This window comes from Streptomyces sp. AC602_WCS936, assembly GCF_019049125.1.
Taxonomy (GTDB): Bacteria; Actinomycetota; Actinomycetes; order Streptomycetales; family Streptomycetaceae; genus Streptomyces.
This window is the reverse complement of sequence record NZ_JAGMUF010000061.1, coordinates 1-57,671: the sequence shown is the minus strand read 5'-3', so window position 1 is coordinate 57,671 and position 57,671 is coordinate 1. Positions and strand designations below refer to the sequence as shown.

The 57,671-nt window shown below is 72.0% G+C and carries 44 protein-coding genes (1 of these 44 running past the window's edge); 29 read left to right on the top strand and 15 right to left on the bottom strand.

The genetic code is table 11. The annotated features are described in order from the left end of the window. The 3 genes in view from KUM03_RS21505 to KUM03_RS21495 are tightly spaced (at most 37 nt apart) and all read left to right on the top strand, a layout consistent with a single transcriptional unit that may run on beyond the window. On the top strand, nucleotides 1-966 hold the 3' end of the coding sequence (locus tag KUM03_RS21505) for a beta-galactosidase (RefSeq protein WP_217250913.1). The gene continues 1,017 nt to the left of window position 1, outside the view; only the last 966 of its 1,983 coding nucleotides appear in the window; its start codon lies beyond the left edge, outside the window; it ends in the stop codon at nucleotides 964-966. Further along, a complete protein-coding gene (locus tag KUM03_RS21500) occupies nucleotides 963-3,167 on the top strand; it encodes a glycoside hydrolase N-terminal domain-containing protein (protein WP_217250912.1) in 2,205 nt (734 codons plus the stop codon). The genes KUM03_RS21505 and KUM03_RS21500 overlap by 4 nt, the downstream gene beginning before the upstream one ends. Nucleotides 3,168-3,204: 37 nt before the next feature. Beyond that, nucleotides 3,205-3,912 carry a hypothetical protein gene (locus tag KUM03_RS21495; protein ID WP_217250911.1) on the top strand — a complete coding sequence of 236 codons (708 nt, stop codon included), beginning with the start codon at nucleotides 3,205-3,207 and terminating at the stop codon, nucleotides 3,910-3,912. 25 nt (nucleotides 3,913-3,937) lie between these two features. On the opposite strand, the gene KUM03_RS21490 is transcribed toward KUM03_RS21495, so the two are convergent. The 3 genes from KUM03_RS21490 to KUM03_RS21480 form a co-directional block, all read right to left on the bottom strand. After that, on the bottom strand, nucleotides 3,938-5,125 hold the full coding sequence (locus KUM03_RS21490) for a sulfotransferase (RefSeq protein ID WP_217250910.1): 1,188 nt from the start codon (nucleotides 5,123-5,125) through the stop codon (nucleotides 3,938-3,940). A gap of 66 nt (nucleotides 5,126-5,191) precedes the next feature. Further along, nucleotides 5,192-7,234, bottom strand: coding sequence for a TIM-barrel domain-containing protein (locus KUM03_RS21485; protein WP_217250909.1), 2,043 nt, complete (start codon nucleotides 7,232-7,234; stop codon nucleotides 5,192-5,194). Between the two features lie 62 nt (nucleotides 7,235-7,296). Next, a complete protein-coding gene (locus KUM03_RS21480; protein ID WP_217250908.1) occupies nucleotides 7,297-8,310 on the bottom strand; it encodes a LacI family DNA-binding transcriptional regulator in 1,014 nt (337 codons plus the stop codon). A 320-nt stretch (nucleotides 8,311-8,630) separates the two neighbouring features. Here KUM03_RS21480 and KUM03_RS21475 point away from each other — a divergent pair, with 320 nt between their 5' ends. The 8 genes from KUM03_RS21475 to KUM03_RS21440 all read left to right on the top strand — a co-directional run bounded on the left by KUM03_RS21475 (nucleotide 8,631) and on the right by KUM03_RS21440 (nucleotide 18,367). Then, a complete protein-coding gene (locus KUM03_RS21475) occupies nucleotides 8,631-10,586 on the top strand; it encodes an acyl-CoA dehydrogenase family protein (protein WP_217250907.1) in 1,956 nt (651 codons plus the stop codon). Between the two features lie 152 nt (nucleotides 10,587-10,738). Next, the gene (locus KUM03_RS21470) at nucleotides 10,739-10,978 is read left to right on the top strand and encodes a helix-turn-helix domain-containing protein (protein ID WP_217250906.1); all 240 of its coding nucleotides are present in this window, start codon (nucleotides 10,739-10,741) and stop codon (nucleotides 10,976-10,978) included. 109 nt (nucleotides 10,979-11,087) lie between these two features. Then, entirely contained in the window at nucleotides 11,088-12,344 is a 1,257-nt protein-coding gene (gene dxr / locus KUM03_RS21465; RefSeq protein ID WP_217250905.1) for a 1-deoxy-D-xylulose-5-phosphate reductoisomerase, read from the top strand. Between the two features lie 8 nt (nucleotides 12,345-12,352). Next, nucleotides 12,353-13,645: an RIP metalloprotease gene (locus tag KUM03_RS21460; RefSeq protein ID WP_217250927.1), complete on the top strand. Its 1,293-nt coding sequence runs from the start codon at nucleotides 12,353-12,355 to the stop codon at nucleotides 13,643-13,645. A gap of 225 nt (nucleotides 13,646-13,870) precedes the next feature. Beyond that, nucleotides 13,871-15,028, top strand: a complete 1,158-nt coding sequence (gene ispG / locus KUM03_RS21455) for a flavodoxin-dependent (E)-4-hydroxy-3-methylbut-2-enyl-diphosphate synthase (protein ID WP_073731521.1) — start codon at nucleotides 13,871-13,873, stop codon at nucleotides 15,026-15,028. A gap of 101 nt (nucleotides 15,029-15,129) precedes the next feature. Next, a complete protein-coding gene (locus KUM03_RS21450) occupies nucleotides 15,130-15,978 on the top strand; it encodes a GNAT family N-acetyltransferase (RefSeq protein ID WP_217250904.1) in 849 nt (282 codons plus the stop codon). Nucleotides 15,979-16,048: 70 nt separating this feature from the next. Then, on the top strand, nucleotides 16,049-16,579 hold the full coding sequence (locus tag KUM03_RS21445; protein ID WP_217250903.1) for a GNAT family N-acetyltransferase: 531 nt from the start codon (nucleotides 16,049-16,051) through the stop codon (nucleotides 16,577-16,579). Between the two features lie 84 nt (nucleotides 16,580-16,663). Beyond that, nucleotides 16,664-18,367: a proline--tRNA ligase gene (locus KUM03_RS21440; protein ID WP_217250902.1), complete on the top strand. Its 1,704-nt coding sequence runs from the start codon at nucleotides 16,664-16,666 to the stop codon at nucleotides 18,365-18,367. Between the two features lie 500 nt (nucleotides 18,368-18,867). Here KUM03_RS21440 and KUM03_RS21435 read toward each other — a convergent pair whose 3' ends face one another. The 3 genes from KUM03_RS21435 to KUM03_RS21425 are packed head-to-tail and all read right to left on the bottom strand — an operon-like array spanning nucleotide 18,868 to nucleotide 20,818. Beyond that, nucleotides 18,868-19,773, bottom strand: coding sequence for an aminoglycoside phosphotransferase family protein (locus tag KUM03_RS21435; RefSeq protein ID WP_217250901.1), 906 nt, complete (start codon nucleotides 19,771-19,773; stop codon nucleotides 18,868-18,870). A 56-nt stretch (nucleotides 19,774-19,829) separates the two neighbouring features. Continuing rightward, nucleotides 19,830-20,282 carry a ferritin-like domain-containing protein gene (locus KUM03_RS21430; RefSeq protein WP_217250900.1) on the bottom strand — a complete coding sequence of 151 codons (453 nt, stop codon included), beginning with the start codon at nucleotides 20,280-20,282 and terminating at the stop codon, nucleotides 19,830-19,832. Next, nucleotides 20,279-20,818: a hypothetical protein gene (locus tag KUM03_RS21425; RefSeq protein ID WP_217250899.1), complete on the bottom strand. Its 540-nt coding sequence runs from the start codon at nucleotides 20,816-20,818 to the stop codon at nucleotides 20,279-20,281. The genes KUM03_RS21430 and KUM03_RS21425 overlap by 4 nt, the downstream gene beginning before the upstream one ends. 272 nt (nucleotides 20,819-21,090) lie before the next feature. On the opposite strand from KUM03_RS21425, the gene rimP reads away from it, so the two are divergent. The 9 genes from rimP (at nucleotide 21,091) to KUM03_RS21380 (ending at nucleotide 33,768) form a co-directional block, all read left to right on the top strand. Next, nucleotides 21,091-21,621, top strand: coding sequence for a ribosome maturation factor RimP (gene rimP / locus KUM03_RS21420; protein ID WP_217250898.1), 531 nt, complete (start codon nucleotides 21,091-21,093; stop codon nucleotides 21,619-21,621). A gap of 2 nt (nucleotides 21,622-21,623) precedes the next feature. Beyond that, entirely contained in the window at nucleotides 21,624-22,634 is a 1,011-nt protein-coding gene (nusA, locus tag KUM03_RS21415) for a transcription termination factor NusA (RefSeq protein WP_217250897.1), read from the top strand. Nucleotides 22,635-22,768: 134 nt separating this feature from the next. Next, nucleotides 22,769-23,074, top strand: coding sequence for a YlxR family RNase P modulator (locus KUM03_RS21410; protein WP_217250896.1), 306 nt, complete (start codon nucleotides 22,769-22,771; stop codon nucleotides 23,072-23,074). Nucleotides 23,075-23,235: 161 nt separating this feature from the next. Beyond that, nucleotides 23,236-26,304, top strand: a complete 3,069-nt coding sequence (infB, locus tag KUM03_RS39055) for a translation initiation factor IF-2 (RefSeq protein WP_217250895.1) — start codon at nucleotides 23,236-23,238, stop codon at nucleotides 26,302-26,304. A gap of 152 nt (nucleotides 26,305-26,456) precedes the next feature. Next, complete coding sequence (locus KUM03_RS21400; RefSeq protein WP_217250894.1) at nucleotides 26,457-26,750, top strand: DUF503 domain-containing protein; 294 nt, start codon at nucleotides 26,457-26,459, stop codon at nucleotides 26,748-26,750. A gap of 55 nt (nucleotides 26,751-26,805) precedes the next feature. Further along, nucleotides 26,806-27,276, top strand: a complete 471-nt coding sequence (gene rbfA / locus KUM03_RS21395) for a 30S ribosome-binding factor RbfA (protein WP_217250893.1) — start codon at nucleotides 26,806-26,808, stop codon at nucleotides 27,274-27,276. Beyond that, complete coding sequence (gene truB, locus KUM03_RS21390) at nucleotides 27,273-28,178, top strand: tRNA pseudouridine(55) synthase TruB (RefSeq protein ID WP_217250892.1); 906 nt, start codon at nucleotides 27,273-27,275, stop codon at nucleotides 28,176-28,178. The genes rbfA and truB overlap by 4 nt, the downstream gene beginning before the upstream one ends. Before the next feature lie 259 nt (nucleotides 28,179-28,437). After that, entirely contained in the window at nucleotides 28,438-32,670 is a 4,233-nt protein-coding gene (locus KUM03_RS21385) for a serine protease (protein ID WP_217250891.1), read from the top strand. 141 nt (nucleotides 32,671-32,811) lie between these two features. Beyond that, nucleotides 32,812-33,768 (top strand): bifunctional riboflavin kinase/FAD synthetase, encoded by a 957-nt coding sequence (locus KUM03_RS21380; RefSeq protein ID WP_217250890.1) that lies wholly within the window; start codon nucleotides 32,812-32,814, stop codon nucleotides 33,766-33,768. Between the two features lie 760 nt (nucleotides 33,769-34,528). On the opposite strand, the gene KUM03_RS21375 is transcribed toward KUM03_RS21380, so the two are convergent. From KUM03_RS21375 to KUM03_RS21350, 6 genes are all read right to left on the bottom strand, one after another. After that, nucleotides 34,529-35,572 (bottom strand): ABC transporter ATP-binding protein, encoded by a 1,044-nt coding sequence (locus KUM03_RS21375; protein WP_217250889.1) that lies wholly within the window; start codon nucleotides 35,570-35,572, stop codon nucleotides 34,529-34,531. Continuing rightward, complete coding sequence (locus tag KUM03_RS21370) at nucleotides 35,569-36,570, bottom strand: ABC transporter ATP-binding protein (protein ID WP_217250888.1); 1,002 nt, start codon at nucleotides 36,568-36,570, stop codon at nucleotides 35,569-35,571. The genes KUM03_RS21375 and KUM03_RS21370 overlap by 4 nt, the downstream gene beginning before the upstream one ends. After that, nucleotides 36,567-37,529, bottom strand: coding sequence for an ABC transporter permease (locus KUM03_RS21365; protein ID WP_217250887.1), 963 nt, complete (start codon nucleotides 37,527-37,529; stop codon nucleotides 36,567-36,569). The genes KUM03_RS21370 and KUM03_RS21365 overlap by 4 nt, the downstream gene beginning before the upstream one ends. Continuing rightward, a complete protein-coding gene (locus KUM03_RS21360) occupies nucleotides 37,526-38,578 on the bottom strand; it encodes an ABC transporter permease (protein ID WP_217250886.1) in 1,053 nt (350 codons plus the stop codon). The genes KUM03_RS21365 and KUM03_RS21360 overlap by 4 nt, the downstream gene beginning before the upstream one ends. 1 nt (nucleotide 38,579) lies before the next feature. After that, entirely contained in the window at nucleotides 38,580-40,448 is a 1,869-nt protein-coding gene (locus KUM03_RS21355; protein WP_217250885.1) for an ABC transporter substrate-binding protein, read from the bottom strand. A gap of 393 nt (nucleotides 40,449-40,841) precedes the next feature. Beyond that, a complete protein-coding gene (locus KUM03_RS21350) occupies nucleotides 40,842-44,174 on the bottom strand; it encodes an SCO5717 family growth-regulating ATPase (protein WP_217250884.1) in 3,333 nt (1,110 codons plus the stop codon). A 438-nt stretch (nucleotides 44,175-44,612) separates the two neighbouring features. Between KUM03_RS21350 and KUM03_RS21345 the strand changes: the two genes are divergently transcribed. Further along, nucleotides 44,613-46,154, top strand: a complete 1,542-nt coding sequence (locus tag KUM03_RS21345) for a PQQ-binding-like beta-propeller repeat protein (RefSeq protein ID WP_217250883.1) — start codon at nucleotides 44,613-44,615, stop codon at nucleotides 46,152-46,154. Between the two features lie 28 nt (nucleotides 46,155-46,182). On the opposite strand, the gene KUM03_RS21340 is transcribed toward KUM03_RS21345, so the two are convergent. Next, nucleotides 46,183-46,479: a DUF397 domain-containing protein gene (locus tag KUM03_RS21340; protein WP_217250882.1), complete on the bottom strand. Its 297-nt coding sequence runs from the start codon at nucleotides 46,477-46,479 to the stop codon at nucleotides 46,183-46,185. 300 nt (nucleotides 46,480-46,779) lie between these two features. Between KUM03_RS21340 and rpsO the strand changes: the two genes are divergently transcribed. The 5 genes from rpsO to KUM03_RS21315 all read left to right on the top strand — a co-directional run bounded on the left by rpsO (nucleotide 46,780) and on the right by KUM03_RS21315 (nucleotide 52,279). Further along, on the top strand, nucleotides 46,780-47,067 hold the full coding sequence (gene rpsO / locus KUM03_RS21335; RefSeq protein ID WP_019330982.1) for a 30S ribosomal protein S15: 288 nt from the start codon (nucleotides 46,780-46,782) through the stop codon (nucleotides 47,065-47,067). A 353-nt stretch (nucleotides 47,068-47,420) separates the two neighbouring features. Continuing rightward, nucleotides 47,421-49,640, top strand: a complete 2,220-nt coding sequence (locus tag KUM03_RS21330) for a polyribonucleotide nucleotidyltransferase (RefSeq protein WP_217250881.1) — start codon at nucleotides 47,421-47,423, stop codon at nucleotides 49,638-49,640. Continuing rightward, nucleotides 49,637-51,016 carry a pitrilysin family protein gene (locus tag KUM03_RS21325; protein ID WP_217250880.1) on the top strand — a complete coding sequence of 460 codons (1,380 nt, stop codon included), beginning with the start codon at nucleotides 49,637-49,639 and terminating at the stop codon, nucleotides 51,014-51,016. The genes KUM03_RS21330 and KUM03_RS21325 overlap by 4 nt, the downstream gene beginning before the upstream one ends. A 30-nt stretch (nucleotides 51,017-51,046) precedes the next feature. Beyond that, entirely contained in the window at nucleotides 51,047-51,799 is a 753-nt protein-coding gene (gene dapB / locus KUM03_RS21320; protein WP_217250879.1) for a 4-hydroxy-tetrahydrodipicolinate reductase, read from the top strand. A gap of 24 nt (nucleotides 51,800-51,823) precedes the next feature. Next, nucleotides 51,824-52,279, top strand: coding sequence for a hypothetical protein (locus KUM03_RS21315; RefSeq protein WP_217250878.1), 456 nt, complete (start codon nucleotides 51,824-51,826; stop codon nucleotides 52,277-52,279). Between the two features lie 65 nt (nucleotides 52,280-52,344). Here KUM03_RS21315 and KUM03_RS21310 read toward each other — a convergent pair whose 3' ends face one another. Next, entirely contained in the window at nucleotides 52,345-52,899 is a 555-nt protein-coding gene (locus tag KUM03_RS21310; protein WP_217250877.1) for a hypothetical protein, read from the bottom strand. Nucleotides 52,900-53,017: 118 nt separating this feature from the next. Next, the gene (locus tag KUM03_RS21305; RefSeq protein ID WP_073731493.1) at nucleotides 53,018-53,257 is read right to left on the bottom strand and encodes a hypothetical protein; all 240 of its coding nucleotides are present in this window, start codon (nucleotides 53,255-53,257) and stop codon (nucleotides 53,018-53,020) included. A 189-nt stretch (nucleotides 53,258-53,446) separates the two neighbouring features. Here KUM03_RS21305 and thyX point away from each other — a divergent pair, with 189 nt between their 5' ends. The 3 genes from thyX (at nucleotide 53,447) to KUM03_RS21290 (ending at nucleotide 57,164) form a co-directional block, all read left to right on the top strand. After that, on the top strand, nucleotides 53,447-54,187 hold the full coding sequence (gene thyX / locus KUM03_RS21300; protein WP_217250876.1) for an FAD-dependent thymidylate synthase: 741 nt from the start codon (nucleotides 53,447-53,449) through the stop codon (nucleotides 54,185-54,187). A 230-nt stretch (nucleotides 54,188-54,417) separates the two neighbouring features. Then, nucleotides 54,418-55,317 carry a 4-hydroxy-tetrahydrodipicolinate synthase gene (dapA, locus tag KUM03_RS21295; RefSeq protein ID WP_217250875.1) on the top strand — a complete coding sequence of 300 codons (900 nt, stop codon included), beginning with the start codon at nucleotides 54,418-54,420 and terminating at the stop codon, nucleotides 55,315-55,317. Between the two features lie 161 nt (nucleotides 55,318-55,478). Further along, nucleotides 55,479-57,164, top strand: coding sequence for a ribonuclease J (locus tag KUM03_RS21290; RefSeq protein WP_217250874.1), 1,686 nt, complete (start codon nucleotides 55,479-55,481; stop codon nucleotides 57,162-57,164). Nucleotides 57,165-57,671: the final 507 nt, after the last annotated feature.

Here is a 57,671-nt window from a genome sequence, read left to right as displayed (position 1 = left end):
GACGCCCTCTGCTACTTCCAGTGGCGCCAGTCGAGGCAGGGCGCCGAGAAGTTCCACTCCGGGATGGTCTCCCACGCGGGGGAGCGGGGCCGTACGTACCAGGAGGTCAAGCAGCTCGGCGCCGACCTCGCGAAACTCGGCCCGCACGCGGCGGACGCCACCGTCACCGCCGACGTCGCCGTCCTGCACGACTGGCACTCCTGGTGGGCCGGCGCCCAGGACGGCCGCCCCTCCACCCGCTTCGACCACCCCGACGTCCTGCGCGCCTGGCACCGTGCGCTCTGGGAGGCCCACCTCACCACCGACTTCGCCCACCCGGAGCACGACCTGACCCCGTACAAGGCGGTCCTCGTGCCCCAGCTCTACGCGCTCACGGACGCGGCGATCGACAACCTCCTCGCCTACGTCCGCGGCGGCGGCACCCTCGTCTGCGGCTTCCTGACCGGCGTGGCCGACGAGGACGACCGGGTCAGGCCCGGCGCCATGGACGCCCGGCTGCGCGAGCTGTTCGGCATCCGCGTCCTGCACGAGTGGTGGCCCCTGGAGGCGGGCGAGACGGCCGACTGCGACGGCTTCCGCGGCACCCTGTGGTCGGAGGAGATCGAACCCGACGGCACCGCCACCGAGACGGTCCTCTACAAGGGCGGCGAGCTGGACGGATTCCCGGCCGTCCTCGGCAAGGACCGCGCCTGGTACCTGTCCACCCTCCCCGAGCCCGAGGCGCTGCGCGACCTGCTCGCCCGCATCGCCGCCGACGCGGGCGCCCGCCCCGCGCTCGACGGGCTCCCGGCCGACGTCGAGGCCGTACGCCGCGGCGACCTGCTCTTCCTCCTCCACCACGGACGCGACCCGGTCACCGTCGACGTCCCGGGCACCCACCGCGACCTGCTGACCGACGCGACCGTCACCGACCGCGTCACCCTCGGCCGCTACGGCGTGGCGGTCCTCACGGGGTCGGCCTCATGACCCGTACGCCGGTACACGGCACCTGGGAGCCCGAGCCCGCCGCCCGCTGGGAGGACGCCTTCCTGACCGGCAACGGCCACCACGGCGCCCTCGTCTTCGGCGACCCGCACGCCGACCGGGTCGTCGTCACCCACCACACCCTCGTCCGCCCGAACGGCGGCGACGAGCACCGCCGCCCACCCCGGCTCGCCGCCGGACTCCCCGCCCTCCAGGACCGCCTCCTGGCCGGGGAGACGGCCGCCGCCGAGAGCTTCACCGACGGCCGCCCGCTGCAATGGGTACGCCCCTTCCACCCGGCCTTCCAGCTCCGCCTGAACAGACCACCCGGTGACACCCACGCCCCCTACCGCCGCTCCGTCGACTTCACCACCGGCGAGACGACCGCCACCTGCTCCACCTGGACCAGCCGCGTCTTCGTCTCCCGCGCCGACGACGTGATCGTCCAGCACATCACCGCGCCCCACCTCACCCTCGACCTCTCCCTCGACCCTCGCCTCCCCGGCGCCCCCGCCGGTCTCGGCATCGGCCACGGAGCTGTCCTCACCCCCGAGGGCGCCCAGCTCAGCCTGCGCGCCCGCTACCCCGGCGACAGCGGCCTGGCGTACACCGGCGTCACCCTGGTCGCCGTCACCGGCGGCACCACGAAGCTGGTCCCGCCCGGCGTACTCGTCGAGGGCGCCACGGAGGTGCTGCTCCTCACCCGGGTGCGCCGGCACACCGGGGAGCTGGACGTGGTCACCGAGGGCCGCGCCCTGCGCGACCTGCCGGGCGGGACGTCGTACGAGGGCCTCCTCGACCGTCACCTCGCCCTGCACCGCACCGCCTACGACCGCGTCACCCTCGACCTCGCCGCCGACCCCGCCGAACGCGCCCTGCCGGGCTCCGCGCTGCTCGAACGCCCCCGAGGCACCGCCCTCCTGGAGCGCCTCTTCGCCGCCGGCCGCTACCACCTCCTGTCGGCGAGCGGCCTGCTCCCGCCCCGCCTGACCGGCCTGTGGACCGGCGACTGGAACACCGCGTGGTCCGGAGCGTTCACCACCAACGCCAACCTCAACCTCCAGACCGCCTCCGCCGCGGCCGCCGCCCTCCCCGAGGTCACCGAGGCCCACGCCGCGCTGGTCCACCGCCAGCTCCCTCACTGGCGGGACAACGCCCGCGCGATCTTCGGCACCCGCGGTGTCGTCGCCCCCTCCCACACGGACGGCGAGTCGGGGCACACCTACCACTTCAGCCGCGAGTACCCGCTGCACCTGTGGACGGCGGGCGCCGACTGGCTGCTCAAGCCCCTCGTCGACCACGACGAGACCCACGGCGCCCACGACCCCCGCACCACCGCCGCGCTCGCCGAAGCCGCCCTCTTCTACGAGGACTTCCTCACCCGGGCCGACGACGGCGGCCACGTGCTCGTCGTCCCCTCCTACTCACCCGAGAACCGCCCCGCCAACGCCGGTTGGATCACCGTCAACGCGGCCATGGACCTCTCCGCCGCCCGGCACGCCCTGCTGACCGCCGCCGACCGCCACCCCGGACACGCCGACCGCTGGCGCGCCCTCGCCGACCGCCTCCCACCGCACCGCACCAACGCCGACGGTGCCCTCGCCGAATGGGCCAGGCCCGGACTGCGGGACACCTACGACCACCGCCACCTCAGCCACCTCTACGGCGTCTGGCCGCTCGACGAGATCAACCCGTACGACACCCCGGCCCTCGCCGAGGCCGCCCACCGGGCCCTCGAACTGCGCGGCGCCGAGAACGACTCCGCCCACGGCCACCTCCACCACGCCCTGATCGCGGCCCGCCTCCGGGACCCCGAACGGGTCGCCCACGCCCTCGGCCGGGTACTCGACGGCGACTTCTTCCACGCCTCCCTGATGAGCGCGCACTACCCCCACCGCGACGTCTACAACGCGGACGCCGCGCACGCCCTCCCGGCCGTGCTCATCGAGATGCTCGTGCAGTCCACCCCGGACCGGCTGGTCCTGCTGCCCGCACTCCCGGAGTCCTGCCCGCAGGGCGAGCTCAAGGGCATACACACCCGGTTCGGAGCGGCACTCGACCTCACCTGGACGCCCGACGGCGACGCGACGGCCGTCCTGCGCCCCGCCCGTACGCACCGCGTCGAACTCCGGACCCCCTCCGGCGCCGAGCCGCTCGACCTCGTCGCCGGAGAGGACCGCGTCATCAGCGTCAAGGCGCGGTAGCAGCACCGCGAATCCCCCCACCCATGGAAGGAACCCCATGGCACCACGCACACGCACCCTGACCGCCCTGCTGGCGCCCGCCCTGGCCCTCGGCGCCACCGTCGGCCTCGCCTCGGCCCCCGCCCAGGCCGCCGTCTGGAACTCCTGCGACCAGTGGGGCAACACCCAACTGAACGGCTACATCCTCTACAACAACATCTGGGGCTCCGGCGCCGGCAGCCAGTGCGTGTGGGCCAACTCCGGCACCGACTGGGGCGTCTGGGCCGACCACCCGGGAACCGGCGGCATCAAGTCCTACCCGAACGCCAAGAAGGTGATCAACAAGCCGATCACCTCCCTCACCTCGCTCAGCAGCAGCTACGACGTCACGGTCCCGTCGTCCGGCGCGTACAACACGTCGTACGACATCTGGGACACGGACTACGACTACGAGATCATGCTCTGGGTCAACCACAACGGAGCCGTCGGCCCGCTCGGCAGCCCGCAGGGGACGGTCGCCCTCGGCGGCCACACCTGGGACGTCCACAAGGGCGACAACGGCGCCAACGAGGTCTTCTCGTTCCTGCGCACCTCGGACTCGGACTCCGGCACCGTCGACATCCTGCCGATCCTGAAGTGGATCAAGGACACCAAGGGCTGGATGGGCGACGAGACCATCGGGGACGTGCAGTTCGGCTACGAGATCACCTCGTCGCCCGGCGGCCTGGACTTCCGCACCAACAGCATGACCGTCAACGGCGGCTGACGCGACGCCGGGGCCGGCCGTGCCGTCAGGCGCGGTCGACCTCGGCCCGCAGCGCGTTGTACTCGGCGAAGGCGGACTCGACGTCGGCGCGGGTCAGGCTGTACCGGGACAGCTCGTACCGGTGCGGGCGGGTGCCCTTGGGGCGGGCGGCGACGGCGGCCAGCCGGGCGGCCTCGGCGTCGGTCCAGCGGGCGCCGACGGCGCCGTAGAGCTTGGGCGCGCCCGTACCCGGGTCGGATCCGAGCCAGGAGTACGGGACGTCCACGAGTGACTGGCGGGGGATGGCGGCACGGGCCGCGAGACCGCGCGCTGCGGAGCGGCTCAGCAGCTCCAGCCAGGTGGCGCCGATGCCGCGCGGGTCGACGGGGCGGGTGCTGACGGCCATGCCGTGCTCGACCAGGCTGCAGAAGGACGCGACGGCGGTGACCGGGTCGCGGTGCGTCCACACGATGGTGGCGTCCGGGAAGACGGTGTGCAGCGCGTCGAGGTTCTCCAGGTGCATGGGGGACTTGAGGATCCAGCGGCGGCGCGGACGACCGTACTGGAGTACTTGGTAGACCTGCTTGAGGTGGCGGTAGTCGGCGACGAAGTCCCGCTCGTAGTGCCAGGCCTGGTACTCGGGTATCCGTGCCGAGGAGAGCGGCATCAACGCGTGCGGCAGGGCGAAGGTGCACTCCTCGGGGCCTTCGGCGGCCATCGGGTGGATGTCGCGGAAGCGTGGCGTGAGCATGTTGATGCCGTCGACCATCCGGCGCGCGGGCGCGGTCGCCTTGCGCCGCTCGCCGGGCGGTACCTCCAGGCTGGGGTTGAGCAGCTCCCACAGCCGGGGGGAGCGGTGCTCGTCCGACAGGGACAGCACACCGTGTGTGAGCGTCGTCGCGGTGCGCGGCAGGCCCACCACGAACACCGGCTTCTCGACGGGCTCCCGCTCGATCTCGGGGTGCTCGGCGATCAGCCGCCGGATCCGGGCCCGGTTGGTGAGGTGCCTGCGGACGTGGGACTGCGCGGACTGCCAGCCGACCGGGGTGAGGTTCTCGGCCCCGGCCCACCAGCGCAGCAGGGAACGGAAGTCGTCGGCGAACCGCTCGTCACCCGCAACGCCTCCTGCCCGCGCGAGGAGCCGGTCGAAGGTCCGGTCGGGCGTGCGACGGGAGCCGAACGCGGGCCGTAGCGCCAGGTCGGCGAGCCTGAGGGCGAGCGGAGTCGAGGGCACGGGGTTCCTTTCGCGACCCGACAACTCTACTGGTGCGCAGGGAAGTTGACAGCATGTAGGGCGACCCTACCGGGCCACCGGCAGCTCGGCCCCGTCCCGCAGGAACAGCGGGATGCGGTCCAGCGGCGCGTCCACCGTCACGGCCGCCCCGCCCTCGTACGTCTGACCCGTCCACGCGTCCGTCCAGCGCGCGCCCGCCGGAAGATAGGCCGTGCGCACCGTGGCACCGGCCGTCAGCACCGGCGCGACCAGCAGGTCCCGGCCGAGGAGATAGGCGTCGTCGACGTCCCAGGCGGCCTGGTCCCCGGGGAACTCCAGGAACAGCGGCCGCATCACCGGCAGTCCCTCCACGTGCGCCTCGCGCATCACGTCGAGGACGTACGGCTTCAGGCGCTCGCGCAGCCGCAGGTACTTCTCCAGGACCGGGTACGCCTCCTCGCCGTACGACCACACCTCGTTCGGGCCGCCGGTCATGTCCGGGCCCAGCGGCATGCCCGGGTCGCGGAAGCCGTGCAGGCGCATCAGCGGGGACAGGGCGCCGAACTGGAACCAGCGGACGAGCACTTCCCGGTAGGCCGGGTCGTCCGGGTCGCCGCCGTGGAAGCCGCCGATGTCCGTGTTCCACCAGGGGATGCCGGAGAGCGCGGTGTTGAGACCGGCCGCGATCTGGCGGCGCAGGGTCGCGAAGTCGGTGCCGATGTCGCCGGACCACAGCGCGGCGCCGTGGCGCTGACTGCCCGCCCAGGCCGAGCGGTTGAGGGTGATCACCTCGTCCACCCCGGCGGCGCGCAGGCCCTCGTCGAAGGCACGGGAGTTCTCGGCCGGGTACATGTTCCCGACCTCCAGGCCCGGGCCCGCCCAGTAGCGCAGGTTCTCCGGGAAGCCGGGCTTCAGCTCCGGCTCGCAGGCGTCCAGCCAGAAGGCGGTGATGCCGTAGGGGGCGAGGTAGTTCTCCTTGATCCGCGACCACACGAAATCACGGGCCTCGGGGTTGGTGGCGTCGTAGAAGGCGACCTGTACCGTCGAGGCGACCTCCTTGTCCGGCCAGTCGGCGTGCGCCATCGGGCCGTACTGGGTGCCGATGAAGTACCCGCGCTGCTCCATGACCGGGTGGTTCTCGGAGAGCGGGGACACCGACGGCCAGACGCTCACCACCAGCTTGATGCCCAGCTCGTCCAGCTCACGGACCATGGCCGCCGGGTCCGGCCACTCGGCCGGGTCGAACTTCCACTCGCCCAGGTGCGTCCAGTGGAAGAAGTCGCAGACGATCGCGTCGATCGGCAGCCCGCGCCGCTTGTACTCCCGGGCCACCGCGAGGAGTTCGTCCTGCGTGCGGTAGCGCAGCTTGCACTGCCAGAAGCCCGCCGCCCACGCCGGCAGCATCGGCGTCCGGCCGGTCACCGCGCTGTAGCGGCGCTGCGTGTCGGCCGGGGTGCCGGCGGCGATCCAGTAGTCGATCTGCCGGGCGGAGTCGGCGACCCACCGGGTGCCGCCCAGGGCCAGCTCCACGCGGCCGATGGCCGGGTTGTTCCACAGCAGTGTGTAGCCGCGGCTGGAGGTGAGGACGGGTATGGACACCTCGGCGTTGCGCTGGACCAGGTCGACGACCAGGCCCTTCTGGTCGAGGCGGCCGTGCTGGTGCTGGCCGAGGCCGTACAGCTTCTCGTCGTCGTGGGCGGCGAACCGCTGCTCCAGCCGGTGGTACCCGTTGCCGACGGCCGTGTAGAGGCGCGGGCCGGGCCACCAGAAATGGGCGCGCTCCTCGGCCAGCAGCTCATCGCCGTCGGCGGACCGCACGAACCGCACCAGTCCCTCGGCGTCGACCTCCACGGTCAGTGCGCCGACGGTCAGCGTGGCGCGTCCGTCCTCGATCTTGACGGTGCTCCCGGCGGCCGGGGCGTCGGGCAGCAGGGCGCCCGGGAGGTCCTCCAGCACGGGGCCGCCGAGCCGGGCCCGGACCCGGACCGCGTCCGGTCCCCACGGTTGGATCCGCACGGTTTCCTGACGGCCGCTCCACTCCAGCGCCCCGTCCCGCTCGCGGAGCGTGCCGACGGTGGGGGAGGACTGGGCGAGGCTGACCTTGGGCGGTGTCTGGGCAGGCTGGGTCACGAGGCATGCTCCTGGGGAGTTCCTGCGGGTGGAAGAGGCCCTGCGCGAGAAGGAGGAAGACCCTACGTCCGGACGGGCGCCGGCCCCGAGCTGGCCCGCACGGTCAGCTCCGGCGCGAGCAGCACGACCTCGTCGCCGCCGTGCCCGTCGAGCTTGGCGATCAGCTGCTCCACGGCGTGCCGGCCCATCTCCTGCGCGGGCAGGGCGACGGACGTGAGCCGTACCGAGGCCTGGGTGGCGACCTGCTCCGGGCAGACCGCGACCACCGACACGTCCTCGGGCACCGCCCGGCCCTGCTGGCGCAGCAGGGCGAGCAGCGGCTCGAGGGCCGACTCGTTCTGGACGACGAACCCGGTCGTGTCCGGCCGCTCGTCGAAGACGCGGGCCAGGGTGGCGGCCATCGCGTCGTACCCGCCCTCGCAGGGCCGGTGCAGCAGCCGCAGCTCCAGCTCGCGTGCCCGGGAGCGCAGCCCGTCGAGCGTGCGCTCGGCGAAGCCGGTGTGCCGTTCGTAGACGGCGGGGGCCTCGCCGATGACGGCGATGTCGCGGTGCCCCAGCTTCGCCAGGTGCTCCACGCACAGCGCGCCGGTCGCCCGGAAGTCGAGGTCGACACAGGTCAGCCCGGTGGTGTCGGCGGGCAGCCCGATCAGCACGGACGGCTGGTCCGTGCCCCGCAGCAGGGGGAGCCGCTCGTCGTCGAGTTCGACGTCCATCAGGATCATCGCGTCGGCGAGCCCGCTGCCGGTGACGCGGCGCACCGCGTCGGGGCCCTCCTCACCGGTGAGCAGCAGGATGTCGTACCCGTGGGTGCGGGCGGTGGTCGCGACCGCGATGGCGATCTCCATCATCACCGGGACGTACATGTCGGTGCGCAGGGGGATCATCAGCGCGATGATGTTCGACCTGCTGCTGGCCAGGGCGCGGGCGCCGGCGTTCGGGTGGTAGCCGAGCTTCCGGATGCTCTCCTCGACCCGCTGGCGGGTGATGGCGGAGATGGACCGCTTGCCGCTGAGGACATAGCTCACCGTGCTCGCCGAGACTCCGGCGTGCTGGGCGACGTCGGCGAGGGTGACCATCCAGCTCTCCAAGTTTGTGAAGCGCTTCGACAGCGCGCGGGGTGGACAACTGCGGGTGAGGGTGGATCGACAGTAACCCTACTGAGGGTGGGTGTCCATAGGCTGTCGAAGCGCTTCGACAGCCTTCTCTCCCGCCGCCCCCTCCTCGGGCGTGTCGGCCGAACGGCCGCACGAAGGGTGGTGGGCCCGTCCGGGATCGGGTACATACGATCGGGTAGCACCGACTAGTAACGTACGTCCGCAAGTTCGCGCACCACGAACCGTGTCGATCTTCGCGGGCGTACGGTCCCCCGATGCCGATTCGCGGCGAGGTGAGCCTCATGTCCGCACCAACCACCCCCTCCTCCCGACCCACCGTCACCGAACGCGAGGCCCGCCAGGTCGCGGAGGCGGCCCGCGAACAGGACTGGCGCAAGCCGAGCTTCGCCAAGGAGCTCTTCCTCGGTCGCTTCCGTCTCGACCTCATCCACCCCCACCCGCTCCCCGCCGACGAGGACGTCCAGCGCGGCGAGGAGTTCCTCGCCAAGCTGCGCGACTTCTGCGAGACGAAGATCGACGGGGCCGTGATCGAGCGCGACGCCCGCATCCCGGACGACGTGATCACCGGGCTGAAGGAGCTGGGCGCCCTCGGCATGAAGATCGACACCAAGTACGGCGGTCTCGGCCTCACCCAGGTCTACTACAACAAGGCCCTCGCCCTGGTCGGATCCGCGAACCCGGCGATCGGCGCGCTGCTCTCCGCGCACCAGTCGATCGGAGTGCCGCAGCCGCTGAAGATGTTCGGCACGCAGGAGCAGAAGGACACGTTCCTGCCGCGCTGCGCCCGCACCGACATCTCGGCCTTCCTGCTCACCGAGCCGGACGTCGGCTCCGACCCGGCGCGCCTGGCGACCACGGCCGTCCGGGACGGCGACGACTACGTCCTCGACGGCGTGAAACTGTGGACCACCAACGGCGTCGTCGCCGACCTGCTCGTCGTCATGGCCCGCGTACCGAAGTCCGAGGACGGGACGGACGGCAAGGGCGGCATCACCGCCTTCGTCGTGGAGGCCGCCTCCGAGGGCATCACGGTCGAGAACCGCAACGCCTTCATGGGTCTGCGCGGCCTGGAGAACGGCGTCACCCGCTTCCACCGGGTCAGGGTGCCCGCCGCCAACCGCATCGGCCCGGAGGGCGCCGGCCTCAAGATCGCCCTCACCACCCTCAACACCGGCCGTCTCTCCCTCCCCGCCATGTGCGTCGGCGCCGGCAAGTGGTGCCTGAAGATCGCCCGCGAGTGGTCGGCGGTGCGCGAGCAGTGGGGCAGGCCGGTCGCCCTGCACGAGGCGGTCGGCTCGAAGATCTCCTTCATCGCGGCGACGACCTTCGCCCTCGAAGCCGTCCTCGACCTCTCCTCCCAGATGGCCGACGAGAACCGCAACGACATCCGCATCGAGGCCGCCCTCGCCAAGCTCTACGGCTCCGAGATGGCCTGCCTGATGGCCGACGAGCTGGTCCAGATCCGCGGCGGCCGGGGCTTCGAGACCGCGGCCTCCCTCGAAGCCCGCGGCGAGCGCGCGGTCCCCGCCGAGCAGCTCCTGCGCGACCTGCGCATCAACCGCATCTTCGAAGGCTCCACCGAGATCATGCACCTGCTGATCGCGCGCGAGGCGGTCGACGCCCACCTCTCGGTCGCCGGGGACCTGATCGATCCCGACAAGACCCTCTCCGACAAGGCGAAGGCGGGCGCGCAGGCCGGCGTCTTCTACGCCAAGTGGCTGCCGAAGCTCGTCGCCGGCCCGGGACAGCTCCCGCGCTCCTACGCCGACTTCCACCCGTCCGGCCACCGCGACCTCTCCGTCCACCTGCGCCATGTCGAGCGCACCGCCCGCAAGCTCGCCCGCTCCACCTTCTACGCCATGTCCCGCTGGCAGGGCCGGATGGAGACCAAGCAGGGCTTCCTGGGCCGCGTCGTCGACATCGGCGCGGAACTCTTCGCGATGAGCGCCGCCTGCGTCCGCGCCGAGCACCTGCGCGCCGAGGGCGACCACGGCCGCGAGGCCTACCAGCTCGCCGACGCCTTCTGCCACCAGTCCCGCATCCGCGTCGAGGAACTCTTCGGCCGCCTGTGGACCAACACCGACGACCTCGACCGCAAGGTCGTCAAGGGCGTGCTGGGCGGTGCCTACGAGTGGCTGGAACAGGGAGTCGTCGACCCGTCGGGCGACGGCCCGTGGATCGCGGACGCCGCGCCCGGCCCGAGCACCAGGGAGAACGTCCGCCGGCCCATCGGCTGACGCCACACCCCGTGCCTCGGCGCCGCTTGTACGGCGCCGAGGCACACAGGGGCTCTGTGAACGGCCGAGTTTCGTCACTGCCAGGACGCTGCTTCGTCCGCGTTGAACGAAGCGTCGAGTCGGGGCCGGGCCGGGACAGGTAGCGTGATCACATGCAGTCCGATCCGCCGCCCGACTGGGTGACCCACCAACTGCGCCTGCTCGGGCGGCGCATCTGTGCCCGACGTGAAGCCCTCGGCGTCAGCCAGGACGAACTCGGCGAGAGGACCGGGCTCGGGCGCAGGAGGATCGACCAAGTCGAGAAAGGTGCCGACGACACCAACCTCGACGACTTGATCCTCATCGGGCACGTGCTGGACGTCCCGCTCGCCGAATTGGTCGCCGATGACTGAGTGAGCACGCCCCAGGTGGGGCCCGGCTCGGTGGCCCCCTGTCCTCGCACGACACCCTTGCGAGGGACGCGCTGTCCTCCCGGAGGGCCGTTGCGGCCACAATGGGGGAATGAGCGACAGTCCAGCCCCCCTCGCCGACCCCCACCTCGTGTACGACCCGGTGGCGGGCGACGGCCCGAAGGACGTGGTGATCCTCGGGTCCACCGGGTCGATCGGGACCCAGGCCATCGACCTCGTGCTGCGCAACCCGGGCCGCTTCCGGGTCACCGCCCTGTCCGCCAACGGCGGCCGGGTCGCCCTCCTCGCCGAGCAGGCGTACCGGCTGAAGGCGCGGACCGTCGCCGTCGCCCGCGAGGACGTCGTACCGGCGCTGCGGGAAGCCCTGCGGGCGCAGTACGGCAGTGGGGAGCCGCTCCCCGAGATCCTCGCGGGACCGGAGGCGGCCACCCAGGTCGCCGCCTCCGACTGCCACACCGTCCTCAACGGCATCACCGGCTCCATCGGACTCGCCCCGACCCTGGCCGCCCTGGAAGCGGGCCGCACCCTCGCGCTCGCCAACAAGGAATCGCTCATCGTGGGCGGCCCGCTGGTCAAGGCCCTCGCCAAGCCCGGGCAGATCATCCCGGTCGACTCCGAGCACGCCGCTCTCTTCCAGGCGCTCGCCGCCGGCACCCGCGCCGACGTGCGCAAGCTCGTCGTCACCGCCTCCGGCGGGCCCTTCCGGGGGCGTACCAGGGAGCAGCTGGCGGCCGTCACCGTCGAGGACGCCCTCGCCCACCCCACCTGGGCCATGGGCCCGGTGATCACGATCAACTCCGCCACCCTCGTCAACAAGGGCCTGGAGGTGATCGAGGCCCACCTCCTCTACGACATTCCCTTCGACCGCATTGAGGTGGTCGTGCACCCGCAGTCGTATGTCCACTCGATGGTCGAGTACACGGACGGATCGACAATGGCCCACGCCACGCCCCCCGACATGGGCGGGCCCATCGCCGTGGGCCTCGGCTGGCCCGAGCGGGTCCCCGACGCCGCCCCCGCCTTCGACTGGAGCAAGGCCTCGACCTGGGAGTTCTTCCCGCTGGACAACGAGGCCTTCCCCTCCGTCGACCTGGCCCGGCACGTCGGGCAGCTCGCGGGCACGGCTCCGGCGGTGTTCAATGCCGCCAACGAGGAGTGCGTCGAGGCGTTCCGCTCCGGCGCGCTGCCGTATCTCGGGATCATGGAGACCGTCACGCGGGTGGTCGAGGAACACGGCACCCCCCGTGCGGGAACCTCGCTGACCGTCCCGGACGTCCTCGAAGCGGAGACCTGGGCACGCACCCGGGCCCGGCAACTGGCGGCACAGACGGCGGAGGCCCGTGCATGACGACCCTGATGTTCATCCTCGGCATAGTCGTCTTCGCGGTCGGCCTGCTGTTCTCCATCGCCTGGCACGAGCTGGGGCACCTGTCCACCGCCAAGATGTTCGGCATCCGCGTGCCGCAGTACATGGTCGGATTCGGGCCGACGATCTTCTCGCGGAAGAAGGGCGAGACCGAGTACGGCGTCAAGGCCATCCCCTTCGGCGGCTACATCCGCATGATCGGCATGTTCCCGCCCGGTGCCGACGGCAAGCTGGAGGCCCGCTCCACCTCGCCCTGGCGCGGCATGATCGAGGACGCCCGCTCGGCCGCCTTCGAGGAGCTCCAGCCGGGTGACGAGAAGCGCCTGTTCTACACGCGCAAGCCGTGGAAGCGCGTCATCGTCATGTTCGCCGGCCCGTTCATGAACCTCATCCTCGCGGTGGTGCTCTTCCTCACCGTCCTGATGGGCTTCGGCATCTCCCAGCAGACCACCACCGTCAGCTCCGTCTCCCAGTGCGTCATCTCGCAGAGCGAGAACCGGGACGACTGCACCAAGTCCGACCCGGCCTCCCCGGCCGCCGCGGCCGGCCTGCGCGCGGGCGACAAGATCGTCGCCTTCGACGGCGTACGGACCGACGAATGGGACCGGCTGTCCAACCTGATCCGCTCCCACCCCGGCGAGACGGTGCCGGTCGTCGTCGAGCGGGACGGCCAAGAGGTCACCCTCGAGGCGACCATCGCCACCAACCAGGTCGCGAAGAAGGACTCCAACGGCCGGATCGTCGAAGGCGAGTACGTCACGGCCGGCTTCTTCGGCTTCAGCTCGGCCACCGGCGTGGTGAAACAGGACTTCGGCCAGTCCGTGACCTGGATGGGCGACCGGATCGGCGACGCCGTCGACTCCCTCGCCGCGCTGCCCTCCAAGATCCCCGCCCTGTGGGACGCGGCCTTCGGCGACGGCCCCCGTGAGGCCGACTCCCCGATGGGCGTCGTCGGCGCGGCCCGCGTCGGCGGCGAGATCGCCACCCTCGACATCCCGCCCACCCAGCAGCTCGCGATGTTCGTCATGCTGGTGGCCGGCTTCAACCTCTCCCTGTTCCTCTTCAACATGCTCCCGCTGCTGCCGCTCGACGGCGGCCACATCGCGGGGGCGCTGTGGGAGTCGCTGCGCCGGAACGCGGCCAAGGTGCTGCGCCGCCCGGACCCGGGACCGTTCGACGTGGCGAAGCTGATGCCGGTGGCCTACGTGGTGGCGGGCATCTTCGTCTGCTTCACGCTGCTCGTCCTGGTGGCGGACGTAGTCAACCCGGTACGGATCAGCTGATTCCCGTACGAACCGGACCACACCTGTGGTCCGACGAGAAGCCCGATCCGGAGAGCATGTCCCTCCGGACCGGGCTTCACGCCGGTCGTACGGCAGATGGACGCCAAAGGGTGCATCTCCCGTACGCCGTGTGCCGGACGTTCATGTCCGTGCCGTAATCTCGAATGCCGGAGCCCGCCGCTGACGGGACCGGACCTTGATCCACGACTTGGGGTTGCACAGCAGATGACTGCGATTTCTCTCGGCATGCCGGACGTTCCCACCAGGCTCGCGGAGCGCCGCAAGAGCCGGCAGATCCAGGTCGGGACCGTGGCGGTGGGCGGCGACGCCCCCGTGTCCGTGCAGTCCATGACCACGACCCGTACGTCCGACATCGGCGCGACCCTCCAGCAGATCGCCGAGCTGACGGCGTCCGGCTGCCAGATCGTGCGCGTGGCCTGCCCCACCCAGGACGACGCCGACGCCCTCCCGGTGATCGCGAAGAAGTCGCAGATCCCGGTGATCGCCGACATCCACTTCCAGCCGAAGTACGTGTTCGCCGCGATCGAGGCCGGCTGCGCGGCGGTCCGCGTGAACCCGGGCAACATCAAGCAGTTCGACGACAAGGTCAAGGAGATCGCGAAGGCGGCCAAGGACCACGGCACGCCGATCCGCATCGGCGTGAACGCCGGCTCCCTCGACCGCCGCCTGCTCCAGAAGTACGGCAAGGCGACCCCGGAAGCCCTCGCCGAGTCCGCCCTGTGGGAGGCGTCCCTCTTCGAGGAGCACGACTTCCGCGACATCAAGATCTCCGTCAAGCACAACGACCCGGTCGTCATGGTCGAGGCCTACCGCCAGCTCGCCGCCCAGTGCGACTACCCCCTCCACCTCGGCGTCACCGAGGCCGGCCCCGCCTTCCAGGGCACCATCAAGTCGGCCGTCGCCTTCGGCGCGCTGCTCTCCCAGGGCATCGGCGACACCATCCGCGTCTCCCTCTCCGCCCCGCCGGTCGAGGAGATCAAGGTCGGCATCCAGATCCTGGAGTCGCTGAACCTGCGCCAGCGCGGCCTGGAGATCGTCTCCTGCCCGTCCTGCGGCCGCGCCCAGGTCGACGTCTACAAGCTCGCCGAAGAGGTCACGGCAGGCCTCACCGGCATGGACGTCCCCCTCCGCGTCGCCGTCATGGGCTGCGTCGTCAACGGCCCCGGCGAGGCCCGCGAGGCCGACCTCGGCGTCGCCTCCGGCAACGGCAAGGGCCAGATCTTCGTCAAGGGCGAGGTCATCAAGACCGTCCCCGAGTCCAAGATCGTGGAGACCCTCATCGAGGAAGCCATGAAGATCGCCGAGCAGATGGAGGCCGACGGCGTGACCTCCGGCGAGCCCTCGGTCTCCGTCGCGGGCTGATCCACTCCTGCTCCTGCCGCGTCGCCCCAGGGGGGCGGCGCGGCATATTCGTGGCAGGTACAGTGCGGAGACCAGCAGATCTCAGGGTGAGGCCCCCGCACGTGTTGACGCAGACCACCTCCCGCGTGCTCGAACCGAGCGACCTGGACGCCGCGCTCGCCGTCCTCGACCGCGAGCCGGTCGCCAACGCCTTCGTGACCGCACGCGTGCAGATCGCCGGCCTCGACCCGTGGCGCCTCGGCGGCGAGATGTGGGGCTGGTACGAGCACGGCATGCTGACCTCCCTGTGCTACGCGGGCGCCAACCTCGTCCCCATCTGCGCCACCCCGCGCGCCGTCCGCGCCTTCGCCGACCGCGCCCGCCGGGCCGGCCGCCGCTGCTCCTCCATCGTCGGCCCCGCCGACACCACCGCCCAGCTCTGGCGACTCCTCGAACCGGGCTGGGGCCCCGCTCGCGAGGTCCGCACCCGCCAGCCCCTCATGGTCACCGACCACCTCCCCGCCGACATCGCCCCCGACCCCTACGTCCGCCGCGTCCGCAAGGACGAGATGGAGCGGATCATGCCGGCCTGCGTGGCGATGTTCACCGAGGAGGTCGGCATCTCCCCGCTGGCCGGCGACGGCGGCCTGCTCTACCAGGCCCGGGTCGCCGAACTGGTCGGCTCCGGCCGTTCCTTCGCCCGCTTCGACGCCGACGGCAAGGTCGTCTTCAAGGCCGAGATCGGCGCCGCCACCGACCGCGCCTGCCAGATCCAGGGCGTGTGGGTGGCCCCCGAGTACCGGGGCAGGGGCCTCGCGGCCCCCGGCATGGCGGCGGTCCTGCGCTACGCCCTCGCGGACGTCGCCCCGGTCGTGAGCCTCTACGTCAACGACTTCAACACGGCGGCCCGGCGCACGTACCAGCGGGTCGGCTTCCAGGAGATCGGCGCGTTCATGAGCGTCCTGTTCTGACCCGCACGACCGGTACCCGAACGGCAACCCGCACCCCTGCCCTGACCAGCGAAGCGCTAGGCTCCCGCACATGGACGTCGTGATCGGCCCACTGGACCTCTCCGCCCACGTCGACGAGGCCCTGGCCGTCCAGGCCGTCGCGTTCGGCCTCGGCCCCGACGAGGTCGCCGTCCGCCGCCAGATCGTCCTGCGCCACATGACCTACCCCGGTGCCCGGGCCCTCGGCGCCACCGTCGGAGGCGACCTGGTCGGCTTCGTCTACGGCATGCCCAACGACCGCTCCCACTGGTGGTCGACCGTCGTCGAGCCCTACCTCCGCGCCCAGGGCAACGACACCTGGCTCGACGACTCCTTCGTCATCACCGAACTCCACGTCCACCCGGCGCACCAGAACCGCGGCCTGGGCCGCTCCCTGATCACCACGATCACCGACGCCGCCACCCAGCCCCGCTCGATCCTCTCCGCGATCGACCGGGACAGCCCCGCCCGCGGCCTCTACCACTCCCTCGGCTACCAGGACCTCGCCCGCCAGGTCCTCTTCCCCAGCGCCCCCAAACCGTACGCGGTGATGGGCGCCCCGCTCCCGCTCCGCAGGCACTAGCCGGGGCATAACCGATTTCCACCGCACCGGACCCCCCGGCTAACCTCCTAGCACCACCCTTACGCAGCAGGAGACACGAGAACCATGGCCAACGCACAGGTCCAGCGCATGTCGAAGTTGATGGCGAAGACGCTGCGCGACGACCCGGCGGACGCCGAGGTCCTCAGCCACAAGCTGCTGGTCCGCGCCGGCTACGTGCGCCGCACCGCCGCCGGCCTGTGGAGCTGGCTGCCGCTCGGCAAGAAGGTCCTCGGCAACATCGAGCGCATCGTCCGCGAGGAGATGGACGCCATCGGCGCCCAGGAGGTCCAGCTCCCCGCCCTGCTGCCGCGCGAGCCCTACGAGGCCACCGGCCGCTGGGACGAGTACGGCCCCGAACTCTTCCGTCTCCAGGACCGCAAGGGCGGCGACTACCTCCTCGGCCCCACCCACGAGGAGATCTTCACCCTCCTGGTGAAGGACCAGGCAGCGTCCTACAAGGACCTGCCGGTCATCCTCTACCAGATCCAGAACAAGTACCGCGACGAGGCCCGCCCCCGGGCCGGCATCCTGCGCGGCCGCGAGTTCCTGATGAAGGACTCCTACTCCTTCGACGTCGCCGACGAGGGCCTCGCCGAGTCCTACGCCCTGCACCGCGCCGCCTACCAGCGCATCTTCGAGCGTCTCGGCCTCGACTACCGCATCTGCGCGGCCACCGCCGGCGCGATGGGCGGCTCCAAGTCCGAGGAGTTCCTGGCCCCCGCCGAGGCCGGCGAGGACACCTTCGCGGACTGCCCGAACTGCGACTTCGCCGCCAACACGGAGGCGATCACCTACGCGCTCACGCCCACGGACGCCACCGCCACCCCCGCCGCCGAGGACATCCCCACCCCCGACACCCCCACCATCGAGACCCTGGCCGCCTCCCTCGGCGTCGAGGCCTCCGCCACCCTGAAGAACCTCCTCGTCAAGGTGGACGGCGAGATCGTCGCCGTGGGCGTCCCCGGCGACCGCGAGGTCGACATGGACAAGGTCGAGGCCCACTTCGCCCCGGCGGCCGTCGAACTGGTCACCGCCGAGGACTTCGTCGGCCGCCCCGACCTGGTCCGCGGCTACGTCGGCCCGCAGGGCCTGGGCGACAAGGTGAAGTACATCGCCGACCCGCGCGTAGCCCCCGGCACCGCGTGGATCACGGGCGCCAACAAGGAGCACACGCACGCCAAGAACGTCGTCGCCGGGCGCGACTTCGAGGTCGACGCGTACGTGGACGTCGTGGTCGTCCGCGAGGGCGACCCCTGCCCCAAGTGCGGCACCGGCCTCAAGCTGGACCGCGCCATCGAGATCGGCCACATCTTCCAGCTGGGCCGCAAGTACACCGACGCCCTCAAGCTCGACGTCCTCGGCCAGAACGGCAAGCCGGCCCGCGTCACCATGGGCTCCTACGGCATCGGCGTCTCCCGCGCGGTGGCCGCCCTCGCCGAGCAGCACGCCGACGAGAAGGGCCTCGTCTGGTCCAAGGAGGTCGCCCCGGCCGACGTCCACGTCGTCGCCGCCGGCAAGGCCCTCCAGACCGAGCTGGCCCTGGAGGTCTCCGACAAGCTGGCCGCCGCCGGCGTCCGCGTCCTGGTGGACGACCGCGCGGGCGTTTCCCCGGGCGTCAAGTTCACCGACGCCGAACTCATCGGCGTCCCGCAGATCCTGGTCGCCGGCCGGCGCTCCGCGGAAGGCGTGGTCGAACTGAAGGACCGCCGCACGGGCGAGCGCGAAGAGGTGACGGTCGAGGAGGCCATCACCCGCCTCACCGCCTGACGGCGCCGGCCGCGGGCCGCCGGCGGGTGGGCGAGGTGGCCCGGTGCCTCCTTCCCACCCGGCGTGGGTGTGGGCGTCGGGGGCGGGTGCGCGGCCCGGCGTAGCGGGGTGCCGCTGCGCCCACCCGTGCCGCCCCAGCGGCACGACTGCCCGCAGCTAGGGCAGCTGGGGCGGCAGGCGACTGCCCGCAGCCCGGCGGCGGAGCGCCCACCGCCCGCAGTCGCGCACGATGGCGCGGCACACCCCCGGTCGCCGCGCACCCCGTGCGGACGGTCAGCCGCGTACGGCGAGAAGGGGACGTGTCGGGGGGTGTCCGCCCGCAGCGGTTGGCGCGTCAACGCCCCGCACCTTTTCAAGTGACCGATTCCGCGCCGTTCCGAGGACGGACACCCCCCGGCGCGGCCCCGACCCACAGACAACGCACCGCGCTGCCCGCACCCCCACCGAACCCGCACAGGCCGCCGCAGGCACCCCACCCGCCCCACCGCCGGAGGCCACCGTCACAACCAGCCGGCGAACTCCAACAACAGCTCCGCGTCCCGCTCCCGCCCCACCCGCCGGGCCCGTACCCCCGACTCCACCGCCCGGAAGAGCGTCCACCCCCGCAGCCGCTCCTGGTCCACCTCCAGCGACTCCGCGAGCCGTTTGATGCGGCGCCGGGTCGTCGAGGCACCCGAGGGCTGGGCGACGAGGTCCTCCACCCGGTCCCGCACCAGCCGCGCCAGGTCGAAGGCGCTCTCACCGACCACCGGATCGGGCCCCACGGCCAGCCACGGCATCCGGTCCCCGGCCAGCACCTTGCTCTGCCGGAACGTGCCGTGCAACAACCGCTCCTCAGGAGCCCCGTCCAGCAACTCCCCGCGCACCGCGAGCGCCGCGTCGACCAGCGGCGCCACCTCCGGGTCGGTCACCGCGCGCGCCCGCATGGCCTCGGCCTGCCGCCCGGTCCGCTCCGCCACGGTCTCGAAGCGGTGACCGGCGGGCGGCTCCACCCACAGCCGGCGCAGCGTCCCCGCGGCCTCCAGCAGCGCCTTCGACTCCGCCAGCGACCGCACCGACACGTCCGGGTGCAACCGCTCCAGCAGCAGTACGCCCTCGCCACCGCCGGCGGACTCGTCGAGCAGCTGCACGGCACCCAACCCGCCCCAGTGGGCGAGCGCGGCCCGCTCACTCTCCGGGCGCGCCCGGCGCGGGGCCAGCTTCAGCACGGCCGGTGTCCCGTCGGCCCGCCGCACCAGGACGACCAGGCTGCTGCGCCCGCCGGGCACCTGCACCCGCTCCACGGTCAGGTCGCGCGACTCCACGGCCCGCTCAGCCGCCCCGGGCAGCTTCTCCAACCAGTCGTCACCGTCCGGTGCCGTCTCACCGAGCGCCCTGACCAGACGCCGCGGCGGTTCGAAAGCCATGCGCGAGCCGTTCCCTTCCCGTACGGGCAGCCGTACGTGTTGCGCAGCTGTACGTGTTACGCAGTCGGTGTCGCCGAACCGGCCCGCTCGGCGAGCCCAGGGAAGGCTACGCTCCCGCCCCGCCACCGCACCGCACGGACCGCCGCCTCCCGCAGAGCCCCGGCCGCCGCCGCCCGCCGGTCACCGCCGGCGGCCCGCACCAGGTCGGAGTAGACGCCGGCCACCCGCTCCTCCAGCTCGGCCGCCAGCCGCACCGCCGACGCCGCGTCCGGCACCTCGAAGGGCAGCGCGTACCCCGCCGCCGCCGCGACCGGCTTCGCACCGAGATCGCGCACCTCGCGCGCCAGCGCGTCCCGCCGAGCCCGGTGCGCGTCGTACGCCGTCCGTGCCTCGGTGCGCCGTTCCTCGCCGATCCGCCCACCGACGACCCCGTAGCCGTACACGGCCGCGTGCTCCGCCGCCAGCGCCGCCTGGAGGGCGTCCAGCTCCCGGTCCTCAGCCTTGCTCACCCGTCACCCTCCGTCAGCAGATACACGTGCGCCGCCCCGGCCGCCGCCACCGAGGCCAGCAGTCGCGCCAGCTCGCCCGGCACACCCGCCAGCGCCCCGGTCCGCCGGTCGGTCAGTTCGCGCTCGGCGGCGGCGAGCAGGGCCAGGGCCTCCTTCTCGCTCGCGGGCACGGCACCGTCCTCCGGCCCGGCGGCCCGCGCGGAGACCGAGGGCGACGCCTCGGCCGACGCCTCGGGAGAGGCCGCCCGCACCGCACCGAACGCCTCCGCGTGCCGTACGACTTCCTCCCGCAGCGGCCGCAGCCGCTCCGCCAGCCCGGGATGCGCGGCGATCACCGCCGCGTACCGCCCGGCCAGTGCCTCGCTGTCCCGAGCCGCACGCGCGCGGGCCCGCTCGGTGGCGGACGGATCGTCGCCCGGGCCACCGGGGTCCGAGCCGCCGGAACAGCCGACGAGCAGGGCGGCCCCGGCGGCCGACGCGAGCAGGCTCCTTCTGCGCGGCCCCGAGGGCAGGCGCGGCGATGCGGGAAGCGACACGACAGACGTCCTCGACGGGCTCGTACGGAAGCGGAGACAGACGGCGGAGACAACCAACAGCGGAGCGAAGGGCGGCGCGAACGGAACCCGCGCTGAACGGAGCCCCGCGCTGCGGCCGCCCGCCCGTGATCACGGTACCCGGGCCCCGCCCGGGCACCACCCATCGGCACCGCCGAGCCGGGGTGGACGGCAACACCCCTCGCGACCGGATACCCTTTGACCAGACACGCGCACCGTCCCACAACAGCACACGCGGCCGAGGAGTCACCCGGATGAGCACCACCCAGAGCGAGAGGCTGCGAGAGCTGCTTGAGCCGCTCGTCGCCTCCCAGGGACTGGACCTCGAGGAGATCGCGGTGGACTCGGTCGGCCGCAAGCGTGTGCTGCGTGTGGTCGTCGACTCCGACACCGGTGCCGACCTGGACCGGATCGCCGATGTGAGCCGCGCGCTCTCGGCGAAGCTGGACGAGACCGACGCGATGGGCGACGCGGAGTACACCCTGGAGGTCGGCACCCCGGGCGCCGAGCGCTCCCTCACCGAGCACCGCCACTTCGTGCGCGCCACCGACCGCCTGGTGCGGTTCCAGCTGCACGAGGGTGGCGAGCTGGTCGCCCGCGTCCTCGGCGTCGACGACGACGGACTCGACCTCGAAGTCCCCGGAGTCAAGGGCCGCAAGGCCACCACCCGCAGACTTCCCTTCGGTGACATCGACAAGGCACGCGTCCAGGTCGAGTTCAACCGCAAGGACACCAAGAACACCGACAGCGACACCGACGACAACATGAAAGAGGAGGAGGCGTAGCCGTGGACATCGACATGAGCGCCCTGCGGGGTTTGGTCCGGGAGAAGGAGATCTCCTTCGACCTGCTGGTCGAGGCGATCGAGTCGGCCCTCCTCATCGCCTACCACCGCACCGAGGGAAGCCGCCGGCACGCGCGCGTGGAGCTCAGCCGTGACACCGGACACGTGACCGTGTGGGCGAAGGAGGACGCCGACGACCTCGAGGAGGGCCAGGCGCCCCGCGAGTTCGACGACACCCCGTCCGACTTCGGCCGCATCGCCGCCACCACCGCCAAGCAGGTCATCCTGCAGCGGCTGCGCGACGCCGAGGACGACGCGACGCTCGGTGAGTACGCCGGCCGCGAGGGCGACATCGTCACCGGCGTGGTCCAGCAGGGCCGCGACCCGAAGAACGTGCTGGTCGACATCGGCAAGCTGGAGGCCATCCTGCCGGTGCAGGAGCAGGTGCCCGGCGAGACCTACCCGCACGGCACGCGCCTGCGCTCGTACGTCGTCCGGGTGGCCAAGGGCGTACGCGGCCCCTCCGTGACGCTCTCCCGCACGCACCCCAACCTGGTGAAGAAGCTCTTCGCCCTGGAGGTCCCGGAGATCGCCGACGGGTCGGTCGAGATCTCCGCGATCGCCCGCGAGGCCGGCCACCGCACCAAGATCGCCGTGCGCTCCACCCGCTCGGGCCTGAACGCCAAGGGTGCCTGCATCGGCCCCATGGGCGGCCGGGTGCGCAACGTCATGGGCGAGCTGAACGGTGAGAAGATCGACATCGTCGACTGGTCGGACGACCCGGCCGAGATGGTGGCGAACGCGCTCTCCCCGGCCCGCGTCTCCAAGGTGGAGGTCGTCGACCTGGCGGCCCGCTCCGCCCGGGTGATCGTGCCGGACTACCAGCTGTCGCTGGCCATCGGCAAGGAGGGCCAGAACGCCCGCCTCGCGGCCCGGCTGACCGGCTGGCGGATCGACATCCGGCCGGACACCGAGCAGCCCTCCGACCAGTCGTCCGGCGGGCACGGGGAGTAGGTCCGGGCCGTCCGGCGGGTACGGGGGAATAGATCCAAGCCGCACGGCGCTGAGATCACGACAGTCTTGCGTGCGGCACGTGTTCGATTCTTGCCCCAAAGGGGTGAGGTCGGTCCGGGGAGGTAGACTTAGGAGTGTCTGGCCGGACACGTACCCGAGCATGCCCCGAGCGCACCTGCGTGGGGTGCCGGGAGCGAGCGGTCAAGAGCGAGCTGCTGCGCACCGTGGCGGTCGAGGGCGAATGCGCCCCCGATCCACGCGGTACGCTGCCCGGCCGGGGTGCGTACGTGCACCCTGTACCGGTCTGTGTCGACCAGGCAGTGCGCCGCAAGGCGTTCCCGCGGGCGCTCCGCGTCCCGGGACCGCTCGACGTAAAGGCGTTGCGCCACTACGTCGAGCAGGCACAAGGTTGCAGCACGGCTGCTGAAAGCAGCATGTGAGCAACGTGGTAAGGAAGACATGCCGCGCGGAACCCCGTGCGGTCTGGTACCTCGCGAGTCGAAAGCAGGTCGAGATTGCGATGAGCACTCGATGAGTACGCGATGAGTACGCCCATGAACTAGCGACGGTCCGGACGCAACCCGGACCTCAGAGGAGCGAAGTGGCTAAGGTCCGGGTCTACGAACTCGCCAAGGAGTTCGGCGTCGAGAGCAAGGTCGTCATGGCCAAGCTCCAGGAACTCGGTGAATTCGTCCGTTCGGCGTCTTCGACCATCGAAGCGCCCGTAGTACGCAAGCTGACAGACGCCTTCCAGCAGGGTGGCGGAAACGGCCGGTCCGCCGGTCGTCCCGCGGCCCCGAAGAAGGCTGCCCCCAGGCCGTCGGCGCCTTCCCCGGCGCAGGCGGCCCGCCCGGCTGCGCCCCGTCCGGGTCCGGCGGCTCCGGCTGCCCCCAAGCCCCCGGCCGCCCAGCAGCCCGAGGCCCCGTCCGCCCCGACGCCGGGCCCGCGTCCGACGCCGGGCCCGAAGCCGGCGCCCGCGCCGCGTCCGGCCCCGGCCGCACCGGAGTTCACCGCTCCGCCGGCCGCCCCTGCCGCCCCGGCCGCTTCGTCCCAGGCTCCGGCCGGTCCGAAGCCCGGTGGCGCGCGTCCCGGCGCCCCCAAGCCCGGCGGCGCCCGTCCGTCCGGTCCGGGTCAGGACCGCGGTCAGCAGGGCGGCCAGGGCCGTCCCGGTGGCCAGCGTCCCGGCGCCCAGGGCCAGCGCCCCGGCGGCCGTCCCGGCGGTCCGCGTCCGGGCAACAACCCCTTCACCTCCGGCGGCAATGCCGGCATGGCGCGCCCGCAGGCGCCCCGTCCGCAGGGCGGCCCGCGTCCGGGTGGCCCCGGTGCTCCCGGCGGCGGCCCGCGTCCGCAGGCTCCCGGCGGCCAGGGCGGCGGTCCCCGTCCCCAGGCTCCGGGCGGCAACCGCCCGTCCCCGGGCTCGATGCCGCGTCCGCAGGGCGGCGGCCAGGGCGGTCCCCGTCCCGGCGGTCCGCGTCCGAACCCCGGCATGATGCCGCAGCGTCCGGCTGCTGGCCCGCGTCCCGGCCCCGGTGGCGGCGGTCGCGGTCCCGGCGGTGCCGGTCGTCCCGGCGGCGGCGGTCGTCCGGGCGGCGGCGGCTTCGCCGGCCGTCCCGGTGGCGGTGGCGGCGGTCGTCCCGGTGGCGGCGGCGGTTTCGCCGGTCGTCCCGGTGGCGGCGGCTTCGGCGGCGGCGGTGGCCGTCCCGGCTTCGGCGGCCGTCCCGGCGGTCCCGGTGGCCGTGGTGGCACGCAGGGCGCCTTCGGCCGTCCCGGCGGTCCCGCGCGTCGCGGTCGCAAGTCGAAGCGGCAGAGGCGCCAGGAGTACGAGGCCATGCAGGCCCCGTCGGTCGGCGGCGTGATGCTGCCTCGCGGCAACGGCGAAGCCATTCGCCTGTCGCGCGGTGCGTCGCTCACCGACTTCGCGGAGAAGATCAACGCCAACCCGGCGTCGCTCGTCGCGGTCATGATGAACCTCGGTGAGATGGTCACCGCGACCCAGTCCGTCTCCGACGAGACGCTCCAGCTCCTCGCCGACGAGATGAACTACACGGTTCAGATCGTCAGCCCGGAGGAGGAGGACCGCGAGCTGCTCGAGTCCTTCGACCTGGAGTTCGGCGAGGACGAGGGCTCCGAGGAGGACCTGGTCGTCCGTCCGCCAGCCGTGACCGTCATGGGTCACGTCGACCACGGAAAGACCCGGCTGCTCGACGCCATCCGCAAGACGAACGTCATCGCGGGCGAGGCCGGCGGCATCACCCAGCACATCGGTGCCTACCAGGTCGCGACCGAGGTCAACGGTGAAGAGCGCAAGATCACCTTCATCGACACCCCGGGTCACGAGGCGTTCACCGCCATGCGTGCCCGCGGTGCCAAGTCGACCGACATCGCGATCCTGGTCGTCGCGGCCAACGACGGCGTCATGCCGCAGACGGTCGAGGCGCTGAACCACGCCAAGGCGGCCGAGGTCCCGATCGTCGTCGCGGTCAACAAGATCGACGTCGAGGGTGCCGACCCGACCAAGGTGCGCGGTCAGCTGACCGAGTACGGCCTGGTGGCCGAGGAGTACGGCGGCGACACCATGTTCGTCGACATCTCCGCCAAGCAGGGGGAGAACATCGACTCCCTGCTGGAGGCCGTGGTCCTCACCGCGGACGCCTCGCTCGACCTGCGGGCCAACCCGAACCAGGACGCGCAGGGCATCTCGATCGAGTCCCGTCTCGACCGCGGCCGCGGTGCCGTGGCGACGGTCCTCGTGCAGCGAGGCACCCTGCGGGTCGGCGACACGATGGTGGTGGGCGACGCCTACGGCCGCGTCCGCGCCATGCTCGACGACAACGGCAACAACGTCGCCGAGGCCGGTCCGTCGACGCCGGTCCAGGTCCTGGGCCTGACCAACGTCCCGGGCGCCGGTGACAACTTCATCGTGGTCGACGAGGACCGTACGGCCCGCCAGATCGCGGAGAAGCGCGCCGCCCGCGAGCGCAACGCCGCGTTCGCCAAGCGCACGCGCCGCGTGTCGCTGGAGGACCTGGACAAGGTGCTGAAGGCCGGCGAGGTCCAGCAGCTGAACCTGATCATCAAGGGCGACGCGTCCGGATCGGTCGAGGCGCTGGAATCCTCCCTGCTCCAGCTGGACGTCGGCGAAGAGGTCGACATCCGCGTCCTGCACCGCGGCGTCGGTGCGGTCACGGAGTCCGACATCGACCTGGCGATGGGCTCCGACGCCATCGTGATCGGCTTCAACGTGCGCGCCGCCGGGCGGGCACAGCAGATGGCCGAGCGCGAGGGTGTGGACGTCCGGTACTACTCGGTCATCTACCAGGCGATCGAGGAGATCGAGGCGGCCCTCAAGGGCATGCTCAAGCCGGAGTACGAAGAGGTCGAGCTCGGTACGGCGGAGATCCGCGAGGTCTTCCGCTCGTCCAAGCTGGGCAACATCGCGGGTGTCCTCATCCGCTCCGGCGAGGTCAAGCGCAACACCAAGGCGCGCCTCCTGCGCGATGGCAAGGTCATCGCGGAGAACCTCAACATCGAGGGTCTGCGTCGCTTCAAGGACGACGTCACCGAGATCCGCGAAGGCTTCGAGGGCGGTATCAACCTCGGAAACTTCAACGACATCAAGGTCGACGACGTCATCGCGACGTACGAGATGCGCGAGAAGCCGCGGGTGTAAGACCCCCGACTTCGAAGACGGTGCGGTCCGGGGCCGGTCGGCGGAGAGCAATATCCGTCGATCGGCCCCGGCCGTTCGTTGTACGGTTCTGATGTCCCCGCCCGTGGATGGCGGGGCCATCGATCCCGGACCGGCGGGTGAACCGGTTGCACATGTATGTGGGGACGCTGTCCTTCGATCTTCTCCTCGGCGACGTACATTCGCTGAAGGAGAAGCGCTCCGTCGTCCGCCCGATCGTCGCCGAACTCCAGCGGAAGTACGCGGTGAGCGCGGCGGAGGTGGATCACATGAACCTCCATCGCCGGGCCGTCATCGGCCTGGCCATGGTGTCCGGCGACGCCGGGCACCTGGGTGACGTACTCGACCGGTGTGAACGGCTGGTGGCCGGCCGGCCCGAGGTGGAACTGCTGTCCGTCAGGCGGCGCTTCCACGGCGAAGACGACTGACCGCGAACACGACTGACCCACGAAACACAGAGAAGAAAGAACGGGAGACGGACCAGTGGCCGACAACGCGCGGGCGAAAAGGCTGGCGGACCTCATCCGAGAGGTGGTGGCCCAGAAGCTGCAGCGCGGGATCAAGGACCCGCGGCTCGGCTCGCACGTCACCATCACGGACACCCGGGTCACGGGTGACCTGCGGGAGGCGACCGTCTTCTACACGGTGTACGGGGACGACGAGGAGCGGGCGGCGGCCGCCGCGGGCCTGGAGAGCGCCAAGGGCATCCTGCGCTCCGAGGTCGGCAAGGCGGCGGGCGTGAAGTTCACGCCGACCCTGGCCTTCGTCATGGACGCCCTCCCGGACACCGCCCGGAACATCGAGGACCTCCTCGACAAGGCACGTCAGTCCGACGCCAAGGTGCGCGAGGCGTCCGCGGGCGCCGCGTACGCCGGCGAGGCGGACCCGTACCGCAAGCCGGACGAGTCCGAGGACGAGCCCGCGGCCGACGAGACGGACGACACCGCTAAATGACCGAGAAGCACACCACGCCCGACGGCCTTGTCATCGTCGACAAGCCGTCGGGCTTCACTTCGCACGACGTCGTCGCCAAGATGCGGGGCATCGCCCGCACCCGGCGCGTCGGGCACGCCGGCACGCTCGACCCGATGGCGACCGGTGTCCTGGTCCTCGGTGTGGAGCGCGCGACGAAGCTCCTCGGGCACCTGGCCCTCACCGAGAAGGAGTACCTGGGCACCATCAGGCTCGGGCAGACGACGCTCACCGACGACGCCGAGGGCGAGATCACGGGGTCGCGGGACGCCTCGAAGGTCACCCGGGACGCCGTCGACGCGGCCGTCGCCAAGCTCACCGGCGACATCATGCAGGTGCCGTCCAAGGTCAGCGCCATCAAGATCAACGGCGTGCGCTCCTACAAGCGGGCGCGCGAGGGCGAGGATTTCGAGATCCCCGCCCGCCCCGTCACCGTCTCGTCCTTCGCGGTGTACGACGTCCGGGACGCCGTCGCCGAGGACGGCACCCCGGTGCTGGACCTGGTGGTCTCGGTGGTCTGCTCCTCCGGCACCTACATCCGGGCCCTGGCCCGGGACCTCGGCGCCGACCTCGGCGTCGGCGGCCACCTCACCGCGCTGCGCCGCACCCGCGTCGGCCCCTACAAGCTGGACACGGCGAAGACGCTGGACCAGCTCCAGGAGGAGCTGACCGTCATGCCGGTCGCGGACGCGGCCCGCGCCGCCTTCCCGCAGTGGAAGGTGGACACCAGACGCGCCCGGCTCCTCCTCAACGGCGTGCGGCTGGAGATGCCCGACGAGTACGCGGGCGCCGGTGCCGTCGCCGTCTTCGACCAGGAGGGCCGCTTCCTCGCGCTCGTGGAGGAACAGAAGGGCAAGGCCAAGAGCCTGGCCGTCTTCGGCTAGCTGGACGGGCCCGCCGACGGGCTCCGTCCGTGGAGCGGCGACCACGGGGACTTCCACCGCCGCCGCTCCACGGCCCCCCTCGGTTCCCCCACCCCCTAGGGTGTATGCAACCCGCCCCGTCTGTTCACCCGTCCGGGCAGGCGCTCGGAGTGAACCGGGGGAGTGGAAGGGGGCGCGTTGACCACGCGCCCTGTCCCGCTGATCATCACGCGCCTACCGTCGAACACACAGCACGGGTGTACGGCGGGGAGGTGCGGCGATGGCGTCGCGTAACCGGTCCCGGGAGGCGGGGAGCGGCAGGGTGGGACGGCGGTCGGGGCACGACATCCGGGATCCGCACGCCGGGCCGCAGGCCCAGGACACGGACCCCGCGGGGCATGGGCCCGACGACGCCCTGGTCCGCGTCCACGATCTGGCCGGGCGCCCCCGCGGCACCGGGTTCGCCGCCGACCACCACGGCACGGTGATCACGAGCCACGAGGCCGTCGACGGTCTGTCCCGGCTCGTGCTGAGCGCCGCCGGGGGCCGCCGCCGCGTCGTGGCCGCCGCCGACGTGACCCCGCTACCCGCGCTCGGTCTGGCCCTCGTACGCGCCGAGGGCCTCGGCGTGCCCCCGCTGCCCGTCGGCACGCGGGGCAGGACCGAGGCCGGGACGTACGTCCGGATCGCCGCCGGCGGCTGGCGCGAGGCCCGGGTGCTGGGCACCACCGACGTCCACTACGCGGCCACCGACCGCTTCCACCTCCTCGCCGACGCGCTGGAGCTCGCGGTCGGCACCTCGGGGCGGGACGCGCTGCGGCTGGGCGGCGGCGCGGCCGGCGGACCGGTCCTCGACCTCACCACCGGAGCGGTCCTCGGGGTCCTCGGCACCGCCCTGAGCTCCGGCCACAGCGACGTCGGCTTCGCCGTACCGCTGCCGCACGCCCCCGGCCCCCTCGGCGGCCTGCTCGCCGAGAACGCGGCGACGGTCCCGGCCTACGGCGCCGATCTCAACCTGGCCGGGGTGCTCGCCCTCACGGCGACCCAGGTGGGGCAGGACGGCCCGCCGGGTCGGCTTGAAGGGGGAGACGTGACGGATGCGCCCGCCGGGGGAGCCGACCGGGTGGAGCCGGTCGAACGCGCCGACGTGGTCCGGGAGTTCGCCGCCTTCACCGAGCCCCGCGCCCGGGCCCGTGTCCTCGGACTCGTCGGGGCCCCCGGCAGCGGCCGTACGACCGAGCTGGCCGCCCTCGCCGCCCGCCGCTCCCGGGGCACGGAACCGGCACCCACCCTGTGGCTGCGCGGCGCCGACCTGCACGACGACGACATGTCGGTGGCGGACGCGGCACGCAGGGCGCTGGGCCGGGCCGCCCGCATCGTGGCCGCCGCCGACCGCTCCCGCCCCGCCGGCCTCGGCGACATCACCCCGGAGCGCCTGGCCCACCTCGCCCACACCGCCGGACGCCCCCTCCTGCTCCTCCTCGACGGCCCCGAGGAAATGCCGCCCGTCCTGGCCCACCGCCTTCCCGAGTGGACCGAGGGCACGGCGGCATGGCTGACGGAGACGGAGGCACGGCTCGTGGTGGCCTGCCGGGCGGAGTACTGGGAGCGGGCGGGGGCGGAGTACCCGCGGGAACTGCTGCACGGGGAACGCGGGTGCACGTCGGCCGGTCCGGTGCTCGGCGTCGGCTGCTCCTGGCCGACCGTGACACCGGGGCCGTGCACCGGGCCGGACGGCGACGATGCCGACGCCGACGACAGTGACCGCACGGCGTGGCGGGCGACGACGGCGGGGCCGTCGTCGCCCGGGGCGGAACCTGCCGGGCTTTCGTCCGGGTCGGCGTCCACCGGACTTGCTTACGGTTCGGAGTCCACCGGGCTTTCGTACGGGCCGGCGTCCACCGGGCTTTCGTACGGGGCGGCGTCCGCCGGGCTGTCGTCCGGCTCCGGGCCTGCCGGGGTTGCGGCCGGTTCGGGGTCTGCCGGGTTTTCGTCTGGGTCGGGCGGCAGTGGCTTTTCGTGTGGGTCGGCGTCCACCGGGCTTTCGTACGGGGCGGCGTCCGCCGGGCTGTCGTCCGGCTCCGGGCCTGCCGGGGTTGCGGCCGGTTCGGGGTCTGCCGGGTTTTCGTCTGGGTCGGGCGGCAGTGGCTTTTCGTGTGGGCCGGCGTCCACCGGACTTCCGTACGGTTCGGAGTCCGCCGGGCTGTCGTCCGGCTCCGGGCCTGCCGGAGTTGCGGCCGGTACGGAGCCTGCCGGGGTCTCGCCCCGTTCAGGCCCCGCCGGGCTCCCGTACGGATCGGGCCCCGCCGGGCTTCCGTCCGGCACCGCCCCCCAGGCGCCCCACTTCGCACCGGCCGGTGCGGGAGCGCCGCCCTGCGTCCGCCTCGGTGACCTCTCGGACGAGGAGGCCCGTGACGCGCGCGCACGCTACCGCGTGCCGGAAGGCGCCCTCGACGGCCCGGACGCCCGGCACCCCCTCACCCTCCGCCTGCTCGCGGAGGTCCACGGGGCCCTGCCCGGAGTGCCGCCCCCCGCCCGCGTCGACCGGGACGCCGTCTTCACCGCCTACCTGGACCTGATCTGCCTGCGCGTCGCGACCCGGCTGGCCCGGGAGAACGCCCTGCACGGCACCGGCGTACGCCGCCGCCTCGCGGCGAAGGTCTCCGGGCAGGTGCACGAGGCGGCCCGGCGCAGTCTCGGCCCCGGGCAGGGCGAGCTCGACCGGGAGTCGTTCGAGGCGGTGTTCCCGTGGGGCCCGGCCCCGGCGCGGCTCGGCGGCGGCACCGGCTGGGCGACGGCCGTGCTCGCCGAAGGCCTCCTCGTCCCCGCCGGCAACGGCTACCGCTTCGCCCACGAGGAACTCGCCGACTGGCTCCACGGCACCCACCTCGACCTGGACGAGGCCCTGCGCGCCCTCGTCCACCGCGGCGCCGTCCCGCAGCACGCGCACGCCCTCCCCGTACCGCACCACCGCATCGGCCCCGTCGTCGAAGCCGTTCTGCTCCTCGCCCGCCAGCACGGCATCCCCCAACTCGCCCTCACCCTCGAAGAGCTGGTGGGCGCCCTCGACACCGACCCGCACTCCTGGTGGGCCGCCCGGCTGCTCACCGAGGCGCTGACCCGCGTGCCCGACGCCACGCCGTACACGGACGTGCTGCGGCTGCTCGCCGACGGCATCGCGGAACGGAGCGGCGAAAAACCCTCGGGGCAGGGAGAGTTCGGACCGGCATTCTGGACCGCCCTGCGACTGCCGGAGGCCACCCGCCTGGACCTGCTGCGCCGTCTCGTCCTCGCCGACGGCCCCCCGCGCGAACCCGGCCCCCGCCACCTCGACACGGCCGCCCGGCTGCTCGCCGCCGACCCCACGACCGTACAACCGCTCCTCGTCCGCTGGTTCGACGACGAACGGCCGCTGCCCGCGACCCCGCACGCCACCGTCGCCACGGCCGCGCAGGCGCTGCTGTACACCCACCGCCACCGCGGCCTGGACGCCCTCACCGAGGCGCTCGCCGACAGCACGCACCGGCGGGCCGACGAACTGCTCGCCGTACTGTCAGAGGAGGAGCCCTCCGCCCTCTGCCGGGCCGTCGAACGCTGGGCGCGCGACGAGCGGCCGGAGCGGCGGGCGCAGTCCGTCACCCATGGCCTGCGCACCGCCCCGCACGCCCGCACCGGCGCCGACCGCACCCTGCTCCGCCACGCGGCCCTGCTCCTGCTCGCCGGTCCCACCGACGAACGGCTGCACGGCGGCGCCCTCGCCCTGCTCGTCATGGACCCGGGCAGCCGGGACCGCCACCTCCCGCGAGCCCTCGGCCGTTTCGCGGCGGCAGACCCGTACCTCCCGCCGAGCGCGGTGGCCGCCGCCCTGCCGACCCACCCGGAGCCCGTCCTCGACGCCTTCCGGGCCAGGCTGCGCGGACCCGACGCCGGGGAGGCGCTGCGCAGGCTCGCCGACGCCACCACGCCCGCGCTGGCCCACCGGGTGGCCGTACTCGTCGGGGAGGCCGTCGCGGAGCGCCCCGAGACCGCCGGGCACGTGGCCGCCTACGTCGACCGGCGCCTCGACCACGACCCGGCGGCCCGCGCCGTGCTCCAACCCCTGGTCACCGGCCTGCTGGACGCGGGACCCGAGCCGGTGCGGGCCGCACTCGCCGGAGTCCTCGCCGCCGACGGCACCTCGGCTCGCGGCTTGCTCCGCCACGAGCTGCGCGAGCACCTCCTGGCCCACGAGCAGGACCCCGCCGTGCTCGACGCGCTGCTGCACGCGGCCGCCCGGTGCGGCGGCGACGGCCAGCGCGCCCTGGTCCACCGCACCGGGCGGCTCCTCGTGCGCACCCCGGACGGCGCCACCCGCTTCGACCAGGGCCTGGTCGACCTGGCCCGCCACCTGCCGGGCTTCGCCGGCCGCCTGACCGACTGGCTGGCCGACGCACCCCAGGACTGGGCCGCCCTGGTGGGCCCCAGCGCCCGCCGCACCATCGAGGGCCTGGCGGGTGAACGGGTCCCGGCATGACGCGGGCGCCCCGCGGGACCGGCCGGCGTGCACCCGGTCACAGCGCCCATGCCGATGCGGGCGCGAGACGGGCGGCATGGCACTCTTAGAGCTGCGTAAGAGGCATCGACTCCGACGAGTTTGCGACAAGGAGCAGACACAGTGCAGCGCTGGCGTGGCTTGGAGGACATCCCCGAGGACTGGGGACGCAGCGTCGTCACCATCGGCTCCTACGACGGTGTCCACCGAGGGCACCAGCTGATCATCAAGCACGCCGTCGACCGCGCCCGCGAGCTGGGCGTCCCCGCAGTCGTCGTCACCTTCGACCCCCACCCCAGCGAGGTCGTCCGCCCCGGCAGCCACCCGCCGCTGCTCGCCCCGCACCACCGCCGCGCCGAACTGATGGCCGACCTGGGCGTGGACGCCGTGCTGATCCTCCCCTTCACCACCGAGTTCTCGAAGCTGTCCGCCGCCGACTTCGTGGTCAAGGTCCTGGTCGACCGGCTGCGCGCCAAGGCGGTCGTGGAGGGCCCCAACTTCCGCTTCGGCCACAAGGCCGCCGGGAACGTCGACTTCCTCACCGAGCAGGGCAAGGTCTACGACTTCGAGGTCGAGGTCGTCGACCTGTACGTGACCGGTGAGGCGGGCGGCGGCGAGCCGTTCTCCTCCACCCTGACCCGCCGCCTGGTCGCCGAGGGCGACGTCGGGGGCGCCGCGGAGATCCTGGGCCGGCCGCACCGCGTCGAGGGCGTCGTCGTCCGGGGCGCCCAGCGCGGCCGTGAGCTGGGCTTCCCCACGGCCAACGTCGAGACCCTCCCGCACACCGCCATCCCGGCCGACGGTGTCTACGCCGGCTGGCTGAACGCCCAGGGCGAGGTGATGCCGGCCGCGATCTCCGTCGGCACCAACCCGCAGTTCGAGGGCACCGAGCGCACGGTGGAGGCGTACGCGATCGACCGCGTGGGCCTCGACCTGTACGGGTTGCACGTCGCCGTCGACTTCCTGGCCTTCGTACGGGGGCAGGCGAAATTCGACACGCTGGACGCGCTGCTGGACCAGATGGGCGAAGACGTCGAGAAGTGCCGCGAGATCATCGCGGCACACGCCGACCGCTACTGACGACGAGGCCGGTGGCCCGCCCGTCCGACGGCGCCACCGGCCTGCTTCCGCGCAGCCCCCGTCCCTGCCCGGCCCCGTGCAGGCACCCCGCCGCACCGACGCTCACGCCTCGCGGCGGCCGCTCTACGCCGCACGACGGCCCGTGACCGACCGACCGGACGCCCTGACACGACAGCACCCGGTGCCCACCCGCCACGCCCTCGCCGCCCACCACGTAACCGGCCGTGGCTGGCCCACACCACGCCGTGCGTGAACGCCCGTCACGGGTCGTGGGCCGGCCCGTCACGGTGGCGGGTGCGCCCGCCATCGGTGTTGAGCCCGCCCGCAACGACCGTGCGTGAACGCCTGTCACCGGTCGTGGGCCGGCCCGTCGCGGTGGCGGGTGCGCCCGCCATCGGCCTTGAGCCCGCCCGCAACGACCGTGCGTGAACGCCTGTCACCGGTCGTGGGCCGGCCCGTCACGGTGGCGGGTGCGCCCGCCATCGGTGTTGAGCCCGCCCGCAACGACCGTGCGTGAACGCCTGTCACCGGTCGTGGGCCGGCCCGTCACGGTGGCGGGTGCGCCCGCCATCGGTGTTGAGCCCGCCCGCGACGATCGCGCGTGAACGCCCGTCACCGGCCGCCCGTCGGTCCGTCACGGACACGCATGCGCCCGTCTCCGGTGGTGGGCCCGCCCGCCACGGCCCCGCGCCCGCCCGTCACCAGCCACCCGCCGGCTCGGCCCCCCTGTCAGCTCGGCACCCGTCAGCCCCGGCACCCCTCAGCCCGGCTCCACAGCCGCCCCGCCCCCGGCCCCGCCCCCGACCGTCGTCGCCTCGACCGCCCGGGCCCGCGCCCAGTGGCAGGCGACCTGGGACTCGCCGCCGCCGTGCAGGATCCCCAGGTCCCGGTTCCGGCAGGCGTCCGCGACACCGGCGCGTGCCGCATCGCCCCCGGCCAGGACCTGGCAGCGGACGTGGAAACGGCAGCCGGTGGGGATGTGCGCCGGGTCGGGCGGTTCGCCGCTCAGCACGACGGGGCGGCCCGGCGCCTCCGGCAGGACGGACAGCAGGGCCTGGGTGTACGGATGCCGGGGCGCCGTCAGCACCTGTTCCACCGCACCCGTCTCGACGATGCGACCGAGGTACATCACCGCGACCCGGTCGGCGATGTTCCACGCCAGCCCCAGATCATGGGTCACCACCAGCGCGGACAGGCCCAACTCGTCACGCAGCCGCAGCAGCAGCGCCAGGATCTCCCCGCGCACCGACGCGTCGAGGGACGCCACCGGCTCGTCGGCGACCAGGAACTCGGGTTCCAGGACCAGCGCGCCCGCGATGACGACCCGCTGGCGCTGACCGCCGGACAGCTCGTGCGGGTAACGCAGGAAGAAGCGCTCCGGTGGACGCAGCCCCGCACGGGCCAGCGCCTCGGCCACCGCCGTCCGCTCGTCCCCGGCGTGACGGTGGATGCGCAGGCCCTCGGCGACGATGTCGTACACCGTGTGCCGGGGGTTCAGCGAGCCGCTCGGGTCCTGGAGGACCAGCTGCGCCCGCTTGCGGTACGCCTTCAGCGCGCGGCCGGAGTGTTCGAGCGGCGCTCCGTCGAAGGTGATGCGGCCTCCGGTCGGCCGGACGAGACCGAGCAGGCTCCGGGCGAGTGTCGTCTTGCCGCAGCCCGACTCGCCGACCAGCGCGACGATCTCGCCCCGCCGGACGTCGAGGTCGACCCCGTCCACGGCCCGGGCGGGCGGCCCGCCGCCCCGGCCGGGGAAGGCGACGTGCAGCCCCTGGACGCTCAGCAGTTCGGGCGTGGTGCCGGTCATGGGGTGCCGCTCCTCACTTCCTCGTCCCGCGCCGGCGGTGTGCCGGCGCCGGAACCCACGTGGACGCAGGCCGCCCGCCGGTCCATCCCCGCCTGCCGCAACGGCTGGTCGTCCGTGGCACAGACGTCCAGCGCGACCGGGCACCTCGGATGGAACGCGCACCCCGACGGCACCGCCGCCGGGTCGGGCGGGTCACCCGGCAGCCCCCGCGGCGCGAACCGCGAGCCCGGGTCCCCGATCCTCGGGAATGCCTCCGACAGCGCCCGGCCGTAGGGGTGCAGGGCGTCCTCGTAGACCTGCCGGGCCGGGCCCTCCTCCACCACCCGGCCCGCGTACATCACCGCGAGCCGATCGCAGGTGTCGGCCAGCACGGCGAGGTCGTGGCTGATCATGATCAGGCCGACGTCCTGCTCACCCACCAGGCCCTCGATCAGCCGCAGGATCTGCGCCTGGATCATCACGTCGAGTGCCGTGGTGGGCTCGTCGGCGACGATCAGACGCGGGTCGCAGGCCAGGGCCATCGCGATCATCACGCGCTGCCGCTGCCCGCCGGACAACTCGTGCGGGTAGGCGCGCGCCCGCGCCGCCGGGAGGCCGACCTGCTCCAGCAGCTCCCCGGTCCGCTTCCGCGCACCGGCGGGTGTGGCCCTGCGGTGCAGCAGGATCGGCTCGGCGATCTGGTCCCCGATGCGGTGCACGGCGTTCAGCGAGTGCATGGCGCCCTGGAAGACGATCGACGCCCCGGCCCAGCGCACCGCCCGGACCCGGCCCCACTTCATCGTCAGTACGTCCTCGCCGTCCAGCAGGATCTCCCCGCCGACCCGGGCCCCGGCCGGCAGCAGCCGCAGCAGCGCCAGCGCCAGGGTGGACTTGCCGCAGCCGGACTCGCCCGCGACGCCGAGCTTCTCGCCGGCCGCCAGGGTCAGGCCGGCCCCGCGCACGGCCGCCACACCTCCCGGATACGTCACCTTCAGGTCGCGCACCTCGAGCAGACTCAACGGGACACCCCCAGCCTGGGATTGAGCACGGCCTCCACCGCACGTCCGCACAGCGTGAACGCCAGCGCCACGGCCGCGATCCCCACGCCCGGCGGCACCAGGTACCACCAGTCGCCCGAACTCACCGAGCCCGCCTCCCGAGCGTCCTGCAGCAGCCCGCCCCAGGACACGACCGTCGGATCACCGAGCCCGAGGAAGGCCAGGGTCGCCTCGGCCAGGATGGCGGAGGAGATGATCAGGGTCGTCTGGGCGAGGACCAGCGGCATCACGTTGGGCAGCACGTGCCGGGACATGATGTGCCAGTGCCCGCCCCCGAGCGCCTTCGCGCGTTCGATGTAGGGCCGGGACTCCACCGCCAGCGTCTGCGCCCGCACCAGCCGGGCCGTGGTCGGCCAGGTGGTCACGCCGATCGCCAGCACGATCGTGCCGAGCGAACGGGACAGGACCGTCGCCAGCACGATGGCGAGCACCAGCGTCGGCATCACGAGGAACCAGTCCGTGATCCGCATCATCACCGTGGCGTACCAGCCGCGGAAGTGCCCGGCCGTGATCCCGATGAGCGCGCCGATCGTCACGGACAGCGCGGCGGCCAGCAGCCCGACCAGCAGCGAGACGCGGGAGCCCCAGACCAGCAGGCCCAGCAGGCTCCGCCCGAACTGGTCGGTGCCCAGCGGGAACTGCCCGCTCGGGCTCTCCAGCGGCTGCCCCGGTGCGTTGGTCACGCTCTCCACGTCCGAACCGACGGTCAGCGGCGCCGTCAGCGCGACGAGCACGAACAACGACAGCGCCACCAGCCCGAACACGCCCGCGCGGTGCCTGCGGTACTCCCGCCAGAAGCGCGCGAGGGAAGCCCGGCGCCGCCGCCACGCGAGCGCACGCGAACCGGGCGGTGTCTCGGAAGCCCCGGCCGTCTCGGCAGTCTCCGCCGTCCCGGACGTCTCGGCCTTCTCGGCGGTCATCGGCCCACCCTCGGATCGAACAGCGGATACAGCAGATCGGCCAGGGTGTTCATCAGGATCACCGCCGCGGCGAAGACGAAGAACAGCCCCTGCACGAGCGGCAGATCGGGCACGCTGAGCGCCTGGTAGAACAGCCCGCCCAGCCCCGGCCAGGAGAAGACCGTCTCGACGAGGATGACACCGGCCACCGTCCGGCCGAGATTGACGAAGACCAGCGTCACCGTCGGCAGCAGCGCGTTCGGCACGGCGTGCCGGCGCCGTACGAGATCGTCCCGCAGGCCCTTGGCCCGCGCCGTCGTCAGATAGTCGCCGCCCATCTCGTCCAGCAGCGCCGACCGTGTGACCAGCAGCGTCTGCCCGTACTCCACCGCGACCAGCGTCACCACCGGGAGCACGAGGTGGTGCGCGACATCGACGACGTAGGCGAACCCCTCCTCACCGCCCCCCGATTCCATGCCCCCGGTCGGGAACAGGCCCGGCAGCGGGTCCACCCCCACCGACAGGACGATGATCAGCAGCAGGCCGAGCCAGAAGGACGGAACGGAGTACAGCGTCAGCGCCAGCCCCGTGTTCAGACGGTCGCCGAGCCGGCCGTGCCGCCACGCCGAGCGAGTGCCGAGGAACGCGCCCAGCGCGGTGTACAGCACGAAGGCCGTGCCGGTGAGCAGCAGCGTGTTCGGCAGCGCCTCGGTGATCTTGTCGACGACGGGCGCGCGGAACTGGTACGACGTGCCCAGGTCCCCGGTCAGCGCCTTGCCGCAGTACTCCGTGAACTGCTGCCACAGCGGCAGGTCGAGCCCGAACTCCCGGCGGTAGGCGGCGATCTGCTCGGCCGAGACCGGACGGCCGCCGGTCATGAACTTCACCGGGTCGCCGGGGATCATCCGGAAGAGGAAGAAGCTGGTGACCAGGACGGCGAACAGGGAGACGACGGCTCCGGCCAGCTTGCCCGCCACGTACCTCGGGTACGCGCGGCGCGTACGGGACGGGCGGCCGGCGGTGTCGCCACCGCCGGCCGGCCCGGTTCCGGCCGGCGCGGACGCCGCCACCTCACTCACGTTCGTCCGCCGAAGCCCGCCGGCGGAGGGCGAAGAACACCACGAGCCCGACGAGGACGACGCCGCCCGCGACGGCCCCGATCACGACCCCGGTCGACGACGAGCCGCCGGAGGAGTCACCGGAGTCCGCGGGGACGGCCGACCACCAGCTCCAGTAGCCGTCCTGCCCGTAGATGTTGCCCGCCGCCGACGGCATGGTGGTGATCGACTCGATGTGGTCCGTGCGGTAGGCCTCGACCGCGTTCGGGTAGGCCATGACGTTCATGTATCCCAGGTCGTACAGCCGGGACTGCATCTGCTTGACGATCTCCGCCCGCTTGCCGGCGTCGTACTCGCCGAGCTGCCGCGCGTACAGCTCGTCGTACTTCTCGTCGCAGATGAAGTTGTCGGTGGCCCCCGTGTCCTTCGGCGTCGCCGGCAGCGCCGCGCAGGTGTGGATGGACAGCACGAAGTCCGGGTCGGGGTTGACGGACCAGCCGTCGAAGGCGAGGTCGTACTCGCCGGCCAGCCACGGGTCGGTCACGTTGTCCCGGCAGTCCAGGGTCATCGAGATGCCCAGCTCGCCCCACCACTCCTGGAGGTACTTGCCGACCGCCTTGTCGTTCGGGTCGGTGGCGTGGCACAGGACGCGGTAGTTCAGGGGTTCGCCGTCCTTGCCGACCCGCTTGCCGTCGGCGTTCTTGCGGTAGCCCGCCTCGTCGAGCAGCCGCGCCGCCTCCGCCGGGTCGTAGGCCAGCTCCTGCTCGGCCGACGGCTCGAAGAAGTACTGCGAGAAGCGCGGCGGGATGTAGCCCTCGCCCTTGACCGCGTGGCCCTGGAACACCTTGTCGACGATCGCCTCGCGGTCCACCGCCATGAACAGCGCGTGCCGCACCCGCTGATCCAGCAGCGAAGGATGGCCGTCACCGATCTTCGTGCCGTCCTTGGCACGGGCGCCCGGGTTGGTGGCGAGGGCGTAGAAGCGGCGGCCGGGGGCGTCGTTCACATGGATGTTCTCGTCCTCCTTGAGGGAGGCGGCCTGGGCGGGCGTCAGCGACGGCGAGCCCGCGACGAACGACACCTCGCCCTTGCGCAGGGCGGCGACGGCGGCGTCCTGGTCCTTGTAGTACCGGAACACCAGCTCGTCGAACTTCGGCGCGCCACGCCAGAAGTCCTTGTTCGCCTCCAGCCGTACGTAGCTGTCCGGCTTGTAGTCGGTGAGGACGAAGGGACCGTTCCCGACGACCGGGAAGTCCTTGTCGTTGTTGAACTTCGAGAAGTCCCCGACCTTCTCCCACACGTGCTTGGGCACGATCGGCACGTCCAGCGCGGTCATCGTGGCCTGCGGCTTCTTCAGCCGGATCACCAGCTGGGTCGGGCTGGGCGCGGTGACCTTCTCGAAGTTGGCGACGAAGCTGCCGTTGGCGGTGGCGGCGCCGTCGTCCGTCATCATCTTGTTGAACGTCCAGGCCGCGTCCTCGGCGGTGGCCTGCTCCCCGTCCGACCACTTGGAGTCGGAGCGGATCGTGTACGTCCAGGTCAGCTTGTCCGGCGACGACTTCCACTCGGTGGCCAGGCCCGGGATGACGTGGTTGTCCTTCGGGTCGTAGTTCGTCAGGTACTCGTAGGTCAGCCGGTGGATGCTGGTGCTGAGCAGCCGCACCGCCAGGAAGGGACTGAGCGAGTCGACACTCTGCGCCACGGCGACGGTGAGCACCTTCTTCTGCCCCTGGTCGTCGTCCGCGGCCCGCGCCGTCGAGGCCGCCGGGGTGACGGTCCCCGCCGCCAGGAGGAGCGCCGCGGCGCCCGCGGCGGCGAGCAGCCGTGCCCTTCTCGGACGGGGGCCGGAACGTCCACTGCCGTGCTGATCGTGTGTGCTCATGACTCCCTGACCTCACGTCATCGCACGCGGGAGACGCCGTGCGCCCCCGCGTGAGGCGGGCTTGAACAGGTGTGAACAGTTGTGAACAGGTTGGAGCGAACGGCGAATGGCTGGATCGTGCTTGATCGGGTGACGCCGGCGGAATGAAGTGTGTGTCTATCAGCGGCAGTCTGCACGCGTCAACGGTCCGTCAAACCCCATGTGGCCTGCGGAAACAAGGAGTTGACCGAAGGACCACTCTCATTGGCTCAGACCTCTGGTGCCTCCCTGGTGAGAGCGTGACGGCCGAGTCCCACCGGTTCTGCCTGCGAACGGCGTTAACGCCGTTAACGCCATGAACGCGCGAACGCCCGCGCCGTCGGCTGACGGCGCGGGCGTTCGGGGGCCGGTGGGCTACTGCTGCGGCGGGGGAGGCGCCTGCCCCGGCTGCGGATACCCGTAACCGGGCTGCTGCGGGTACGGCTGCCCGGGGTACGGCTGTCCCGGGTGGTGCTGTCCGGGCTGTGGCTGCCCGGGCTGGGGGTACTGGCCCGGCTGGCCGGGCGCGCCGGGCTGGCCCGGCATGGGCTGCTGGCCGGGCACGGCCTGCTGGCCCGGCATCGGAGGCTGGGCCTGGTGGTGCGGGCCCGGGTGGTGCTGGCCCGGCATGGGCGGGGCGGCGACCGGCGGCGGGTTGCCGTCGGACGTCCACAGCCCGTGCATCTGCTGGTGGCGGACGAAGTCCTCGGCGACCATCGCCGCCAGGTTGAAGTACGCCTCCCGCACCTTCGGCCGCATCATGTCGAGGTCGACCTCGGCGCCGGCGGCCAGATGCTCGTCGAACGGGACCACGACCACGCCCCGGCACCGCGTCTGGAAGTGCCCGACGATGTCGTCCACCTTGATCATCTTGCCGGTCTCGCGGACACCCGAGATGACGGTGAGGGAACGGGACACGAGGTCGGCGTACCCGTGCGCGGAGAGCCAGTCCAGCGTCGTACTGGCGCTGCTCGCGCCGTCCACGGACGGCGTCGAGATGATGATGAGCTGGTCGGCGAGGTCGAGCACGCCACGCATGGCGCTGTAGAGGAGACCGGTGCCCGAGTCGGTGAGGATGATCGGGTACTGCTTGCCGAGCACGTCGATCGCGCGCCGGTAGTCCTCGTCGTTGAAGGTCGTGGACACGGCCGGGTCCACGTCGTTGGCGATGATCTCCAGCCCCGACGCGGACTGCGAGGTGAACCGCCGGATGTCCATGTACGAGTTGAGGTACGGGATCGCCTGGACGAGGTCGCGGATGGTCGCCCCGGTCTCGCGGCGCACGCGGCGGCCGAGCGTACCGGCGTCCGGGTTGGCGTCGATCGCGAGGATCTTGTCCTGCCGCTCGGTGGCGAGCGTGGAGCCGAGGGCGGTGGTGGTCGTCGTCTTGCCGACGCCGCCCTTGAGGCTGATGACCGCGATGCGGTAGCAGGAGAGCACCGGGGTGCGGATCAGCTCCAGCTTCCGCTGCCGCTCGGCCTCCTCCTTCTTCCCGCCGAGCTTGAAGCGGGAACCGCCGGCCGCGGGGCGGCTGCTCTTCGCCTTCTGCTTCTTGTTGTTGAGCAGCCGGTCCGACGACAGCTCCACGGCCGCCGTGTAACCGAGCGGCGCGGCACCCGGGTTGGTGGGCTGCCGCTGGTCGTGCTGCATGGGCTGCGGCCAGGCGGCGCCGAGGCGGGGGTCCACGGGCTGCTGGGGGTGGGGCTGGCCCGGCTGCCCGGGCTGCGGCGCGGGCGGTGCCTGGTGCGGCTGCTGGGCGGTCGGGACCGGAGGGGTCTGCGCGGCCTGATCCGGCTGGGCCATGGGCTGAGCCGCCGACTGGGCCGGGGGAACCTGCGGAGCGAAGCCCTGCTGAGCGGCCTGCGGCGCGGCAGACGGGGGCTGCGCGGCAGGGCCCTGCGGCTGCCCCTGCTGCGGTACGCCGGGGTGGGGCTGCGGCATACCGGGGGCCACGCCGGGCTGCGGCTGGGGCTGCGGCTCCTGCCCGTGCGACGCGGGCGCCTGCGGGAACCCGTAACCGGCCGCGGGGGTGGGAGCGCCGCCCGGTTGCTGGACCGGCGGCTGCGGTGCCGCCGGAGCCGTGGCGCCCGGCTGCGGGAAGCCGTAGCCCTGCTGCGGCGCGGGCTGCGGGGGCGCCTGGTTCGGGAACGCCTGGTTCGGCGGCGTCGGCGCGGTGGCCGGCGGATTCCACGCGGCGGGCGCCGGCTGGGGCGCCTGCGGCTGGAAGGGAGGTTGCTGTGCCGGAGCGGCGGGGGCGGGCTGCGGCTCGGCGGGCCACTGGTTCGCCGGGGCCGGGGCGACGGGAGGGTACGACGGAGGCAGCGGCGGCACCGCAGCCTGCGCCGCGGGCGGGGCGTCGGCCGGGACGGCGTCCTCGGGCGCGGCGTCCGAGCTTGCGCTGTCGGCCGGGACGGCGTCCGCGGGCTCGGCAGCGGGCGTCACGACGTCCGTCGTGGGCAGCGGGGTGTCCCGAGGCTCGGGAACCGCGTCCTCGGGCTCATTGCCCGGAGCCGGAGCCGGAGCCACAGGCAGCGACTCGTCCCCGTCGGGCGTGACCGACGTGTCGGCAGCTGCGGCCGTGCCGCCTTCGTCAAGTACGTCGTCCCGCCCGTCGGCGTCGGCGTCGGCGTCACCGAGTCGGGGATCGTCGGCGTGCTCGGGCTCCACGGCGTCGTCCGCCACCGACAGACCCTCGTCCGTAGCGCCCGCCGCATCCGTAGCGCCCGCCGCATTCTCACCGGCCTCGTCGGCAGGCCCCGGTACGTCGTCCCCGACGCCGGCGCCGGCTTCGGCTTCGTCGGTCTCCGACTCCGGCCGCTCCTCGTCCTGCCCGGCGTCATCGGCCGCGGCACGCTCGGTGATCTCCCGCTTCAGGGCGGCGGCGGAGAAGCGCATGGTGGCGCCGCTCTCCAGGTCACCGTTGCCGGGCTCGTCCTCGGGCTCCGGGTCCTCGGCCGGTGGGGGAGCGGGTGCCTGGAGCTGGAACCCACCAGCCGGAAACGCCGGTACGGCCGTCGGGGAGGCCGGGTCCGCGGCGGGCACCGGGGCGGCCACGCCCTCCGGCTCGGACCGTACCTGCGGCTCCGCCTCGGGCTCGGGCTCGGACTCCTCACGCCCCTGCGGCTGCTCGGGCGGCTGCGGCTGCTGCGGCTCGAAGCCGCTCCCGGCCGGCAGCTTGGGAACTCCGGCCGGCCCGGCGGCCGACGGCGCGGGCGGAGTGAAGGGCGCCCCGGGACCCGACGGCGCGGGCGGAGTGAAGGGCGCCCCCGGACCCGGCGGCGGAGGCGGCGTGAACGCGGTGCCCGGAGCGGGCGGCGGCGGAGGCGGCGTGAACGCGGTGCCCGGAGCGGGCGGCGGCGGAGTGAAGGGCGCCCCCGGCGAGGGAGCCGGAAAGGACGAGGAGCCGCCGGCCCCGGCAGCGTGCGGCGGGGGAGTCAGCCCCGGCAGCGGCGGAACCGGCCCCCGAGGAGCAGCCGGATCGGAAGGAGCGGCGGCGCCGGAAGCGGTACCGGCCCCCGGACTCCCCGTCGGTCCCGCCCCTTGTCCCTGACCCTGCCCCGAGTCGCTGGAGGCGTTCTGCGTGTACCAGGCGGGCGGGGCGTAGTCGATGGTGAACTCGCCCGTCGTCTCGACTGCGGACTCCGTGTCGGGTTGGTCATCGCCGGGCGTCGCCCAGCCCCCGCGGATCCCGTCCCGATCGCTGCTCACAGTTCCTCCTGGTGTGGTCGAGCCCCTCAAGCCGTGCTGGGGCGACCGTTTTTGTCGTCCGACGTTGTCCGAAGTGAAACGAGGTCGTCCGATCGTCGGCCCTCCCCGTACGACGCCGACGCCCCGTCCACGGGTTCTGGCGTCGCGCCGGACACCAGCCTAATCACCACACGCCCCGCCCCGGCAGCCCCGTCCTCACCTCAGCATCTGCCCATTGCGTCACAGCCTGCCCCGAAGTGCCGTACCTCGTTTCCGAATCCGTGCATCCGCCACACGACATCCCTGAACAAGTCGGCCAGAACTCGGACAGAACTCGGTCGGAGAGGTCTCTCCAGTACCCGCGAGTGATCAAGGCACCGGCATAGTAGGGACGCTTGTCGATCCCTTTGTCGTCATCCCTTCGCGGGAAGATCCCATGACCAGGAAGAGGACCCACGCGTGAGCTTCGGCCCGCCCCCCTCCATGCCCCAGCCCCCGCCGGCCGCTCAGACCCACGAACGGAAGCCCGGACGGAAGGCACGCAAGGCACTGACCGCGCTGCTCGCGGTGGTTCTCGTCGCGGCGTTGGGCACCGGCGGCTGGCTCCTGTGGGGCGGCGGGGACGGCGAGAACGCCTCCCGGGACGAGAAGGGGGCCACGGAGGCGCAGGGCCCCCTCGACGTGCGGCAGACGGTCGAGAAGCAACCCGCGAGCACCGTGGGCGAGATGGCCTTCCGGTTCTCCGTGGACGACATGAACCCCGGTGAGCGCGTGGAGATGCCGGGCATGTGGGCCACGGACCGCATCCTCGCCAAGGGCATCAACAAGACCCTCGTCGGCATGCGCATCGGCACCGACATCGAGCCGGGCAAGGAGGAGTGGAAGCTCGGTCTCGACGGTCCCATCTGCGGCTACACCCGCCATGTGACCGGCGACAACCGCACCGCCGTCCTCTTCCGGGCCAACGACTGGGCGGAGGACGCCTACTGCAACCAGGTCGCCTTCGTCGACCTCGACGACGGCCGCATGGTCTGGGAGGCCCGCTTCCCCACCTCCCCGTCCGGGCTCCAGTCGGCGCAGGACGCCGGCCAGGACCGGCCGAGCGTGACCCTGACGCACGACACGGTCGCCGTGACCTGGGGCGGCGGCACCACCGCGTACGGGATGGAGAAGGGCGAGCGCCGCTGGTCCACTACGGCCACCAGCCCGTGCCAGGACATGGGCGCCGCGGGCGGACACGCGCTGATCGTCCGCCAGAAGTGCTGGAGCGGCGACAAGAGCGTGCCGGACACCTCCTACCAGTACATCGGGTACAAGGTGCGCAAGGTGGACCCCGCCACGGGCCGGACCGTGTGGACGTACTCCGCCGCCGAGGGCATCCGCGACCTCAAGGTGGCCTCCACCGAGCCGACGGTCCTCGCCGTCGCGGGCGGCGACATCGAGATCACCGACCTGCTGTCCCTCGACGACAAGGGCCGCGACCGCGCCACGATCAGCCTGCGCAACGGCGCGTACGTCGCCGACTGCTCCTACACGGACTACCTGGTCATCGACGACTGCCCGACCATCGCCGTGGGCGCGGACCAGGTCTTCATCCGCAGCGAGGACCAGCTCGAGAAGCAGGTCTCCAACTGGATCATCGGCTTCGACCTGGAGACGGGGAACACGACGAAGAAGTTCGACTCCGGTCCGGGATCCCTGCTCCAGCCGGTGCGGATGAGCGGCGGCCGGCTCCTCGCCCTGCGCCTGAGCGAGGACCACATCGCACCGAACGCACTGGTCGCGCTCGACCCCGGGACGGACAAGCAGATCCCGTACTTCTACTTCGGGCTCCCGGCCGAGGCCGAGACGATGACATTGATGAACGAGAACGACATCGTCGTCCAGAACGGCCGGATCTTCTTCGGCCGCAAGTCCGCGAACGGTCCGTCTGGCGAACAGAAGAAGCAGTGGCTCTACCTGGTCCTGGGCATCGGGAGCAGCGCGGCGGAGAAGCCCTGAGCCTGCCCGGTGCCTCTCCGCCCGCACGTCACCGCGGTCCGGCGTCCCCGTCCGGCGACGCCGGCTCCAGATCGAACTCCCCGTCCCGCGCCCCCAGCACGAACGCCCGCCACTCCGCCTCCGTGTACCGCAGTACGGTGTCGGGGTCGAGCGACGACCGCATGGCGACGGCGCCGGCGGGGAGGTAGGCGATCTCCACCCGCTCCTCGTGCTCCTCGGTGCCGGGCGCGCTGTGCCACTCGACACCGGAGATGTCGAGGGAGTAGAGCTCGTCCCGCTCCCGTTCCTTGCGCGCCTTGAGTTCGAGGTCCTCGGCATCGGCCATCGCGGCTGGGTCCTTCCTGTCCTGCGGTCGGCTGTGCGGCTACCCTAGTGGCCGCGATTCACCTGGTCAGCGGTTTGTCCATGTCCGTGCCCGCCGGAGTGACGGCCCGCTCCCCGGGCCACCGGCCGGGGGTGTCCACCCGGACTGGTACGCTGTGTGACGGCCGTTTGTGTACGCGCCCCCGGAGCCCCGAGCCCTGGAGGCCGCGCCCAGCGGATCCCCGCCTTCCGAGTCACGGAAGATCCCCCGAGACGTAGACCGGGGGCACTCGGTGGCCACTCACAGACCAGAGGAGTACGCGTGTCGCTCGACGCCGCAGTGAAGAAGCAGATCATCACCGAGTTCGGTACCAAGGAGGGCGACACCGGCTCCCCCGAGGTCCAGGTCGCTCTGCTGTCCCGTCGCATCTCCGACCTGACGGAGCACCTCAAGACCCACAAGCACGACCACCACTCCCGCCGTGGTCTGCTGATCCTGGTCGGCCAGCGCCGCCGGCTGCTGCAGTACCTCGCCAAGAAGGACATCCAGCGCTTCCGTGCGCTGGTCGAGCGCCTCGGCATCCGCCGCGGTGCGGCGGGCGCCAAGTAAGACGCCGTGAAGGGAGCGGTTCCCATCGTTCGGGGGCCGCTCCCTTTGCTGTACGTGCGCAGTGTCGCCGCGGCTTTGTAGTGTGGTAGCAGAACACGAGACGCACGACACACGACGTACGAACGCACGACACCGAACGAAACGCACACACACGCACACGCGTACAAGACGTACGCGGTGCACGAGGAGAAGCGCACCTTGCCGCCGCCGGTCCTCGGTAGTGGCCCCCGGGGACAGCACCCCGGGTGCTTCGATCGAAGACCGGCCCGCACCGGATGAGCGCTTCTCCGCCCCGTCCCCCCGCCACACGGGCGAGGAGGGACAAAAGACGACACGTAATGGAGAATTCGCTAGTGGAGAACGAGACCCACTACGCCGAGGCCGTCATCGACAACGGCGCCTTCGGCACCCGCACCATCCGCTTCGAGACGGGCCGCCTGGCCCGTCAGGCCGCCGGTTCCGCCGTGGCGTACCTGGACGACGACACCATGGTGCTGTCGGCCACCAGCGCCTCCAAGAACCCCAAGGACCAGCTCGACTTCTTCCCCCTCACGGTGGACGTCGAGGAGCGGATGTACGCCGCCGGCAAGATCCCCGGCAGCTTCTTCCGCCGTGAGGGCCGGCCGTCCGAGGACGCCGTCCTCACCTGCCGCCTGATCGACCGCCCGCTGCGCCCGTCCTTCAAGAAGGGCCTGCGCAACGAGATCCAGGTCGTTGCCACGATCATGGCCCTCAACCCCGACCACCTGTACGACGTCGTGGCGATCAACGCCGCCTCCGCGTCCACGCAGCTGGCCGGCCTGCCCTTCTCCGGCCCGATCGGCGGCGTCCGCGTCGCGCTGATCCGCGGCCAGTGGGTGGCCTTCCCGACGCACACCGAGCTCGAGGACGCCGTCTTCGACATGGTCGTCGCGGGCCGCGCCCTGGAGGACGGCGACGTCGCGATCATGATGGTCGAGGCCGAGGCCACCGAGAAGACCATCAAGCTGGTCGAGGGCGGCGCCGAGGCGCCCACCGAGGAGATCGTCGCCGCCGGTCTGGACGCCGCGAAGCCCTTCATCAAGGTGCTGTGCCGCGCGCAGGCCGACCTCGCCTCGAAGGCCGCGAAGCCGACCGGCGAGTTCCCGATCTTCCTGGACTACCAGGACGACGTCCTCGAGGCGCTCACCGGCGCCGTCAGGCCCGAGCTGGCCCAGGCGCTCACCATCGCCGGCAAGCAGGAGCGCGAGGCCGAGCTGGACCGCGTCAAGGCGCTCGCCGCCGAGAAGCTCCTGCCGGAGTTCGAGGGCCGCGAGAAGGAGATCTCCGCCGCGTACCGCTCGCTGACCAAGTCCCTGGTCCGTGAGCGCGTCATCAAGGAGAAGAAGCGCATCGACGGCCGCGGTGTCACCGACATCCGCACCCTGGCCGCCGAGGTCGAGGCCATCCCGCGCGTGCACGGTTCCGCGCTGTTCGAGCGTGGCGAGACCCAGATCCTGGGCGTCACCACCCTCAACATGCTCCGCATGGAGCAGCAGCTGGACACCCTCTCGCCGGTGACCCGCAAGCGCTACATGCACAACTACAACTTCCCGCCGTACTCCGTCGGCGAGACCGGCCGCGTCGGCTCCCCGAAGCGCCGCGAGATCGGCCACGGCGCTCTCGCCGAGCGCGCCATCGTGCCGGTCCTGCCGACGCGCGAGGAGTTCCCCTACGCGATCCGCCAGGTGTCCGAGGCCCTCGGCTCCAACGGCTCGACGTCCATGGGCTCGGTCTGCGCCTCCACCATGTCGCTGCTGAACGCCGGTGTGCCGCTGAAGGCCCCCGTCGCCGGTATCGCCATGGGCCTGATCTCCCAGGAGATCAACGGCGAGACGCACTACGTCGCCCTCACCGACATCCTCGGTGCGGAGGACGCCTTCGGCGACATGGACTTCAAGGTCGCCGGCACCAAGGAGTTCGTCACCGCCCTCCAGCTCGACACCAAGCTGGACGGCATCCCCGCCTCCGTCCTGGCCGCCGCCCTCAAGCAGGCCCGTGACGCCCGCCTCCACATCCTCGACGTGATGATGGAAGCGATCGACACGCCGGACGAGATGTCCCCGAACGCGCCGCGGATCATCACCGTGAAGATCCCCGTCGACAAGATCGGTGAGGTCATCGGCCCCAAGGGCAAGATGATCAACCAGATCCAGGAGGACACGGGCGCCGACATCACGATCGAGGACGACGGCACCATCTACATCGGTGCCGCCGACGGCCCGGCCGCCGAGGCCGCCCGCGCCACGATCAACGGCATCGCCAACCCGACCATGCCCGAGGTCGGCGAGCGCTACCTGGGCACGGTCGTCAAGACGACCACCTTCGGCGCGTTCGTCTCCCTGCTGCCCGGCAAGGACGGCCTGCTGCACATCTCGCAGATCCGCAAGCTCGCCGGCGGCAAGCGCGTGGAGAACGTCGAGGACGTCCTCGGCGTGGGCCAGAAGGTCCAGGTCGAGATCGCCGAGATCGACTCCCGCGGCAAGCTCTCCCTGATCCCCGTGATCGAGGGCGAAGAGGGCGACGACGACAAGAAGGACGACGCCGACCAGTGACGTCCCGTGGCTCCAAGGCGACGGCCCGCACCTCCACGGAGGCGCGGGCCGTCGCCCGTACCCAAACCCTGATCAAGGGCGAGCACGGCATCGGCACGGTCCGCAAGACCACCCTCCCGGGCGGCCTGCGCATCGTCACCGAGACCCTGCCCTCGGTCCGCTCCGCGACCTTCGGCATCTGGGCGCACGTCGGCTCCCGCGACGAGACCCCGGCCCTGAACGGCGCCACCCACTACCTGGAGCACCTGCTCTTCAAGGGCACCCGGGGGCGCAGCGCGCTGGACATCTCCTCCGCGATCGACGCGGTCGGCGGCGAGATGAACGCGTTCACGGCCAAGGAGTACACGTGCTACTACGCACGCGTGCTCGACACCGACCTGCCGCTCGCCATCGACGTGGTCTGCGACATGCTGACCGGCTCGCTCATCCGCGAGGAGGACGTCGACGTCGAGCGCGGCGCGATCCTCGAAGAGATCGCGATGACCGAAGATGACGCCGGCGACTGCGTGCACGACCTGTTCGCGCACACCATGTTCGGCGACAACGCGCTGGGCCGCCCCGTCCTCGGCACCGTCGACACGGTCAACGCCCTCAACGCCGACCGCATCCGCCGCTTCTACCGGAAGCACTACGACCCCACGCACCTGGTGGTCGCCGCGGCCGGCAACGTCGACCACAACAAGGTCGTACGCCAGGTCCGCGCCGCCTTCGAGAAGGCCGGCGCCTTCCGGGAGCCGGTGGCCGCGCCCATCGCCCCGCGCGACGGCAGGCGCACGATCCGTGCCGCGGGCCGCGTCGAGCTGATCGGCCGCAAGACCGAGCAGGCCCACGTCATCCTCGGCATGCCGGGCCTGGCCCGCACCGACGAGCGCCGCTGGGCCATGGGTGTCCTCAACACCGCTCTCGGCGGCGGCATGTCCTCGCGCCTGTTCCAGGAGGTCCGCGAGAAGCGGGGCCTGGCCTACAGCGTCTACTCGTACACCTCGGGCTTCGCCGACTGCGGCCTGTTCGGCGTGTACGCGGGCTGCCGGCCCTCCCAGGTGCACGACGTGCTGAAGATCTGCCGCGACGAGCTCGACCACGTCGCCGAGCACGGTCTCACCGACGACGAGATCGGCCGCGCGATCGGCCAGCTGAGGGGCTCCACGGTCCTCGGTCTGGAGGACACCGGCGCGCTGATGAACCGTATCGGCAAGAGCGAACTGTGCTGGGGCGAGCAGATGTCCGTCGACGACATGCTGGCCCGGATAGCCTCGGTCACGCCGGACGACGTCCGTGCCGTCGCCCGCGACGTCCTGGGCCGGCGACCGTCCCTGTCGGTCATCGGCCCGCTGAAGGACAAGCAGGCGTCGCGGCTGCACGACGCCGTCGCCTGACGGTCCCGTTTCGAGAAGGAAGCATGTGACATGAGCAAGCTGCGCGTGGCCGTCCTCGGTGCCAAGGGCCGGATCGGCTCCGAGGCGGTACGGGCGGTCGAGGCCGCCGAGGACATGGAGCTGGTCGCCGCCCTCGGCCGGGGCGACCGCCTGGACACGCTGGCCGAGACCGGCGCCCAGGTGGCCGTCGAGCTGACCACCCCCGACTCGGTGATGGACAACCTCGACTACTGCGTACGCCACGGCATCCACGCCGTCGTCGGCACCACCGGCTGGACCGACGAGCGCCTCGCGCGGCTGACCTCCTGGCTCGACGCCTCCCCGGAGACGGGCGTGCTCATCGCGCCCAACTTCTCCATCGGCGCCGTACTGACCATGAAGTTCGCTCAGATCGCGGCCCCGTACTTCGAGTCCGTCGAGGTCGTCGAGCTGCACCACCCGAACAAGGTGGACGCCCCCAGCGGCACCGCCACCCGTACCGCGCAGCTCATCGCCCAGGCCCGGCAGAAGGCAGGCGCCGCCCCGGCGCCCGACGCCACTGCCACGGCCCTGGACGGCGCCCGCGGCGCGGACGTCGACGGTGTCCCGGTCCACGCGGTCCGGCTGCGCGGCCTGCTGGCCCACCAGGAGGTCCTGCTGGGGGCCGAGGGGGAGACCCTCACCGTCCGGCACGACTCCCTGCACCACAGCAGCTTCATGCCGGGCATCCTGCTGGGCACCCGCCGGGTGGTCACCACGCCGGGCCTCACCTTCGGCCTGGAACACTTCCTGGACCTGAACTGAGACCCGAACCGAGCCCCTGACCCCATGCGCGCGAAAATCTCCTACGCCGTCACGGCCGCCGTCCTGGTCTTCTACTTCGTCCTGGTCGGCAGCCGCGGTGTCATGCTCATCGGCACCGGCACGCCCGTCGCCGTCGCCTTCGGCGTCGCGGTACTGATCCTGCCGGTGATCGGCGTCTGGTTCCTCTGGAAGAACACCCAGTTCGTTCGCAGGGCCAACGCCCTCGCCGCCGAACTCGACGCCGAGGGCGGACTCCCCGTCGACGAGCTGAAGCGCACCCCCAGCGGCCGCGTCGACCGCGACTCGGCCGACGCGGTCTTCGCCCTGCGCAAGGCCGAGACGGAGGACGCCCCCGGCGACTGGCGCACCTGGTTCCGGCTGGCCGTCGCCTACCACGACGCACGCGACACCCCGCGCGCCCGCAAGGCGATGCAGCGGGCGATCGCCCTGCACGACGGCAAACCCGTCGAGACCGCCTGAACACAGAGCGAAGGGCGGGGCCCGAACCGCGACGCGGTTCGGGCCCCGCCCTTCGCTCTGTCTCCTCAGTCCTGCCGGTACTCGGCGGCCCACGCCTCCACGGCGTCCGCCGCCCGGTCGAAGGCCTCCTCCCGGGCGAGGAAGTCGGCGTTGTGCGTGGTCAGCAGCGGAGGAAAGGTCTCTCCGGACCGGCCCTGCCGGTCCAGGAGCAGCGCCTGCCCCTGGACGGTGCGCGGCAGCCCGAGCCAGCGCACCGGCTGCTGCACCGTCCGCACGCTGGCGACCTGCTGCCAGGCCACCGTGCGCGTGCTGAAGAAGCTCACGTGCCGCAGCCCGTGCGCGCTCACCCACGCGCCCATGCGGAGCAGCCGCAGGGCACACACGATGACGACCAGCGCGACGCCGAACACCACACCGGCGGCGGACAATGAGTCCGTCGCCGCGATGATGACCGCCGCGAACAGGACGAACGAGGCGAGCAGCAGCATCAGCGCCGCCGCCCCCACACGCCACGGCCCCGGCCGGTAGGGCCGGCGCCAGAGGTCACGGTCGTCGTGCGGCAGCGCGACGTCGTCGGTGGCGTCGAAGGCGCGGTCGGCCGTCAGGAAGGGCAGGGGCACGGCTGGTCCTCACTCGTTCCATGGCAGGTGCTGTGCCCGGTGAGGCTACCGACCTGTGTCTGAGCTCACCACCCTCGGGTCCCCGGATGGAGTCAGGGCCGACCGGCCCGAGCCGCTGCTAACGCCTCTCGGAGGCCTGCGACGGCTGTTTGTGCCCGGACGGCTGGTCGGCCGACAGCGCGGGCATCCCGATCACGAGGGAACCCGCGATACCGGCGACGACGGTGAGGCCGAGCAGCCAGCGCCCGGCCAGCTGGCCGAAGGACGCCCGCTCCCGGGGCGGGGGTGTGACATTGCTGCGGAACCTGTCGGCTTCGGCGACGAAGGCGAACGGCACGGGTTCACGCCGGCGGATCATAGGGGCTGCGTCTCCCTTCAGGGACTGGAATGAAGTGCTGTTACTCATACAGACGAACGAACGCCCTCGCGGGTGCCCTGTTTCACCGAATTCATCGCGGCACGGCACCGAACGCCCCATTCGGCGGGCGTGGGGTCCGCGGCCGTAGAGTGGCGTCGCCAAGCGACCAGATGGGAAGGCCCTCCACCCGTGACCGACACCCCCGCCGACGATTTCAAGATCGACCTCCGCAGCGACGTCACCGTCGAGCTGGTCAAGAACAGCGCGACCGACTCCGACGTGCTGTTCGCCGCCCGCGTCTCGACCGTCGGGGAGCAGTCCCTGGACGAGCTGCGGAAGGACCCGGAGCGTTCCAAGGGCCTGATCAACTACCTGATGCGGGACCGGCACGGCAGCCCGTTCGAGCACAACTCGATGACCTTCTTCATCAGCGCCCCGATCTTCGTCTTCCGCGAGTTCATGCGGCACCGCGTCGGCTGGTCGTACAACGAGGAGTCGGGCCGCTACCGGGAGCTCCAGCCGGTCTTCTACGTGCCGGGGCAGGACCGCAAGCTGGTCCAGCAGGGCCGCCCGGGCAAGTACGTCTTCGTCGAGGGCACCCCCGAGCAGCACGAGCTGGTGAGCCGGTCGATGGAGGACTCCTACCGCCAGGCCTACCGGACGTACCAGGAGATGCTCGCCGCCGGCGTCGCCCGCGAGGTGGCCCGCTCCGTGCTCCCCGTCGGCCTCTACTCGTCGATGTACGCCACCTGCAACGCCCGCTCGCTGATGCACTTCCTCGGCCTGCGCACCCAGCACGAGCTGGCGAAGGTCCCGTCCTTCCCGCAGCGCGAGATCGAGATGGTCGGCGAGCAGATGGAGAAGGAGTGGGCCCGGCTCATGCCGCTCACGTACGCGGCCTTCAACGCCAACGGCCGCGTGGCGCCGTAAGCCGCCGCCGGACGCGGAGCCGGCCCGCTGACGCGCCGCGAGTACACATGTACGCATCAGCCACCCGAAGTGTCCGTATTGCGGCATTCTGAGAAGTTCATCTAGCCTGATCAAAGGGACCCGGCACTGCTTGAACCCCCGAGCAGGCAGTGCCGGGCTCCACCTCTCTCCCGGCCTGCCGCCTCCCCCGAGGGCAGACCCCGCCCTGAGCAACGAGTAGCGTGTAACCCATGGCTCCGACCTCCACTCCGCAGACCCCCTTCGGGCGGGTCCTCACCGCCATGGTCACGCCCTTCACGGCGGACGGCGCACTCGACCTCGACGGCGCGCAGCGGCTCGCCGCCCACCTGGTGGACGCAGGCAACGACGGCCTGATCATCAACGGGACCACCGGCGAGTCCCCCACCACCAGCGACGCGGAGAAAGCGGACCTCGTACGGGCCGTCCTGGAGGCCGTCGGCGACCGGGCCCACGTGGTCGCCGGAGTCGGCACCAACAACACCCAGCACAGCATCGAGCTGGCCCGCGCCGCGGAACGCACCGGCGCCCACGGCCTCCTGCTCGTCACGCCGTACTACAACAAGCCCCCGCAGGAGGGCCTGTACCAGCACTTCACGGCCATCGCCGAAGCCTCGACGCTGCCAGTCATGCTCTACGACATCCCCGGCCGCAGCGGCGTCCCGATCAACACCGAGACGCTGGTCCGGCTCGCCGAGCACCCGCGCATCGTCGCCAACAAGGACGCCAAGGGCGACCTCGGCCGCGCCAGCTGGGCCATCGCCCGCTCCGGCCTCGCCTGGTACTCCGGCGACGACATGCTGAACCTGCCGCTGCTCTCCGTGGGCGCGGTCGGCTTCGTCTCGGTCGTCGGCCACGTCGTCACCCCCGAGCTGCGCTCCATGGTGGACGCGCACGTCGCGGGCGACGTGCAGAAGGCCCTGGAGATCCACCAGAAGCTGCTCCCCGTCTTCACCGGCATGTTCCGCACCCAGGGCGTCATGACCACCAAGGCCGCGCTCGCCCTCCAGGGACTGCCGGCGGGACCGCTGCGCGCCCCCATGGTCGGCCTCACGCCCGAGGAGACCGAGCAGCTCAAGATCGATCTTGCCGCCGGCGGGGTACAGCTCTGACAACGGACTTCGCACCACCGCACGACGGACGGACTTCGAACTTCACAACTGAATAGGCGGGCCACCGGTGCCCGCACCCCACTACGACAACTGCTTCTGCACGAACGTCACGCGCGCCACGTGCCCACCGGTACGTGGCGCGCGTGGTTGAGGAGAGTCTTTTGAGTCATCCGCACCCTGAACTGGGCCGTCCCCCCGCGCTCCCCAAGGGTGGCCTCCGGGTCACGCCCCTGGGCGGCCTCGGCGAGATCGGCCGCAACATGACGGTCTTCGAGTACGGCGGCCGTCTGCTGATCGTCGACTGCGGAGTGCTCTTCCCCGAGGAGGAGCAGCCCGGAATCGACCTGATCCTGCCGGACTTCTCGTCCATCCGGGACCGCCTCGACGACATCGAGGGCATCGTCCTCACCCACGGCCACGAGGACCACATCGGCGGCGTCCCCTTCCTCCTCCGGCTGAAGCCGGACATCCCGCTGATCGGTTCCAAGCTGACCCTCGCGCTCATCGAGGCCAAGCTCCAGGAACACCGCATCCGCCCGTACACCCTCGAGGTGGCGGAGGGGCATCGCGAGCGCATCGGCCCCTTCGACTGCGAGTTCGTCGCGGTCAACCACTCCATCCCGGACGCCCTGGCCGTCGCCATCCGCACCCCCGCGGGCATGGCCGTCCACACCGGCGACTTCAAGATGGACCAGCTCCCGCTGGACGGCCGCCTCACGGACCTGCACGCCTTCGCGCGGCTGAGCGAGGAGGGCATCGACCTGCTCCTCTCGGACTCGACGAACGCCGAGGTCCCGGGCTTCGTCCCGCCCGAGCGCGACATCTCGAACGTGCTGCGTACGGTCTTCGCAGGCGCCCGCAAGCGGATCATCGTGGCGAGCTTCGCCAGCCACGTCCACCGCATCCAGCAGATCCTGGACGCGGCCCACGAGTACGGCCGCCGGGTCGCCTTCGTCGGCCGCTCCATGGTCCGCAACATGGGCATCGCCCGGGACCTCGGCTACCTGAGGGTCCCGCCGGGCCTGGTCGTGGACGTCAAGACGCTGGACGACCTCCCCGACAGCGAAGTCGTCCTGGTCTGCACCGGCTCGCAGGGCGAACCGATGGCCGCCCTCTCCCGCATGGCCAACCGGGACCACCAGATCCGCATCGTCCAGGGCGACACGGTGATCCTGGCGTCGTCCCTCATCCCGGGCAACGAGAACGCGGTCTACCGGGTGATCAACGGCCTGACCCGCTGGGGCGCCAACGTCGTCCACAAGGGCAACGCCAAGGTCCACGTCTCGGGCCACGCCTCGGCCGGCGAGCTGCTGTACTTCTACAACATCTGCCGCCCCAGGAACCTGATGCCGGTCCACGGCGAATGGCGCCACCTGCGCGCCAACGCGGAACTGGGTGCCCTGACCGGCGTTCCGCACGACCGCATCGTCATCGCCGAGGACGGCGTCGTCGTCGACCTGATCGAGGGCAAGGCGAAGATCTCCGGCAAGGTCCAGGCGGGATACGTCTACGTCGACGGCCTGTCGGTAGGCGATGTGGGCGAGCCGGCCCTGAAGGACCGCAAGATCCTCGGCGACGAGGGCATCATCTCGGTCTTCGTGGTCATGGATTCGTCCACCGGCAAGATCACCGGGGGACCGCACGTCCAGGCCCGCGGCTCCGGCATCGAGGACTCGGCCTTCGCCGCGGTGCTCCCCAAGGTCGTCGAAGCACTGGAACGCTCGGCCCAGGACGGGGTCGTCGAACCCCACCAGCTCCAGCAGCTGGTGCGCAGGACCATCGGCAAGTGGGTCTCGGACACCTACCGGCGCCGCCCGATGATCCTGCCTGTCGTGGTGGAGGTCTGACGGACCGTCGGTTCGCCGGCAGCGCCAACCTGGAGCGGGGCGCCTCGATTTGCATCGAGGCGCCCCGCTCCAGTACGTTTACATCTCCGCTCGGACGGGCACCCGACCACTTCGTGGAGGGGACGCCCGGGGGTGGAAATCCCGACTCAGAATCTCTGATAAAGTCGGAACCGCCGGAAAGGGAAACGCGAAAGCGGGAACCTGGAAAGCACCGAGGAAATCGGATCGGAAAGATCTGATAGAGTCGGAAACGCAAGACCGAAGGGAAGCGCCCGGAGGAAAGCCCGAGAGGGTGAGTACAAAGGAAGCGACCGTTCCTTGAGAACTCAACAGCGTGCCAAAAGTCAACGCCAGATATGTTGATACCCCGACCTGATCGGTTCGATCGGGTTGAGGTTCCTTTGAAAAAACACAGCGAGGACGCTGTGAACGGTCGGATCATTCCTCCGACTGTTCCGCTCTCGTGGTGTCACCCGATTACGGGTAAACATTCACGGAGAGTTTGAT

Coding starts and splice junctions, on each gene's coding strand:
- KUM03_RS21500 (WP_217250912.1), top strand. CDS start 963: ATGACCCGTACGCCGGTACACGGCACCTGGGAGCCCGAGCCCGCCGCC.
- KUM03_RS21495 (WP_217250911.1), top strand. CDS start 3,205: ATGGCACCACGCACACGCACCCTGACCGCCCTGCTGGCGCCCGCCCTG.
- KUM03_RS21480 (WP_217250908.1), bottom strand. CDS start 8,310: ATGGTCACCCTCGCCGACGTCGCCCAGCACGCCGGAGTCTCGGCGAGC.
- KUM03_RS21475 (WP_217250907.1), top strand. CDS start 8,631: ATGTCCGCACCAACCACCCCCTCCTCCCGACCCACCGTCACCGAACGC.
- KUM03_RS21470 (WP_217250906.1), top strand. CDS start 10,739: ATGCAGTCCGATCCGCCGCCCGACTGGGTGACCCACCAACTGCGCCTG.
- dxr (WP_217250905.1), top strand. CDS start 11,088: ATGAGCGACAGTCCAGCCCCCCTCGCCGACCCCCACCTCGTGTACGAC.
- KUM03_RS21460 (WP_217250927.1), top strand. CDS start 12,353: ATGTTCATCCTCGGCATAGTCGTCTTCGCGGTCGGCCTGCTGTTCTCC.
- ispG (WP_073731521.1), top strand. CDS start 13,871: ATGACTGCGATTTCTCTCGGCATGCCGGACGTTCCCACCAGGCTCGCG.
- KUM03_RS21445 (WP_217250903.1), top strand. CDS start 16,049: ATGGACGTCGTGATCGGCCCACTGGACCTCTCCGCCCACGTCGACGAG.
- KUM03_RS21440 (WP_217250902.1), top strand. CDS start 16,664: ATGGCCAACGCACAGGTCCAGCGCATGTCGAAGTTGATGGCGAAGACG.
- KUM03_RS21435 (WP_217250901.1), bottom strand. CDS start 19,773: ATGGCTTTCGAACCGCCGCGGCGTCTGGTCAGGGCGCTCGGTGAGACG.
- rimP (WP_217250898.1), top strand. CDS start 21,091: ATGAGCACCACCCAGAGCGAGAGGCTGCGAGAGCTGCTTGAGCCGCTC.
- KUM03_RS21400 (WP_217250894.1), top strand. CDS start 26,457: ATGTATGTGGGGACGCTGTCCTTCGATCTTCTCCTCGGCGACGTACAT.
- truB (WP_217250892.1), top strand. CDS start 27,273: ATGACCGAGAAGCACACCACGCCCGACGGCCTTGTCATCGTCGACAAG.
- KUM03_RS21385 (WP_217250891.1), top strand. CDS start 28,438: ATGGCGTCGCGTAACCGGTCCCGGGAGGCGGGGAGCGGCAGGGTGGGA.
- KUM03_RS21375 (WP_217250889.1), bottom strand. CDS start 35,572: ATGACCGGCACCACGCCCGAACTGCTGAGCGTCCAGGGGCTGCACGTC.
- KUM03_RS21365 (WP_217250887.1), bottom strand. CDS start 37,529: ATGACCGCCGAGAAGGCCGAGACGTCCGGGACGGCGGAGACTGCCGAG.
- KUM03_RS21355 (WP_217250885.1), bottom strand. CDS start 40,448: ATGAGCACACACGATCAGCACGGCAGTGGACGTTCCGGCCCCCGTCCG.
- KUM03_RS21340 (WP_217250882.1), bottom strand. CDS start 46,479: ATGGCCGATGCCGAGGACCTCGAACTCAAGGCGCGCAAGGAACGGGAG.
- dapB (WP_217250879.1), top strand. CDS start 51,047: ATGAGCAAGCTGCGCGTGGCCGTCCTCGGTGCCAAGGGCCGGATCGGC.
- KUM03_RS21315 (WP_217250878.1), top strand. CDS start 51,824: ATGCGCGCGAAAATCTCCTACGCCGTCACGGCCGCCGTCCTGGTCTTC.
- KUM03_RS21305 (WP_073731493.1), bottom strand. CDS start 53,257: ATGATCCGCCGGCGTGAACCCGTGCCGTTCGCCTTCGTCGCCGAAGCC.
- dapA (WP_217250875.1), top strand. CDS start 54,418: ATGGCTCCGACCTCCACTCCGCAGACCCCCTTCGGGCGGGTCCTCACC.